Annotated in this window: 52 protein-coding genes and 1 pseudogene (1 of these 53 cut by a window edge); 17 read left to right on the forward strand and 36 right to left on the reverse strand. The window is 66.5% G+C overall.

Annotated elements, in window-relative coordinates; genetic code table 11:
• The first annotated feature begins 359 nt into the window (after positions 1–359).
• Both ACYVH8_RS16205 and ACYVH8_RS16210 read left to right on the forward strand, forming a co-directional pair.
• Positions 360–803, forward strand: a complete 444-nt coding sequence (locus ACYVH8_RS16205; RefSeq protein WP_460489977.1) for a flavin reductase family protein — start codon at positions 360–362, stop codon at positions 801–803.
• 159 nt (positions 804–962) lie between these two features.
• On the forward strand, positions 963–1,865 hold the full coding sequence (locus ACYVH8_RS16210) for a DMT family transporter (protein WP_460489847.1): 903 nt from the start codon (positions 963–965) through the stop codon (positions 1,863–1,865).
• A gap of 28 nt (positions 1,866–1,893) precedes the next feature.
• Here ACYVH8_RS16210 and ACYVH8_RS16215 read toward each other — a convergent pair whose 3' ends face one another.
• Positions 1,894–2,892, reverse strand: a complete 999-nt coding sequence (locus ACYVH8_RS16215) for a tripartite tricarboxylate transporter substrate binding protein (RefSeq protein ID WP_460489848.1) — start codon at positions 2,890–2,892, stop codon at positions 1,894–1,896.
• 105 nt (positions 2,893–2,997) lie between these two features.
• Here ACYVH8_RS16215 and ACYVH8_RS16220 point away from each other — a divergent pair, with 105 nt between their 5' ends.
• Positions 2,998–3,351: a TfoX/Sxy family protein gene (locus ACYVH8_RS16220; protein WP_460489849.1), complete on the forward strand. Its 354-nt coding sequence runs from the start codon at positions 2,998–3,000 to the stop codon at positions 3,349–3,351.
• On the opposite strand, the gene ACYVH8_RS16225 is transcribed toward ACYVH8_RS16220, so the two are convergent.
• On the reverse strand, positions 3,348–4,595 hold the full coding sequence (locus ACYVH8_RS16225) for a CaiB/BaiF CoA transferase family protein (RefSeq protein ID WP_460489850.1): 1,248 nt from the start codon (positions 4,593–4,595) through the stop codon (positions 3,348–3,350). The genes ACYVH8_RS16220 and ACYVH8_RS16225 overlap by 4 nt on opposite strands.
• A 1-nt stretch (position 4,596) precedes the next feature.
• Entirely contained in the window at positions 4,597–5,793 is a 1,197-nt protein-coding gene (locus ACYVH8_RS16230; protein WP_460489851.1) for an acyl-CoA dehydrogenase, read from the reverse strand.
• 157 nt (positions 5,794–5,950) lie between these two features.
• On the opposite strand from ACYVH8_RS16230, the gene ACYVH8_RS16235 reads away from it, so the two are divergent.
• Positions 5,951–6,850, forward strand: a complete 900-nt coding sequence (locus ACYVH8_RS16235; RefSeq protein ID WP_460489852.1) for a LysR substrate-binding domain-containing protein — start codon at positions 5,951–5,953, stop codon at positions 6,848–6,850.
• Here ACYVH8_RS16235 and ACYVH8_RS16240 read toward each other — a convergent pair.
• From ACYVH8_RS16240 to ACYVH8_RS16270, 7 genes are all read right to left on the reverse strand, one after another.
• Positions 6,835–9,054, reverse strand: coding sequence for an acetoacetate--CoA ligase (locus ACYVH8_RS16240; protein WP_460489853.1), 2,220 nt, complete (start codon positions 9,052–9,054; stop codon positions 6,835–6,837). The two genes, ACYVH8_RS16235 and ACYVH8_RS16240, sit on opposite strands and share 16 nt — an antisense overlap.
• 92 nt (positions 9,055–9,146) lie before the next feature.
• Positions 9,147–12,224 (reverse strand): pilus assembly protein, encoded by a 3,078-nt coding sequence (locus tag ACYVH8_RS16245; protein ID WP_460489854.1) that lies wholly within the window; start codon positions 12,222–12,224, stop codon positions 9,147–9,149.
• Positions 12,225–12,238: 14 nt separating this feature from the next.
• The gene (locus ACYVH8_RS16250; protein WP_460489855.1) at positions 12,239–12,811 is read right to left on the reverse strand and encodes a pilus assembly PilX family protein; all 573 of its coding nucleotides are present in this window, start codon (positions 12,809–12,811) and stop codon (positions 12,239–12,241) included.
• 3 nt (positions 12,812–12,814) lie between these two features.
• On the reverse strand, positions 12,815–13,828 hold the full coding sequence (locus ACYVH8_RS16255) for a PilW family protein (RefSeq protein ID WP_460489856.1): 1,014 nt from the start codon (positions 13,826–13,828) through the stop codon (positions 12,815–12,817).
• Positions 13,825–14,385, reverse strand: a complete 561-nt coding sequence (gene pilV / locus ACYVH8_RS16260) for a type IV pilus modification protein PilV (RefSeq protein ID WP_460489857.1) — start codon at positions 14,383–14,385, stop codon at positions 13,825–13,827. The genes ACYVH8_RS16255 and pilV overlap by 4 nt, the downstream gene beginning before the upstream one ends.
• Entirely contained in the window at positions 14,382–14,849 is a 468-nt protein-coding gene (locus ACYVH8_RS16265; protein WP_460489858.1) for a GspH/FimT family pseudopilin, read from the reverse strand. The genes pilV and ACYVH8_RS16265 overlap by 4 nt, the downstream gene beginning before the upstream one ends.
• 13 nt (positions 14,850–14,862) lie before the next feature.
• Entirely contained in the window at positions 14,863–15,258 is a 396-nt protein-coding gene (locus tag ACYVH8_RS16270; RefSeq protein ID WP_460489859.1) for a type IV pilin protein, read from the reverse strand.
• A 289-nt stretch (positions 15,259–15,547) separates the two neighbouring features.
• Between ACYVH8_RS16270 and ACYVH8_RS16275 the strand changes: the two genes are divergently transcribed.
• Together ACYVH8_RS16275 and ACYVH8_RS16280 are read left to right on the forward strand one after the other, a co-directional pair.
• Positions 15,548–16,150 (forward strand): TetR/AcrR family transcriptional regulator, encoded by a 603-nt coding sequence (locus ACYVH8_RS16275; RefSeq protein WP_460489978.1) that lies wholly within the window; start codon positions 15,548–15,550, stop codon positions 16,148–16,150.
• 209 nt (positions 16,151–16,359) lie between these two features.
• Complete coding sequence (locus tag ACYVH8_RS16280) at positions 16,360–17,259, forward strand: alpha/beta fold hydrolase (protein ID WP_460489860.1); 900 nt, start codon at positions 16,360–16,362, stop codon at positions 17,257–17,259.
• Here ACYVH8_RS16280 and ACYVH8_RS16285 read toward each other — a convergent pair.
• The 5 genes from ACYVH8_RS16285 to upp all read right to left on the reverse strand — a co-directional run bounded on the left by ACYVH8_RS16285 (position 17,246) and on the right by upp (position 22,708).
• Positions 17,246–19,984 (reverse strand): putative bifunctional diguanylate cyclase/phosphodiesterase, encoded by a 2,739-nt coding sequence (locus tag ACYVH8_RS16285; RefSeq protein ID WP_460489861.1) that lies wholly within the window; start codon positions 19,982–19,984, stop codon positions 17,246–17,248. The two genes, ACYVH8_RS16280 and ACYVH8_RS16285, sit on opposite strands and share 14 nt — an antisense overlap.
• A gap of 25 nt (positions 19,985–20,009) precedes the next feature.
• The gene (locus tag ACYVH8_RS16290; protein ID WP_460489862.1) at positions 20,010–21,035 is read right to left on the reverse strand and encodes an ABC transporter substrate-binding protein; all 1,026 of its coding nucleotides are present in this window, start codon (positions 21,033–21,035) and stop codon (positions 20,010–20,012) included.
• A complete protein-coding gene (locus ACYVH8_RS16295; protein ID WP_460489863.1) occupies positions 21,032–21,430 on the reverse strand; it encodes a hypothetical protein in 399 nt (132 codons plus the stop codon). The genes ACYVH8_RS16290 and ACYVH8_RS16295 overlap by 4 nt, the downstream gene beginning before the upstream one ends.
• 109 nt (positions 21,431–21,539) lie before the next feature.
• On the reverse strand, positions 21,540–22,031 hold the full coding sequence (locus ACYVH8_RS16300) for an EVE domain-containing protein (RefSeq protein WP_460489979.1): 492 nt from the start codon (positions 22,029–22,031) through the stop codon (positions 21,540–21,542).
• Positions 22,032–22,054: 23 nt separating this feature from the next.
• Entirely contained in the window at positions 22,055–22,708 is a 654-nt protein-coding gene (upp, locus tag ACYVH8_RS16305) for a uracil phosphoribosyltransferase (RefSeq protein ID WP_460489864.1), read from the reverse strand.
• A gap of 135 nt (positions 22,709–22,843) precedes the next feature.
• On the opposite strand from upp, the gene ACYVH8_RS16310 reads away from it, so the two are divergent.
• Both ACYVH8_RS16310 and ACYVH8_RS16315 read left to right on the forward strand, forming a co-directional pair.
• The gene (locus ACYVH8_RS16310; RefSeq protein ID WP_460489865.1) at positions 22,844–24,130 is read left to right on the forward strand and encodes a solute carrier family 23 protein; all 1,287 of its coding nucleotides are present in this window, start codon (positions 22,844–22,846) and stop codon (positions 24,128–24,130) included.
• 49 nt (positions 24,131–24,179) lie between these two features.
• Complete coding sequence (locus ACYVH8_RS16315) at positions 24,180–25,346, forward strand: ATP-binding protein (RefSeq protein WP_460489866.1); 1,167 nt, start codon at positions 24,180–24,182, stop codon at positions 25,344–25,346.
• 30 nt (positions 25,347–25,376) lie between these two features.
• Here the strand turns inward: ACYVH8_RS16315 and ACYVH8_RS16320 are convergent, their stop codons facing one another.
• Both ACYVH8_RS16320 and ACYVH8_RS16325 read right to left on the reverse strand, forming a co-directional pair.
• Positions 25,377–25,679, reverse strand: coding sequence for a hypothetical protein (locus ACYVH8_RS16320; protein ID WP_460489867.1), 303 nt, complete (start codon positions 25,677–25,679; stop codon positions 25,377–25,379).
• A gap of 13 nt (positions 25,680–25,692) precedes the next feature.
• Complete coding sequence (locus ACYVH8_RS16325; protein ID WP_460489868.1) at positions 25,693–26,259, reverse strand: cob(I)yrinic acid a,c-diamide adenosyltransferase; 567 nt, start codon at positions 26,257–26,259, stop codon at positions 25,693–25,695.
• Positions 26,260–26,376: 117 nt separating this feature from the next.
• Between ACYVH8_RS16325 and ACYVH8_RS16330 the strand changes: the two genes are divergently transcribed.
• Positions 26,377–27,804 carry an FAD-binding oxidoreductase gene (locus tag ACYVH8_RS16330; RefSeq protein WP_460489869.1) on the forward strand — a complete coding sequence of 476 codons (1,428 nt, stop codon included), beginning with the start codon at positions 26,377–26,379 and terminating at the stop codon, positions 27,802–27,804.
• 9 nt (positions 27,805–27,813) lie between these two features.
• Entirely contained in the window at positions 27,814–31,197 is a 3,384-nt protein-coding gene (locus tag ACYVH8_RS16335) for a putative bifunctional diguanylate cyclase/phosphodiesterase (RefSeq protein WP_460489870.1), read from the forward strand.
• Between the two features lie 12 nt (positions 31,198–31,209).
• Here ACYVH8_RS16335 and ACYVH8_RS16340 read toward each other — a convergent pair whose 3' ends face one another.
• The 14 genes from ACYVH8_RS16340 to mnmG all read right to left on the reverse strand — a co-directional run bounded on the left by ACYVH8_RS16340 (position 31,210) and on the right by mnmG (position 42,879).
• On the reverse strand, positions 31,210–31,617 hold the full coding sequence (locus ACYVH8_RS16340) for a hypothetical protein (protein ID WP_460489871.1): 408 nt from the start codon (positions 31,615–31,617) through the stop codon (positions 31,210–31,212).
• Positions 31,610–32,137: a GAF domain-containing protein gene (locus ACYVH8_RS16345; protein ID WP_460489872.1), complete on the reverse strand. Its 528-nt coding sequence runs from the start codon at positions 32,135–32,137 to the stop codon at positions 31,610–31,612. The genes ACYVH8_RS16340 and ACYVH8_RS16345 overlap by 8 nt, the downstream gene beginning before the upstream one ends.
• Positions 32,138–32,194: 57 nt before the next feature.
• On the reverse strand, positions 32,195–32,437 hold the full coding sequence (locus ACYVH8_RS16350) for a hypothetical protein (RefSeq protein ID WP_460489873.1): 243 nt from the start codon (positions 32,435–32,437) through the stop codon (positions 32,195–32,197).
• Positions 32,438–32,655: 218 nt separating this feature from the next.
• Entirely contained in the window at positions 32,656–33,492 is an 837-nt protein-coding gene (locus tag ACYVH8_RS16355; protein ID WP_460489874.1) for a DMT family transporter, read from the reverse strand.
• A 10-nt stretch (positions 33,493–33,502) separates the two neighbouring features.
• Entirely contained in the window at positions 33,503–34,708 is a 1,206-nt protein-coding gene (locus ACYVH8_RS16360; RefSeq protein WP_460489875.1) for a hypothetical protein, read from the reverse strand.
• A gap of 373 nt (positions 34,709–35,081) precedes the next feature.
• On the reverse strand, positions 35,082–35,657 hold the full coding sequence (locus ACYVH8_RS16365; protein ID WP_460489876.1) for a PIN domain-containing protein: 576 nt from the start codon (positions 35,655–35,657) through the stop codon (positions 35,082–35,084).
• Complete coding sequence (locus tag ACYVH8_RS16370) at positions 35,658–36,122, reverse strand: helix-turn-helix domain-containing protein (protein WP_460489877.1); 465 nt, start codon at positions 36,120–36,122, stop codon at positions 35,658–35,660.
• A gap of 107 nt (positions 36,123–36,229) precedes the next feature.
• Positions 36,230–36,961 (reverse strand): class I SAM-dependent methyltransferase, encoded by a 732-nt coding sequence (locus ACYVH8_RS16375; protein WP_460489878.1) that lies wholly within the window; start codon positions 36,959–36,961, stop codon positions 36,230–36,232.
• A gap of 88 nt (positions 36,962–37,049) precedes the next feature.
• A complete protein-coding gene (locus tag ACYVH8_RS16380) occupies positions 37,050–37,997 on the reverse strand; it encodes a ParB/RepB/Spo0J family partition protein (RefSeq protein WP_460489879.1) in 948 nt (315 codons plus the stop codon).
• A 14-nt stretch (positions 37,998–38,011) separates the two neighbouring features.
• A complete protein-coding gene (locus tag ACYVH8_RS16385; protein ID WP_460489880.1) occupies positions 38,012–38,572 on the reverse strand; it encodes an RBBP9/YdeN family alpha/beta hydrolase in 561 nt (186 codons plus the stop codon).
• 39 nt (positions 38,573–38,611) lie between these two features.
• Positions 38,612–39,400, reverse strand: a complete 789-nt coding sequence (locus tag ACYVH8_RS16390; protein WP_460489881.1) for a ParA family protein — start codon at positions 39,398–39,400, stop codon at positions 38,612–38,614.
• 115 nt (positions 39,401–39,515) lie between these two features.
• Entirely contained in the window at positions 39,516–40,130 is a 615-nt protein-coding gene (locus tag ACYVH8_RS16395) for a LysE family translocator (RefSeq protein WP_460489882.1), read from the reverse strand.
• 86 nt (positions 40,131–40,216) lie between these two features.
• Positions 40,217–40,879, reverse strand: coding sequence for a 16S rRNA (guanine(527)-N(7))-methyltransferase RsmG (gene rsmG / locus ACYVH8_RS16400; RefSeq protein WP_460489883.1), 663 nt, complete (start codon positions 40,877–40,879; stop codon positions 40,217–40,219).
• Entirely contained in the window at positions 40,876–42,879 is a 2,004-nt protein-coding gene (gene mnmG, locus ACYVH8_RS16405) for a tRNA uridine-5-carboxymethylaminomethyl(34) synthesis enzyme MnmG (protein WP_460489884.1), read from the reverse strand. The genes rsmG and mnmG overlap by 4 nt, the downstream gene beginning before the upstream one ends.
• Before the next feature lie 171 nt (positions 42,880–43,050).
• Between mnmG and ACYVH8_RS16410 the strand changes: the two genes are divergently transcribed.
• Positions 43,051–43,308 carry a YkgJ family cysteine cluster protein gene (locus ACYVH8_RS16410; protein WP_460489885.1) on the forward strand — a complete coding sequence of 86 codons (258 nt, stop codon included), beginning with the start codon at positions 43,051–43,053 and terminating at the stop codon, positions 43,306–43,308.
• Between the two features lie 113 nt (positions 43,309–43,421).
• Here ACYVH8_RS16410 and ACYVH8_RS16415 read toward each other — a convergent pair.
• Positions 43,422–43,913, reverse strand: a pseudogene (locus ACYVH8_RS16415) (aldehyde dehydrogenase family protein); the annotation flags it as partial.
• Here ACYVH8_RS16415 and ACYVH8_RS16420 point away from each other — a divergent pair.
• Both ACYVH8_RS16420 and ACYVH8_RS16425 read left to right on the forward strand, forming a co-directional pair.
• A complete protein-coding gene (locus tag ACYVH8_RS16420; RefSeq protein ID WP_460489886.1) occupies positions 43,897–44,169 on the forward strand; it encodes a helix-turn-helix transcriptional regulator in 273 nt (90 codons plus the stop codon). The pseudogene ACYVH8_RS16415 and the gene ACYVH8_RS16420 overlap by 17 nt on opposite strands.
• A gap of 71 nt (positions 44,170–44,240) precedes the next feature.
• Positions 44,241–45,011 carry a class II aldolase/adducin family protein gene (locus ACYVH8_RS16425; protein ID WP_460489887.1) on the forward strand — a complete coding sequence of 257 codons (771 nt, stop codon included), beginning with the start codon at positions 44,241–44,243 and terminating at the stop codon, positions 45,009–45,011.
• Positions 45,012–45,031: 20 nt separating this feature from the next.
• On the opposite strand, the gene ACYVH8_RS16430 is transcribed toward ACYVH8_RS16425, so the two are convergent.
• A complete protein-coding gene (locus ACYVH8_RS16430) occupies positions 45,032–46,315 on the reverse strand; it encodes an AsmA family protein (RefSeq protein WP_460489888.1) in 1,284 nt (427 codons plus the stop codon).
• Between the two features lie 37 nt (positions 46,316–46,352).
• A complete protein-coding gene (locus tag ACYVH8_RS16435) occupies positions 46,353–47,687 on the reverse strand; it encodes a carbohydrate porin (protein ID WP_460489889.1) in 1,335 nt (444 codons plus the stop codon).
• Positions 47,688–47,788: 101 nt separating this feature from the next.
• On the opposite strand from ACYVH8_RS16435, the gene ACYVH8_RS16440 reads away from it, so the two are divergent.
• The gene (locus ACYVH8_RS16440; RefSeq protein ID WP_460489890.1) at positions 47,789–48,532 is read left to right on the forward strand and encodes a hypothetical protein; all 744 of its coding nucleotides are present in this window, start codon (positions 47,789–47,791) and stop codon (positions 48,530–48,532) included.
• Positions 48,533–48,544: 12 nt separating this feature from the next.
• Here ACYVH8_RS16440 and ACYVH8_RS16445 read toward each other — a convergent pair whose 3' ends face one another.
• A complete protein-coding gene (locus tag ACYVH8_RS16445; RefSeq protein ID WP_460489891.1) occupies positions 48,545–49,960 on the reverse strand; it encodes a sensor histidine kinase in 1,416 nt (471 codons plus the stop codon).
• Complete coding sequence (locus ACYVH8_RS16450; RefSeq protein WP_460489892.1) at positions 49,957–50,658, reverse strand: response regulator transcription factor; 702 nt, start codon at positions 50,656–50,658, stop codon at positions 49,957–49,959. Before ACYVH8_RS16450 ends, ACYVH8_RS16445 begins: the two co-directional genes overlap by 4 nt.
• 108 nt (positions 50,659–50,766) lie before the next feature.
• Between ACYVH8_RS16450 and ACYVH8_RS16455 the strand changes: the two genes are divergently transcribed.
• The 3 genes in view from ACYVH8_RS16455 to ACYVH8_RS16465 are tightly spaced (at most 25 nt apart) and all read left to right on the forward strand, a layout consistent with a single transcriptional unit that may run on beyond the window.
• Positions 50,767–52,056 (forward strand): TolC family protein, encoded by a 1,290-nt coding sequence (locus ACYVH8_RS16455; protein ID WP_460489893.1) that lies wholly within the window; start codon positions 50,767–50,769, stop codon positions 52,054–52,056.
• Positions 52,057–52,081: 25 nt separating this feature from the next.
• Positions 52,082–53,296 (forward strand): efflux RND transporter periplasmic adaptor subunit, encoded by a 1,215-nt coding sequence (locus ACYVH8_RS16460; protein ID WP_460489894.1) that lies wholly within the window; start codon positions 52,082–52,084, stop codon positions 53,294–53,296.
• Positions 53,293–55,240, forward strand: partial view of an efflux RND transporter permease subunit gene (locus ACYVH8_RS16465; protein ID WP_460489895.1) — the 5' portion only. The gene runs 1,127 nt beyond the window's last position; 1,948 of the gene's 3,075 nt are visible here — the first part of the coding sequence; its start codon is at positions 53,293–53,295; its stop codon lies off the right edge, out of view. Before ACYVH8_RS16460 ends, ACYVH8_RS16465 begins: the two co-directional genes overlap by 4 nt.

Here is a 55,240-nt window from a genome sequence, read left to right on the forward strand (position 1 = left end):
TCTGAGCGAGCTGCACACGACCGCACGCAACAAGCTCAAGAGCGCGCAAAAGCGCCCCTCGATCATCGCCGCTTGCTGGATGCAGGCTACGCTGTGGTGATGTCATGAATTATGAAAGCCTCAATAAGCCGCTCCTGAGCACGCAGGAGTGAAATTCGGAGACTGGCTGAGGGGTATGCACCCTCTGACGCCAGTCGATGATGGTCGTGCGTGAGCCGTATGCCATGAAAGTGGCACGTACGGTTCTTAGGGGGGGATATGATCGAAAGATCGTGTCCCTACCCTCCTCCGTTTCTTCCCCGGGATCGCGCGCCCGCCCTCCGAGCTTCACCCAGACCGAGTTCCGCGCAGCCCTGGGCATGTTCGCCACCGGCGTCACCATCGTCACCGCACGTGCGGCCAACGGCAGGTTGGTGGGCCTGACCGCCAACTCCTTCAACTCGGTCTCCCTGAACCCACCGCTGGTGCTCTGGAGCCTGGCGCGCGCGGCGGCCTCCATGGCCGTGTTCAGCGCCGGCTCGCACTACGCCATCAATGTACTGGCAGCCGACCAGCTGGAACTTGCGCAGCGCTTCGCCGCCAAAGGCGTGGACCGCTGGGCCGGTGTGGCCCATGCCGAGGGTGTGGCCGGCGCCCCGGTGCTGACCGGTGCCGCAGCCACCTTCGAATGTTTCAACCGCAGCCGTTATGAAGAGGGCGACCACGTGATCTTCGTCGGCGAGGTCGAGCGCTGCACGCAGCGGGCCGACGCCTCCCCGCTGCTCTTCCACGGCGGGCGCTTCTACGCCGAACACCCCTTGTGATGTTGCGCACCCCCAGGCTCCGCTCCCTTCGTTCGCTACGCCACCCCCCTTGCAGGTGGCAACGCCAGTGGCCCGGCCAAGCCGGTTCCACGGCGTTCCCCGATAAACCGCCTTCATGCGCGCACCTCCGTCTTGCGCAACAAACGCTGGGTTACTGAGATGCATCCGCCCGCACGCAAGGACCACCTTGACGGTGTGGCCGCCGGCATCCTGCTGGCCTGCTGCATGTTCTGGGGCTTCCAGCAGGTGCTGGTGAAAGCCACGCTGCCGGAACTGCCGCCGATCTTCCAGGCCGCGCTGCGCTTTGTCGGCGCCACGGCCCTGCTGCTGCTCTGGTGCCGCTGGCGCGGCGTGGCCCTGTTCGCGCACGACGCCACGCTGTGGCCGGGCCTGCTGGCCGGCGCGCTGTTCGCCGGTGAATTCGCCTGCCTCTACATCGGCCTGCAGCACACCACCGCCTCGCGCCTCACCGTCTTCCTCTACACCTCGCCCTTCTGGGTGGCCCTGGTGCTGCCGCTGCTGGTGCGGGCCGAACGCCTGTGCGCGGTCCAGTGGCTGGGCCTCTTGCTGGCCTTCATCGCCCTGGTGTTCGCCATGCGTGAGAGTTTTGTCGCGCCGACGACCGACGGACAGTTGCTCGGCGACCTGCTGGCCCTGACGGCCGGCCTGTCCTGGGGCCTGACCACCGTGACCATACGCGCCAGCACCCTGGCCCGGGCATCGGCGGAAAAGCTGCTGTTCTACCAGGTGGCCGTCAGCGCGGTCGCCTTGCCGCTGCTTTCGCTGGCGCTCGGTGAACGCTGGGGCTGGCAGTTCAGCCCCTTTGCCATCGGCTCGCTCTTGCTGCAGACCGTGGTGGGGGCGTTCGCCAGTTACCTGGTCTGGATGTGGATGCTGGGGCGCTACCCGGCCACCAAAATTTCGGCCTTCGCTTTTCTCACACCCCTGTTCGCCCTGCTGTTCGGCGCGCTCTGGTTGCACGAGCCGCTCACGCCCAGCCTGCTGGCAGCGCTGGCCATGGTGGCCGTGGGCATCGTGCTGGTGAACCGCAGGTCTGGCTGAGCGGTTTCCCGCCCAGCCCCCTGCTGAATCAGATCTTGCCGGCCGCCTTGAGGCGATCGATCGTGGCCTTCTCGGCCACGAAGGTACGTTCGGCATAGGCCGTGTACTCGGCCGTGCCCATGTAGATCACCGGCTGGTAGAACTTGTCCAGCGTGTCGAGCACACGCTGGTCCTCCAGGGTCTGGCGGAAGGCGTCGTGCAGGATCTTGACGATGGCCGGGTCCATGTTCTTGGGCCCGCCGATGCCGAAGGGCGATTCGCTCACCGTGTCCCAGCCGCTTTCCTTGACGGTGGGCACATCGGGGAAGGCCTTGTTACGCTTGCTGCCCAGCGTGGCCAGCAGATTGAGCGTGCCGGCGCGGACATGGGGCGCGAATTCCGTGGTGCCGCTCATGAGGGGAATGTGCCCGCCCAGGATGGCCTGCAGGATCTCGGCCGAGCCCTTGTAGGGGATGTCCTGCAGCGTGATGCCGGCCTTGATGGCGAATTCCTCGATGGCCAGGTGCGGCGTGGTGCCGGTGCCGGTGTGCCCGTAGTTGACCTTGCCCGGGTTGGCCTTGGCATAGGCCACCATCTCCTTGAGGGTCTTGTAGGGCGCGTCGGGACGGGCGGCCAGGCCGAAGGTGTAGCCGGTGAGGCAGACGATGTGCGTGATGTCCTTGACCGGATCAAAGGGCATTTTCTGCATGTGCGGCAGACGGTAGATGCCCAGGGGCAGCTGCGTGAGCGTGTAGCCGTCGGGTTTGGCCTGCAGCATGGCCGTGGCGCCCAGCGTGCCGCCCACGCCCGGCTTGTTCTCCACGATCATGGTGCCGCCCAGGGCGCGGCCGGCCGCTTCAGCAAAGGCGCGCATCACGGCGTCGCTGCTGCCTCCTGTGGGCCAGGGCGCAATCAGGGTGATGGGACGGTTGGGAAACTTGTCCTGGGCCAGCGCCCAGGGGCTGACCAGCGCCGGTGCGGCCGCCAGTGCGGCGCTGCGTTTGATGAGCTGGCGGCGGCTCAGTGAGCGTTCGAGGGGTGCTGTCATGTCGGTCTCCTGCTTGTGGGTAGGGTCTTCTGATTGTGATCCGGCTGGCATGGGTAAGCTGTCACCTAGGTGCGGGCCGCGCACCCCGCCGTTATAGTGCAGCGCATGCCACGCCGCAATGGGTTTCTCTCCCTGGTCCTGGACCTGATGGCGCCGCTGGGCGCCATCTCGTCACGCGCCATGTTCGGCGGCCACGGCCTCTACTGCAATGGCCTGTTCATCGCCCTCGTCGCCAATGACAAGCTCTACTTCAAGGCCGACGCGCAGAGCCAGCCCCGTTTCGAATCCGCCGGCCTGCAACGCTTCCGGTACACGGCGCGCGGCAAGACGGTGCAGCTGATGTACTACGAAGCCCCGGCCGAGGTCTACGAGAACAGCCAGGCCATGGCCGGATGGGGCCAGTTCGCCCTGGCCGCCGCTGTGCGGGCACGACGGCCGGCGCGCAAAAAACTCAACTAGACAATACCGCTGGCGCGCAGCGCGGCGATACGCGTCGCGTCCAGTCCCAGTCCGGCCAGCACCTCCTCCGTATGCTCGCCCAGCGCCGGCGGCGCGCGGTGCAGCACGGGCGGTGTCTCGCTCAGGCGCAAGGGGCTGGCCACACTGCGGATCTCGGACACACCCTCGGCCGCCAGGGCCTGCGGCGAGCGTGCCTGTGTGATGGCCAGGCCGCGTGCCTGCACCTGCGCGTCGGCAAAAGCCTGGCCTATGTCGTTGATCGGTCCGCAGGGCACGGCCCTGTGTTCCAGCGCGGCGATCCATTCGGCCGTGCTGCGTGTGCGTGTGATGGCCTCCAATTGCGGCACCAGGGTCTCGCGGTGCAGCACACGCTGCGGGTTGCTGGCGTAACGCGCGTCCTGCGCCAGTTCGGGCCGCCCCGCCACTTCGCAGAAACGCGCGAACTGGCCATCGTTGCCTATGGCCAGCAACATGGCACCGTCCTGGGTGGGCATGTCCTGGTAAGGCACCAGGCTCGGGTGGCTGTTGCCCTGGCGTTGCGGCACTTTGCCGGTGTTGAGAAAACCGCCGGCCTGGTTGGCCAGGATGGCCATGCCCACGTCGAGCAGGGACATGTCGATGTGCTGGCCCTCGCCCGTACGGTGCCGCACTTCCAGCGCTGCCAGGATGGCGGTTGATGCGTAGACCCCCGTGAAGATATCGGTCAGCGCCACACCCACACGCTGCGGGCCGCCACCGGGCGCCTCGTCGGGTCGGCCGGTGATGCTCATCATGCCGCTCATGGCCTGCACCATGAGGTCATAGCCGGCGCGCTCGGCATAGGGCCCGTCCTGGCCGAAGCCGGTGACCGAGCAGTAGATGAGTTTGGGGTTGACCGGCTTGAGGCTCGCGTAGTCCAGGCCATAGTGCGCCAGGCCACCGACCTTGAAGTTCTCCACCAGCACGTCACTTTGCTCTGCCAGCTGGCGAATCAGCGCCTGGCCTTCGGGCTTGGCAATGTCCACCGTGATGGAGCGCTTGTTGCGATTGGCGCAGGTGTAGTAAGCCGCATGCGCGGTGTCGTTGCCCTGCGCGTCCTTCAGGAAGGGCGGGCCCCAGTGGCGCGTGTCGTCACCGGCGCCGGGACGCTCGATCTTCACCACGTCGGCGCCCAGGTCCGCGAGGATCTGGGTGCACCAGGGCCCCGCAAGCACACGGGACAGGTCCAGCACCTTGATGTGCGGCAGGGCGGCAGGTTTGCTCATCTCAGTTCGCGAAAGCCGCAATGCCCGTCTGCGCGCGGCCCAGGATCAGGGCATGGATGTCGTGCGTGCCCTCGTAGGTGTTGACCACCTCCAGGTTCACCAGGTGGCGCGCCACGCCGAACTCGTCGCTGATGCCGTTGCCGCCCATCATGTCACGCGCCAGGCGGGCAATGTCCAGCGACTTGCCGCAGCTGTTGCGCTTGAGGATGGAGGTGATCTCCACCGCGGCCGTGCCCTCGTCCTTCATGCGACCCAGGCGCAGGCAGCCCTGCAGGCCCAGCGCGATCTCGGTCTGCATGTCGGCCAGTTTCTTCTGGATCAGCTGGTTGGCCGCCAGCGGACGGCCGAACTGCTTGCGGTCCAGCACGTACTGGCGCGCACGGAACCAGCAGTCCTCGGCCGCACCCAAGGCGCCCCAGGCGATGCCGTAACGCGCCGAGTTCAGGCAGGTGAAGGGGCCCTTGAGCCCTTGCACCTCGGGGAAGGCGTTCTCCTCCGGCACGAAGACGTTGTCCATCACGATCTCGCCGGTGATGGAGGCACGCAGGCCCACCTTGCCGTGCACGGCCGGAGCGGAGAGGCCCTTCATGCCCTTCTCCAGGATGAAACCGCGGATCGGGCCGACGGCGCCGCTCTCGCTGACCTCCTTGGCCCAGACCACGAAGACATCGGCGATGGGGCTGTTGGAGATCCACATCTTGCCGCCGCTGAGCTTGTAGCCCCCCTTGGTTTTCTGCGCGCGCGTGATCATGGAATTCGGGTCGGAGCCATGGTCCGGCTCGGTCAGGCCGAAGCAGCCGATCCATGCCCCGGTGGCCAGCTTGGGCAGGTACTTCTGCCGCTGGGCTTCGCTGCCGAACTCGAAGATCGGCACCATCACGAGGGACGACTGCACGCTCATCATGGAGCGGTAGCCGGAATCCACGCGCTCCACTTCCCGCGCGATCAGGCCGTAAGCCACGTAGTTCAGGCCGGGGCCGCCGTATTGCTCGGGAATGGTGGGGCCCAGCAGGCCCAGTTCACCCATCTCGCGAAAGATGGTCGGGTCGGTCTGCTCGTGGCGAAAGGCCTCCAGCACGCTCGGCGCCAGCTTGTCCTGGCAGTAGGCGGCGGCGGCATCGCGCACCATGCGCTCATCGTCGCTGAGTTGCTGATCCAGCAGAAAAGGGTCGTTCCAGTGAAAGGCGGCGTTGGCCATGGCGGTGCTCCAGAAATATGCCGCCATCGTACGGGCAGGCCGGGGCCCGGGCAAACGAAAAAGCGGCACGCAGTCATGATCAGAACGCATGACTTAATCCTTCTTCTATAAATATCTTGGGCAAAGATCGGGGCCAGTTGTGTATATTACTCACACCATGCGCCGCAAGATCCCCTCGCTGCAAGCCCTGGCCTGTTTCGACGCCGCCGCCCGCCACGAGAGCTACACCCGCGCCGCACAGGAGCTGGCGCTGACGCAGAGCGCCGTCTCCCGCCAGATCGGCGCGCTGGAAGACTACCTGGGCATCGCGCTGTTTCGCCGCACCCGCCACGGCGTGGCGCTCACCCCCGGCGGGGCCGACTATGCGCGCCAGATCGCGCCGCGCCTGCAGGCGCTGGAGCGCGACACGCTCGAAGCCATGTCGCGCCAGGGCCGCGCCGGCAGCATTGCGCTGGCCGCGGTGCCGACCTTCGCCACCCGCTGGCTCCTGCCGCGCCTGCCGCAACTGGCGAACTCGCATCCCGAGCTTGTGGTGCACATCGAGACGCGCACCCGCCCCTTCCTCTTCGCCGACACCGGCTTCGACGCCGCGCTGTATTCCGGCACACGCGAGCAGGTGGCCAACTGGGCCGGTACGCAGGCCAAGATGCTGATCGAGGAGGAGGTGGTGCCGGTCTGTGCCCCGACCCTGTTGGGCGGGCGCAAGCGCCTGCAGCCGCGGGATCTGGCCGCGCTGCCGCTGCTGCAGCAGAGCACCCGGCCCGAGGCCTGGCGCCAGTGGTTCGAGGCCATGGGCGCGGACGCGCCCGCCGCGCTCTCGGGTCCGCGCTATGAGCTGTACTCGATGACGGCCGCCGCGGCCGCCCAGGGCCTGGGCCTGGCCCTGGTGCCGCGCCTGCTGATCGAACCGGAGCTGGCACGCGGCGAACTCGTGGTGGCCTGCCCGCGCCCGCTCAAGAGCGGACGCGCCTACTGGCTGGTGCTGCCCGAACGCGGCGAAGCCCGGGCCGCGCTGGCGACTTTTGCCGCCTGGCTGCAGGCTCAGGCCGCCGGCTGACGGGCGGCGTAGCGGGACGCGAAATCCACGTACCAGGCCAGGCACGCCGGGTTGGCCATGGCGTCCCGGTTCACAACCCTCTCCAGCGGCTGGCCCAGCAGCAGCTTCTTGATGGGCAATTCCTGCTTCTTGCCGCTGAGCGTGCGCGGGATCTCGGCCACCTGCAGGATCTCGTTGGGCACGAAACGCGGTGACAGCGCCGTCCTGATGGCGTCGCCGATCTTGCGCGTCATGTCCGCGTCCAGCGTGCAGCCCGGACGCAGCACCACGAACAGAGGCATGTAGCTCTCGCGGCCCAGATACTCCAGATCCACCACCATGGAGTCCAGCACCTCGGGCAGCGCCTCGACGGCGCTGTAGAGCTCGCTGGTGCCCATGCGCAGGCCGTGGCGGTTGATGGTGGCATCCGAGCGGCCGTAGATGATGCAGCTGCCGCGCGGGGTGATCCTCAACCAGTCGCCGTGACGCCAGACCGGGCCGGCCGCAGGCCCCGCGTCACCGCCACCGGGCCGCCGCCCGTGCCCGGCCGGGTACATGTCGAAGTAGCTGGACAGGTAGCGCTTGCCGATGACATGCCCCCCACGGTTGCCCGCTGCGTGTGGCTCCCGGCCCCCAGAGGGGGCCGTGTCTTGCTCGGGACGGCCCGTCGCTGCGACATCGTTCCAGAAATACAGCGGCATGCTGGGGAGGGGCTGGCTGCAGACCAGTTCGCCCACGGCGTCCAGCACGGGCTCGCCCTGTTCGTTCCAGGCCTCGACCGCGCAGCCCAGCACCCGGCACTGCATCTCGCCCGGCACCTGCGGCAGCTCGCGGTTGCCGGCGATGAAGGCGCCGGCGAAGTCGGTGCCGCCGGAAATGTTGGACCACCAGATGTCGCCGGCCTTTTGCAGCGTGCCGCCGGCCTTCGGGTTCACGGACCGCATCTGCGCATTGGTCCAGCGTTGCACGTCTTCGGAGAGAGGCGAACCCGTGGAGCCCAGCGCGCGCACGTGTCGCAGGTCACCGCACTGCCGCAGATCGATGCCGGCCTTCATGCCGTTGGCGAAGAAGGCGGCGCCCGCGCCGAAGAAGGTGGTGCCGGTATCTGCGACAAAACGCCACAAGGTGGTCCAGTCCGGCGCCTGTTTGTTGCCCGCAGCATCGACCGTGGCGCCGCCGGGGCTGCCGTCGAAGATGCAGACCGTGGTGCCGGTCAGCAGGCCGCCGAGCTGGCAGTTCCACATGACCCAGCCCGTGGAGCTGTACCAGTGGAAACGCTCGCCCCAGCTGTTGGGCGCATAACTGCAGCCGATGTCGGTGTTGAGCGTGAAGGCCAGGGCCACGATCATGATGCCGCCGTGCCCGTGCACGATGGGCTTGGGCAGGCCGGTGGTGCCGCTCGAATACACCACCCAGAGCGGGTGATCGAAGGACACGCTCAGGGGCTTGAAGGCCGTGGTCTGCGCGTCGTCGCGCGCCACCGCCTGGGCCCAGGGCGTGATGCTCACGCCGGCGCGCGCATCGAACGCCGCCTGTGCCAGATGGGGCAACACGATCAGATGCTGCACTGTGGGCAGGGCGGCGCAGATCTCGGCCACCACCTCGCGCCGGTCGCTGTCGCGCCCTCCGTAGCGCACCCCGCCGCAGGCGATCAACACCGTGGGCTCGATCTGCTTGAAGCGGTCCAGCACGGCAGCCGTGCCCATATCGGGCGCGCACAGGCTCCAGATGGCACCGAGGCTGGCCGTCGCCAGAAAGGCCACCATGGCTTCAGGCACATTGGGCAGGTAGGCCACCACGCGGTCACCCTTGCGCACGCCCTGGGCCTGCAGGTGCAGGGCGAGCGACGCCACCTGGCGCTGCAACTCGGGCCAGCGCATCTCGCGCGCCGGCTCACCCGCCGCCAGGCTCTGCTCGTTGTGGCTGACGATGGCGGGGAAGCCTGCGGCGTGCGCCATCTGTGCGTGGCGCAGCACCTGTTGCGCGTAGTTCACCTGGGCACCCGGAAACCAGCGCGCGCCCGGCATGCGGTTCTCGGCCAGGGCGGCGGTGTGCGGCGTGGGGGAGTAGACGCCGTAACAATCCCAGATGCTCTGCCAAAAGGCATCCAGATTGTTTGTCGACCAGCGCCACAGCGCGTCGTAGCTGTCGAAGGCCAGCCCGTGCTGCTCGCGCAGCCAGTCCTGGTAGAGGCGGATCTGTGGAATGTAGGGGGGATGGTTCATGTCTCCTGCCGGGTCTGTTTTCTGACTCGGCGCACTCTAGCACCAGGCCGCCCCCGCCTGGTCGGGTACGTGCCAGCCCGTACCCGCTCCGCCTATTTCTGCCCTTCGACGTACCAGTAGTTCTTGCGGCGCACCGGCGTGGTCGACGGCTGGATCTTCGAGCCCTCGATACCGGACTTCTTAGCGTTCGGTGCACCGATGATGAAGGGCACGTTCTTGCTCAAGGTCTGACCGTTCACGGTGTAGGTCACCTGCACGATGCCGGTCACCGGAGAGGGGGGCAGGCCGCCGCCGGTCAGTGTCTGGCTGGTCGCCACCTTGCAGAACAAGGGGGCCGCATAGATTTTGGCGCGCCCCAGATTGCTCACGCAGGAGTTGCTGCTCGGGGGTACCGGCTTGTTGGTCGCGAAGTAGGTCACCCCCAGGGACGTCACCGGTGCATTGACGATCTTTTCGCCGTTCTCCATGTTCAGGTAGCAGCCATCGTTGCCACTGGTCGACGAGTCGCCGATGACAGCCATCGAGGCCGGCGTGATCGGGCTCGGGGTGACCGCCGGCTTGTAGCCCATGTTCTTGTCCATCACGGTGAAGAACGCGTCGGTGGACGACTGGTTCAGAGGCTTTTCCCGATCACCGCTGCCCGCCATGACCGCGACGAAATTCGGCCCCTGCACAACGTCGGGCGCAAAGAAGAATTTGCGCGGATAAGTGGCCCCGCCCTGCAGGGCCGCCAGCTTGTAGGACGTCCAGTTCGCCTTGTCGCTGTTCGAGGCGTTTTCCAAGTCAATGCGATAGATATTGCCGCCCACATCGACCGCGTAGACGCGGTCGATCTTGCCATCCAGATTTACGTCCATCAGGGTCACGTCGGCCGGCACGCTGCGGTCGGTGGGAAACGCGCGCAGCAGCTGGCCGTCAATCGCGTCGATCACCAACACGGCATTGCCCATGGTGGTGGTGCCGGGGGTCGCCTGGTCTTCGGCCGCCGCGTCGTAGCCGGCGCCCATGATGATGACCGGGTTGGCCCAGCCCTTGATGCGGGCGACCTTGGGCTCCGACCAGGTCTGCCCCAGCACGGCGAAGCCGGTGTCTGCCGACGTCTGCTTCCACAGGTACTTGGGCGCCACCGGATCGGTCACGTCCAGGGCGTACAGGATGCGTCCTCCGCGGCGCATGCCCGCATAGATGTGTACTTTGTTGCTCACGCCCTGGCTGTCGATCTTCTGGTAGACGCCGATCGGGCCATCCAGCAGGTAGTCGCGCGGCTGTGACGAGGTCAGGCTCGACGGTGTCGTCGACAGGCGGATGGCTGGCGCGTTGTCGCGCAAACGCTTGTACTTACCGAAATGTTCGGGCGGTGCGAAGGTCCACAGTTCGTGGCCCGCATTCGTCCCGCTCTGGTTGCCGTTGACGGCGTGCAGCAACCCGTCGTTGGCGCCATAGAAGAGCAGTACGCCGGTCGTCCCGCCATAGTTCACCACGACCGGGCGCGAATGCAGCACATCCCCATGCACGCTGGGCCGGATGGTGGTGCTGCCTCCGGGCCCCTGTTCATCGCCGGCATTGTCCGTGCCGCGGATCCAGTTGATGATGGCTGTGCGCTCCGCCGCGCTGGCGGCGTTGAGCGCGGCCTGCGTGATGCCGGTGTTGCTGTCGACGAACTGGGCCCCTGCCGTGGTGGCCAGTTCCATACCCGGGATGCAGCTGCCCGGCAGGCAGGTATAGATTTTGCGGCCGTCCTGGGACAGGGCATAGGTGGTGCGCAGGCGCTGGGCCGCACCGCCCTTCTCCACCACCTCGCCATCCGGGGAATCGGACGGCGAGGGCGGCGTGCCCATCGGCTGGTTGACCCAGAAGCTGCTGTCCTCGGTCCAGTAGGAGACCGCGCTGGGCGCGATGAAGCCGGTCGAGCTGCTCACGATGGCCGTGCCGTTGGTGTCGGTCAGCGCGATCGAGTCCGTCACCGGGTCGTAGGAGAACTGGTACTGCTTGACGTTGCCGCGCCAGCGCGGGCGCGCCTGCTCATCCGGCCTGAACATGCCCATGTAGACCTGGTTCAGGTAGGTACCGCGGGCGTTCACGCTCACCGGCAAACTGGCCGAGGCGAACACGCTGTTGACGGCCTGCAGCTGGTTGAAGATCTTGAGGATCGCGTCCACGACTGCGTCGACGCTGGATCCCTGGTAGTAGTTGCCGCCGCCGTTGCTGGCCGTGCTTTTCATCAGCACCGGGAAGCTGCCATCGCTGTTATTCCCCTTGAGGACCGCGATCGTGTGGGTGGTGATGGCCTGTTCGCCCTCCTTGCTGCTCGCATCCATGCGCGTCATGAAACGTGCCATTTCGTCCACCCAGTCGGCCTGGTCGTTGCCCAGCGCGGCGTTAACGATTTCGGCTTTGAGCGCATCGCGCTCGGCCTGCGTCAGGCTGGGAAGGTCGGCCTCCACGCGCGCCGCCAGCAGGTTGCGCACGTTCTTCTCCGGGTTCGAGATCTGCGGCGAGCCGTTGCCGATCACGATGATGTGGTTGTTGGCGCAGGAGATGGCCGAGGGGCTGTTGTAGGCGCCGGTCGACAGGAAGGCGCTGGTGTCCCGCTTGGTCGAATACTGCCCGTTGAGCGGATTCAGCCCCTTGTAGTACAGATAGGCCTCGTACAGCGCCTGTCCGTAGTCAGCGTTGCTGCCCTTGTCCCCGTTGATGTCCAGGGCCTTGATGAAGGCCTTGAAGAGCGTCTTGTTCGCTACGGTCAGCGGCTTGACGGCCTGGCGCGGGTAGGCGCCGCTGTAGGGCGTCTCGTTCATCAGCAGAATGCCCACATTGAACAAGGCCGTGCCATCGTCCGCAATCGGCAAGGCATCGATCACGTTGTAGAGCGCGCATTTTTCGATGGCGAACTTGGTGCCCTGGTTGGCCGGACCGATGGCGGTGGCGATGCCGTTGTCCTTGTAGTAGCAGTTGGGCGCACCCGAGACCGTGGCCCCCCAGTTGGCCGAAGTGTCCCAGACGAACATCACATTGGGCTTGTCGGCGTTCGCGGCGGCGCCGACGTAGAGGTCGATGTCCTCAGCCCGGGCCGTGACCGTCGCCAGCGACAGGCCGCTCAGCAGCAGCAGTCGCCACCAGGCGCCGCACATCGTCACCAGCGATTTCCTTTTCTTGTCATACGGCTGCATTGTTGTGTCCTCGTTCATTTGCACGCGCTTTCGGCGTCGGTCACCAGCACACGCAGGGACACACCCTGGTTGATGGCGACTTCCGTCTTGCTTGCGGGGTCGACCACGGAGGCGCGGATGTTCCACTCGCTGTTCGAGCACAGGGAGTCCCCCGTCGCCGCGGCGGCCACCTCCGACTCGAGGCCGCTGTTGTTCGCGGCCGAGGACCCCATGCAGGCCAGGTCGGCGGGGACGCCCGGGTTCAGCTCGCTGGTCTTGATCGTCTTCACCTTGTTGCAGCGCGGTTGCGGATTGCGCGACACGGTGTAATCGCTCTTGCCGTCGCCATCGATGTCCACCGGCAGGGGGTTCGCGGCGATCAGCTCCGGCGCCGTCGAGAACTGGATGTTGCTGATCGTCGCTGCCAGCCCCACCTGCGCCGCGGCCAGCGCTTCGTTGCGCACCTGGGCATTGCCCGTGATCTTCACGTTAGTCGCGGTCATGTTGAACACCGTTACCGTGAGCAGGCTCATGATCATCAGGAAGATCAGCGTGATGATCAGCGTGGCCCCGCCTTGCCACCTGGTCCGGATTACAAACGTATTCATGTGTCAGTTTTCCCTCGGACCGGCCACGTTTTGCAGCTTCGCGGTCGCCACGAACACCTTGCGCTTGTACTTGTCGTTGTAGGGGCCCAGGGTGCCCTGCAGGCCCATCACATAACGCTTGACGTCCGTGTGCGCCGGCACTTCGTCGACCGTGCGCGCCAGCACGTAGACTCGCGCCGTCACCACGTTCGACCAAGCGTTGTCGGCCGCGCCCGCCACGCCGCTCAGCCCGGTACGGTAGACATCCGGACTGCCGTCGTTGTTGGTGTCGAAGCCGTATTCCAGCGCGATGTGCTCGATGCCCACCGCCAGCGGCGTCACCGTCACCTTGTTGCCGCTCACCTCGGCCCGCTTGAGGGTGGGCAGGGTATCGACGCCGGCACCGCTGCATTCGTTGCACGACGCGACGTAATAGATCCGGCTCAGGTAGCGGCGGACTTCGCCCGGCCCGGTGCAGGTCAGGTTGCGCAGGATGAAGGCGCTTTTCTGGGTCGAGGCGACGAAGGCCGTGCTGGCCAGGTCGTTGTTGCACTGCGACGTCTGCACATAGGCGATGGCGGCGCTGTCCACCACGCTGGCCTGTGGCGTCGTGTTCGTGTCCAGCCGGCGCAGCACCACGGCCGGGCTGCTCGCCGAGGGGTTGCCTGAGCAGCCGAGGCCGGCCATCTCGCTGGCCGTTTTTCCTTCTATCGGGTCGGGGCGCTTCTTGCTCGCGTCGTCCCAGCCCAGCTGGTCGATCGCCGTGGCGCAGGGATCGGGCTGCGTATAAACGCCGCCCGCATACGGCACGTCGCCGTAGAAGCCGGCCGCGGCCATCTCCTGGGAAAGGAGGTCCACGGCGTAGCGCCCGTTTTCGATCTGCCGCGAGGTGTTGTCCAGTTCGCGGCCGGCCTGGCTGCTGTTGGCAAACATCATGGCCAGCCCCGCCACGACGATCAGGCCGATGGCCATGGCGACCATCAACTCGACCAGCGTGACGCCAGCCTGGCCCCTGCGGATGCCGCGGCCGCACTTCATGACAGCACCGCCACCTGTACGACGGCCGTTGCGGCGCGGCGCGCTGCCTCGCTGCTGTAGGCAGCCTTGCCGCACTCGACCACCGGCGCCCCGGTTTCGCGCAGTCCCTGCCAGACCACGGCCACCATGAAGACCTGCGGGGAGGACACCGGGTCGGGCTGCGTGATGCAGCCGCGCGCGCTGATCAGCGTGCCGACCTTGTCGCCGTTGAGCACCTCGGCCGCGCCCTGCAGTTGCGCCGCCCACTCGCACAGGTCGCGCGCGGCCGTCGTCGTCGTGGCGGTGCAATCCTGCGCCGCCCCGGTCCCGATGTCGTTGGCCAGGTAGGCCGCGATCTGGGCGCGGTTGGCCTCCATGCGCTGCGTCATGTCCTTCACCAGCACCAGCGCCTGCGCACGCTGGTAGCTCTCCATCTGCGACACCGTGGCCTGGGTCTGCATGCCGAGCATACCCATGATCCCGAAAGAGACGATCAGCATGGACACCAGCACCTCGATCATGGCGCCGCCGAACTGCGCCACAGGCTGCCGGCTCGGGATGGTCATGCCGGTGCTCATGGGCAGGCCTTTATCCTGGTAGTCGGCAAGCCCGACGGATCGACGGTGATGCAGCGGTAGCTGCTTTCCCCATCGAAAAGCTCGAAGCGTACGGTCGAAGTGGCGCCGCTGAGCCGGCCGGAGCCGTCGTAGGTGATGCTCGAAGGCGAGCGGGTCATCTGTATCTTGCCCCCGACCGGATTGTGCTGGCCGATGAGTTCCGCATCAGCCGCTGTCTTGACGATCCAGCCGCCGGTCCAGTCCACCACCGGGCTGAGCACCACGTCCTTGTTGCGCTTGACCGCCTCGCTGCGCGCACGCATCAGGTCCGAGATCAGATCCTGCGCGGCACCCCGCGCCCGCTGGCTCGCGATGAGTGCCTGCATGCCAGGCGCCGCGATGGTGGCCATGATCGTGAGGACGACGATGACCGTCATCAGTTCGACCAAGGTGAATCCGCGCTGGCTGACGGGCATCTTGCTCATGTCCTACTCCGCGTCACCAGCAGTTCGCCGGCAGCTTCGCGTTGTTCTGGTCGACGGTGAGCGTCCCGCAGCTGTCCTTGACCTGCGAGCCGAGCGGTGTCGCCGCGGCCACGAAACTCGGTGCCGTGCCCGTGCCCAGCGTGATCGTGACGCTGTAGTGCGAGCTCACCTTGTCCGGCACCGTGACCTTGAGCTCCTCCACGGTGGCCACATACTTGCGGGTATCCACCAGCATCTGCTGCTGGCGCGTCGCGATATTCATCAGCGCGGATTGCGCTTCGGAGCGGTTCGACTTGCGTACCGCGTTGCTGTACGAGGGCAGCCCGACGGCGATGAGGATGCCGATCACCGCGACGGTGATCATCAATTCGATTAGGGTGAAGCCCTGCTCCTGCGTCCTAGATTGCATGTTTCTGGCCGTTGACGCGGCCCCTGGTTTTCTGCCCCAACAAAGCTCCTGCCAATATGCTATCGCCACCATACAGCTGCCTGGTGCAAATTCTTGGCCCTGCCCCTCCAAATTCAGTTACAAAATTACTTATTTGGTTAGTAAATGTGTTTATACGTAAGCAAACGTTAATGAGCGTTTCAAAATGATTCAGAAATAGGGGGTTCAGTTTGGCAGGAAGGTAAGCATCGGCTCCTGCGTGTCTGCACTTGCAATTTCGCACATCTGTGCTAAATTTGGCGCCGTGAATCTGGACGCCAAGACCGCCAAAAGCGAACTGACCCGCGCCGCCATCGTCGGTGCCGGCATGGACCTGGCCGCGGCCGAGGGCCTGGAAGCCCTGACCTTGCAGGCCGTGGCCGACCGGGTGGGCCTGTCCAAGAGCGGGGTGTTCTCGCGCATCGGTTCGCGCGAAGCCCTGCAGAAGGCCGTGGTCGAGGAGTTCGGCCGCCGCTTCCTGGCCGACGTCTTCGTGCCCGCCATGCAGCAGCCCAAGGGGCTGCCGCGGCTGGACGAGATCGTGGCGCGCTGGCTGGCCCGCATGAGCCGGCCCGAGGCCCACAACAGCTGCATCTACGTGCCCGGCGCCTTCGAACTCGACGACCGCGATGGCGAGTTGCGTGACCTGCTGCTGCAGGAGGTCACGCGCTGGCGCGCCGCCTTGCGCCGCACCGTGCTGCAGGCGGTCGAAGCCGGCCAGCTGCTGGCCAACACCCACCCCGAGCAACTGGTCGGGGAGATCTACGCCCTGGCCATCGGCCTCCTGCACGACACGCGTTTCCTGCGCGACCCCGCAGCCCCCGCCCGTGCCGCTGCCAGCTGGCAGCGCCTGCGACGAAGCTACCTGGCCTGAACGCCAGCGGCCGGCCCCCATGTCCCGCCTTTTTCTTTTTGTCCGCCCCAATTTCGCACGATTGTGCGAAGAAAGGAAATCACCATGTGGATCCTCTTTTCCGGCCTGGGCCTGTACCTGCTGGTGCGCGGTCTGATCGCCGCCCTCAAATCGCTGCGCAGCATCCCGCGCAGCAACCGCGACTGGATTTTTTTCTGAGGAACCCCGCCATGTCCACCAGCCCCCAGACCGCCGGCGCCAGCTACTACGGCAACAGCGCCCTCGTCCGCCTGGCCCGCCTGGGCCTGTCGCTCTCGCAGCAGCTCTGGCCCGGCCTGGCGGTGCGCGCGGCCCAGCACCTCTTCAGCACGCCGCTGCCGCCGCGCTGGCTGCGCCGGCCCCGCGCCTGGCCGGCGCACTGGCAGATCGAGCGCTGGCCCTTCGAACGTGCCGGCCTCACGCTGTACCGGGACAGCACGGTGGCCGGTGATGCGCCCGCCGTGCTGCTGGTGCACGGCTGGGGCGGACACGCCGGCCAGATGCTGCCGCTGGCGGCGGCCGTGGCCGCTCAGGGCCTGCAGGCCCTCATCCTGGAAATGCCGGCGCACGGGCGCAGCGCCGGCAGCACCAGCAACCTGCCGCAGTTCGCGCGCGCCGTCGAGTACGCGGCCGCGCGGCTGCAGGCCAGCGGCCTGACACTGCATGCGGTGGTGGCCCATTCCCTGGGCGCCAACGCGGCGGCCCACGCCCTCAGCCGCGGCCTGGCCGTGCAGCGCCTGGTGATGCTGGCACCACCGGCTTCGCCGCACGCCTACACGCAGCTGTTTGCGCGCATGTTCGGGCTGAGCGAGCCCACCCGCAGCGCCATGCAGCGGCGCATCGAGGCGCGCGAAGGCATCCTGATGCCGCAGTTCGAGCCGTCGGCGGTCGGCCCGCGCATCCGCGTGCCCACCCTGGTGGTGCACGACCGCGGCGACCGCGTCAACCGTTTTGCCGACGGCGAAGCTTACGCCCGGGCCATCCCCGGGGCGCAGCTGCAGGCCACGGAAGGGCTGGGACACATGAAGATACTCAAGGACCCGGCCGTGCTGGCCGGCGTGGCCGACTTCGTCGGCATCAGGTCACGCTGAAGTTCTCGACCAGGTAACGGCCGAAACTCTCGGCGCTCATGGGCTTGCCGAAGTGATACCCCTGCAGCAGGGTCACCCCCTGCGCGGCCAGCACGTCGGCGATGTCCTCGGTCTCCACGCCCTCGGCCACGGTCTGCAGGCCGAAGGCCGAGGCGATCTTGACCACGGCCTGGATCAGCTGGCTGCCCTGCTCGGTCTTGGCGCGGCGCACGAAGGAGATGTCGATCTTGATCTTGGAGGCCGGCATGTCGTGCAGCTGCGAGAGCGAGGAAAAACCGGTGCCGAAATCGTCGATGGCGATGCCGAAACCCGCCTCGGTCAGCTCGGCCAGGCGCTTCTCGGTGTGCTCGGCGTCCTCCATGGCCACGCTCTCGGTGATCTCCAGGTCCACCACCGAAACGGGAATCGCCAGCCGGTCCAGGTCTTCCAGCAGGTCGGCGGTGAAGGTGGGCGTGAAAAGCTGGCGGCGCGAGACGTTGACCGAGATGCGCATGTCCAGCCCCTGCTGGCGCCAGCGGTGCAGGCTTTCGATGGCCTGTTTCCAGACCTGCTGTCCCATCTCGCGGATCAGGCCCAGGTTCTCTGCCATGGGCACGAAGGTGGCCGGCGAAACCCAGCCATAGGTTTCGTCCTGCCAGCGTGCCAGCGCCTCGCAGCTCACCACGCGGCGCGTGCGCGCGTCCACGATGGGCTGGAACCAGGTCTGAATCTTGCCCTCGCGGATGGCCGTGGCCAGGCGGTTCTGGATGTACAGGGCCTTGCGGTCCTCCTCGCGCTGCGCGATCTCGGAGAAAAAACGCACCGTGTTGCGGCCCTGCTGCTTGGCCGCGAACATGGCGCGATCAGCCTGCGATAGCAGGGTCTCGACCGTCTCGGCATCGGTCGGGAACAGGGCCACGCCCATGCTGAAAGTGGCATTGAAATCGGCCTCGCCCAGGCGGATCGGCTTCTGGCAGACCGCCGCCAGCTTGCTGATGGCTTCTTCGGCGTCGGTCTGGCTGCCCAGGTCGGTCAGCAGCACGACAAACTCGTCGCCCCCCCAGCGCGCCAGCGTGTCGCCGGCGCGCAGGCAGTGGCGCATGGCCCCGGACAAGGCCACCAGCAGCTCGTCGCCGGTCTTGTGGCCGAACTGGTCGTTGACGTGCTTGAAGTGGTCCAGGTCCAGAAAACCCAGGGCCACCATCAGGCCGTTGCGCTCGGCGCTGCGCACCGCCATCTTGCAGCGGTCCTCCAGCAGCACGCGGTTGGGCAGGCTGGTCAGCGCGTCGTGCAGCGCCATGTGGGTCACGTGTTTTTCAAGCTGGTAGCTCTGCGTGATGTCGCGCAGCACGCCGCGCACGCTGCCGCCACGGCGCGTGCCGCTGATGAAGCGGTACTCGATCCACAGCTCCTTGGCATCGGGGCGGCGCAGGCGCAGGCGCCCGCTCAGGCTGCTCTTCTCGCCTTCGGACAACTGCACGAACTGCTGCTGCAGGTTCTCCACGTCTTCCTGGTGGATGTGATCGAAGATGCGCGCGCCGGACTGCATCTCGATGCCGGCCAGACGCGCCCAGCCCGGACTGGCACGCAGGTAACGGCCATCGGCGGCCAGCTCGACCACGCCCTCCTCCAGCATGTCCAGGGTCTGCAGGTGGCCGAAATACTCTTCGTCGTGCTGCAGCACGCTTTGCATCAGCGTGCGGCTGGCCTCGGCCACCTCGGCGATTTCATCGGGGTCGGAGCGGGCCTGCTCCAGCGCCCGTTCCACCGAAGCGCTGAGTGCGTGCTCGCGCGCGAACAGGCTGGTCGCCTGCGAGAGGTGGGCGATGCGCACGGCCAGCCAGCTGGCCCAGCGCCCCAGCACCAGCCAGAGCACGGCAGCCAGCAAGGCCATGAGCGCAAAGCTGCCCAGCAGCACCAGCGCCGGGGACAGGACCTGCTGCACGTTCTGGCGCAACACCAGCCGCGGCGCGCTCTCATCGTCCGCGATCATCGGCAGCAGGCGCTGCTCCTGCAACTGCTCTCCTTCGAGGATGGGGCCGCTGTAGTCGCCGGACAGTTGTCGACCATAGTCCTGCGAACCGCCGGAGCTGGCCAGCACCTGGCCCTTGTGCACCAGAAAGAGATTGACGCCCGAGGCGCTGAGCTGGCGCAACACCCCGTGGTCCACCGGCTGCAGAAGCACCAGGCGGCCCGTGCCCTGGTCGCCCAGCCACAGCGGCACGCTCAGCACCGCGAACACGGCGCGATGGTCGGCGCTGTAGAACCAGCGCGGCTCTAGGCGCCCCAGGGTGAAATGCCGGCTCAGCTCCACGCCCTCCTGTCCGTACCGGAAGACCGGCCGGCCGGCATCGCTGAGCACGACGCCCGAGGGAAAACGGTCGAGCTTGCCCTCGATCGCGGCGAAATAGGCGCGCAGACGCAGCCAGTTGGCGGCCGGCTCTCCCTGGGCGAACACCCGCATGAAATCGATCTGCGCCTTCACCTCGTCGGCATTGCGCAGCCAGTTGTCCTGCAGGGCCGTGTAACTGCGGCTCAGGTGTTCCAGCGCTTCATCGGCGGCGCGGCGCTGGGCCTGCTGGGCCAGCGCCTGGTAAGCCAGCAGGGCCAGCAAGCTGCCGCTGAGCGTGACCAGCAGGAAAACCAGGGCGAAACGGGCAACCAGCTGGCGCTGCAGGCTGTGCCACGCGACCTCCTTCCAGATCGAAGGATCGGCCCGTGTCGGCTCGAAAGTAGGGGGCGGCATGATGGCAGGTGGCGTCGTCTGCGGCTCAGGGCATGCGCCCGGCCCAGGTGCTGTTGATCATGTCGCGCACGCGAAAGGCCCGGCCTCGTGGCGTGCCCTCGATGGTCCGCATGAAGCGGTCCACCGCATCGAGTTGCTCCTCGGAAAAGCGCCCTTCGCGCGAGTAGATGTTCTTGCGTGTCGTCAGCACCTTGAGCAAGGCCACGCGTTCGGCCTCGGTGGCCGGCGCCAGCTGCTCGACGATCTCGCGTGCGGAGTGCTGCTCGATCCAGAGCAGCGTGTGGCGCAGCGCCTTCACCAGCTTGTCCACCAGCTCAGGACGGCGGGCGATCAGCTCCTCGCTGCAACCCACCACCCCGTTGGGAAACAGGCCGCCCAGGCGCCTGCGCGTGTCGGCCAGGCCGTGGTAATCCTCCAGCACAAAAGCCACTCGCGCCTCCACCAGGCGGGTGGCAAAAGGCTCGTCGCTCATCATCGCGTCGATCGTGCCGCTGGCCAGCGCCGCATGCTGGTTCTCGTAGGTCAGGTTGACGGCCACGAAGTTCGTGCGCCCCGGGTCCACGCCCGCCTGGCGCAGGATGTACTCGGCCATGAGCTGCGAACCCGCCCGCCCGCCGATCACCAGGCCCTTCAGATCGGCCACGGTTTTCACGCGGCTGCGCAGGCGCTGGCTCACCACCAGGGTATAGGCCGGCACCTGGGTGATGGGCATGACCGCCACCACGGGTTTGCCCGCCAGCCGCTGGACCGCCATCCCCGGCATGCCGGCCGCGCCGAAGTCGGCGTTGCCGATCAGCATGTCGCGGTAAGCCATGGGCCCGCCGCCCACGTAGTGGATATGGAACTTCAGGCCCTCGGCCTGGTCCGCGCCAATCCTGGCCGCCAGCGTGATGGGCAGCAGCAGCAGATGGCCCGGCCCGACCGCTGAAATCGTCACCGGCTCGGTCCTGACAGCCTGGGCCCGCGCGCCCAGGCCCTGCGCAAGCAGCGGCCAGGCCAGGGCATGGCGGGCCGCCTGGACAAGCAGGACGCGGCGGCTCGCGGATGTCACGGCATGCTCCCGGCCCAGCGGGCATCGACCAGGCTGCGAACGCTCAGGTCCTTGGCCACGGGATCGGGGGCGCGCAGGAAACGGTCCACCGGTTTGCCACTGAGCTTCTGCAGGGCCAGTGCCGGCAGACCGGCGGCCGCAAAATCGCTGTTGCGCTCCAGCATGGAGCGTATGGCCTGTGGCCCGCCACCGGTGTAGCGGATGTCCAGCTGCAGACCCTCGGCCGGGTCGGCGTCGATCTTGCCGGCCAGGGGTATCGGCAGGTGCAGCAGGTTGCCGGGGCCGGGCACGGAAATGGAGGCGCGCAGCGGTGCTGTGGCCGCCGCCGGCTGCAGCAGGCCGCCGGCCAGAGCCAGCTGCCCGCCGCCTACCAGAAACTGCCTGCGCTCATTCACGACAACACCCCGCCTGTGGATCCTGAGAACCAGATTACCCGAATTCAAGTGCCGCAGCGAGAGGGGCAACACCATGACCGGTGTTTCGTGAAAAAAGTCGCCCCGTCCTCTATGACGAACCGAAGATGCGCTCGCCCGCCACGCCCAGACGCTGCAGGATGGTCTGCCAGTGGCGCGGCTCCACCGGCGTGATGGACAGGCGGTTGCCCTTCTTGAGCACCAGCAGCTCGGCCAGTTCGGCATCGGCCCGCAGCTCGGGCAGGGTGAGGTTGCGCGTCTTGCACAGCACCTGCACGTCGACCAGCAGCCAGCGCGGCGCCTCGGGTTTGGAGGCCGCATCAAAGTAGGGCGAGGCCGGGTCGAACTGCGTGGGATCGGGGTAGGCCGTGGACGCCACCTGCGCCAGGCCCACGATGCCCGGTTCGGCGCAGCTCGAGTGGTAGAACAGCACACCATCGCCCGCGCGCATGGCATCGCGCATGAAGTTGCGCGCCTGGTAGTTGCGCACCCCGGTCCAGGGCACGGTGGCGCGCGGCGCGGCCAGGGCGTCGTCCACCGAGACCTCGCCCGGCTCGGATTTCATGAGCCAGTAGTTCTGCATGAGCACGACCCGCTGCGCAGCCCCTATTGCGTACCGAAGATGCGGTCCCCCGCATCGCCCAGGCCGGGCAGGATGTAGCCGTGGTCGTTGAGCTCGCGGTCGATGGCGGCGGTGTAGACCGGCACGTCCGGGTGTTCCTTGTAGAGGGTGTTGATGCCCTCGGGGCAGGTCAGCAGGCACAGGAACTTGATGGAACGGGGCTTGCACTGCTTGAGCCGTGCCACGGCGGCCGCGGCCGAGTTGCCCGTGGCCAGCATGGGATCGACCACCACCACGTCGCGCTCCTCCATCTGCTTGGGCATCTTGAAGTAGTACTCCACGGCCTGCAGGGTCTTGGGGTCGCGGTACAGGCCCACGTGGCCCACGCGCGCGCCGGGCACCACCGAGAGCACGCCGTCCAGGATGCCGTTGCCCGCGCGCAGGATGCTGGCGAACACCAGCTTCTTGCCGTCGATCACCCGGCCCGTCATGGTCTCCAGCGGCGTCTCGATCTGCACGTCCTGCAGCGGCATGTCGCGGCAGACCTCGTAGATCATCAGGCTGGCCAGTTCATTGAGCAGGCGGCGAAAGCTGCTGGTGCTGGCCTCCTTCTTGCGCATCAGGGTCAGCTTGTGCTGCACCAGGGGGTGGTCGATCAGGGTCACGTTGGCGCGGGCGGCGGGGTCGATCGGGATCATGGTCCAGTCATTCCTGCAAGAGATTGAAAAACAACGCGGATATTGCCGCATTTTGCGTCCGTCACCCCATACGCTGGGCGTTTTCGGGCAAATGGCCTAGCATCGCAGGCACCCCAACATCCAGGAGACGCATCGATGAGCCTCTTTCAATGGACCGAGAAAAGCGCAGGCGTGCTGCAGCAGGGCGGGGTGATCGCCCCCGACGAACGCCTGCCCTGGCCGCAAACGGCCGTGATGGGCGTGCAGCACGTGATCGCCATGTTCGGCGCCACCGTGCTGGCCCCCATCCTCATGGGTTTCGATCCCAACATCGCCATCCTCATGAGCGGCATCGGCACCCTGATCTTCTTTTTCATCACCGGCGGCAAGGTGCCCAGCTACCTGGGTTCGAGCTTCGCCTTCATCGGCGTGGTGATCGCCGCCACGGCCTATGCCGGCCAGGGCACCAACGCCAACATCGGCCTGGCCCTGGGCGGCATCATCGCCTGCGGCGCGGTCTACACCCTGATCGGCGTCATCGTGCAGGCCATCGGCACCGGCTGGATCGAGCGCTTCATGCCCCCGGTAGTCACCGGCGCGGTGGTCGCGGTGATCGGCCTGAACCTGGCCGGCATCCCGGTCAAGAACATGGCCGCCGGCAACTTCGACGCCTGGATGCAGCTCGTCACCTTCGTTTGCGTGGGCCTGGTGGCTGTGCTCACCAAGGGCATGGTCCAGCGCCTGCTCATCCTCGTGGGCCTGATCGTCGCCAGCGTCATCTACGCTGTGCTCACCAACGGCCTGGGCCTGGGCAAGCCCATGGACCTGTCGGGGGTGCTGAACGCCGCCTGGTTCGGCTGGCCCAACTTCGCCGCGCCGGTGTTCGAAGCCAACGCCATGCTGCTGATCGCCCCCGTGGCCATCATCCTGGTGGCCGAGAACCTGGGCCACATCAAGGCCGTCACCGCCATGACCGGCCGTAACCTAGATGCCTATATGGGCCGGGCCTTCATCGGCGACGGCGTGGCCACCATGGTCAGCGGCGGCGCCGGCGGCACGGGCGTGACCACCTACGCCGAAAACATCGGCGTCATGGCGGCGACCAAGATCTACTCCACCGCCATCTTTTTCGTGGCCGCGCTGATCGCCATCCTGCTGGGCTTCTCGCCCAAGTTCGGCGCCGTGATCCAGGCCATCCCCCTGCCCGTCATGGGGGGCGTCTCCATCGTGGTCTTCGGCCTCATCGCCGTGGCCGGCGCCAAGATCTGGGTCGACAACAAGGTGGACTTCAGCGACAACAAGAACCTCATCGTCGCCGCCATCACCCTGGTGCTGGGCACGGGCGACTTCACGCTCAAGTTCGGCCAGTTCGCGCTGGGCGGCATCGGCACCGCCACCTTCGGCGCCATCCTGCTGTACGCGCTGCTCAACCGCAAGCGCTGAGCCTAGATCATCCTTGCAATTCATGGGGTGATACTCCATAATTGCAAGGATGTTTGAACGGCATCTTGACCCTCTCCTGCTCGACGAGCTGCAGCACAACCCGGCTGTGGCGCTGCTGGGGCCACGCCAGGTCGGCAAGACCACGCTGGCCCTGGAAGCGGCCCGCTCCCGCCCCAGCCTCTACCTGGATCTGGAGTCCGAACGCGACCGCGCCAAGCTGGCGCAACCCGAGCTTTATCTGGCCGGGCATCTGGACAAGCTGGTCATCCTGGACGAAGTGCATCGCACGCCCCAGCTGTTCCCCGTGCTGCGCGGCCTGATCGACCAGGCGCGCCGGCAGAAACGGCGCACCGGCCTGTACCTGCTGCTGGGCTCCGCCGCACTGGACTTGCTCAAGCAGTCGGGCGAAAGCCTGGCCGGCCGCATCGCCTACCTGGAACTCGGCCCCCTGCTCGTAATGGAAACCGGGGCCGAAGCGCAGGACCGTCTCTGGTTGCGCGGCGGCTTCCCTGAAAGTCTGCAGGCCCCCAGCGATGCACGCAGCCTGCGCTGGCGCCAGAACTTCATCCGCACCTACCTGGAGCGCGACATCCCCCAGTTCGGCCCGCGCATTGCGGCCGACACCCTGCGCCGCTTCTGGACCATGCTGGCCCACGCCCAGGGCAGCCTGCTCAACGTGGCCCAGCTCGCGCGCAATCTGGGCGTGGACGCCAAGACCGCGCACGCCTACCTCGACCTGCTCTGCGCCCTGCTGCTGGTGCGCCGCCTGCCGCCCTGGCACAACAACGCCGGCAAGCGCCTGGTCAAGTCACCCAAGGTCTATGTGCGCGACAGCGGCCTGGTGCACGCGCTGCTGGACATCGAAAACGTCGACGCCCTGCTGTCGCACATGGTCGTCGGCGCCAGCTGGGAAGGCTTTGTCATCGAGAACCTGCTGGCCAGCGCGACACCGCAAGCCCAGGGCTTTTTCTACCGCAGCAGCGCCGGCGCCGAAATCGATCTGCTGCTGCACTGGCCCGACGGCACCCTATGGGCCATCGAGATCAAGCGCAGCCTGGCACCCAGGCTGGAGCGCGGTTTTCACATCGCCTGTGACGATCTGAAGCCGCAGCGCAAGCTGGTGATCTACCCGGGCACCGAGCCCATACCTCTGGCCGCAGACATCACCGCCCTGCCCCTGGCCCGCGCCTGCTCAGAACTGGGCAACAAGCGCTGAACGGACCCGCCCCTGCTCCGGCAGGCTCTCTCATTCCCGCTCGCAGCGCCCCTGGGCATGGACCAGGCCGCGCAGATCACTCTGCCAGCTCAGGTTGGCCGTGTCGAAAGTGATGCGTTCGTTGTCCAGCGCTGTGTGGATCACCGTGCCGCTGACCGCAAAACGATGGGCCGGGGCCCCGTCGATCCACACGGCGCGCAGCTGCCGGCCGTCGTAGACGATCTCCACGCTGCGCACCCAGCTCGTGCGCGCCGGCAGATAGACCGCCTCGCAGCGGTAGCGCGCGCTGGCGCCGGCCGCGCTCACCGCCCAGGCCAGCAGCAGGCCCGCCACCAGCCCCAGGCGCTCAGCCCGGGGCCTGGCCCTGCAGGCGCTCGCTCTTCCAGTAGACATCGTCGCCGCCGTTCATGCGGTTGAGCACACGCGCCAGCACGAACATCAGGTCGGACAGGCGGTTCAGGTACTGGCGCGGGGCGTCCTTGATGGCTTCCTCCTGCCCCAGCGCCACCAGGGCGCGCTCGGCGCGGCGCGCCACGGTGCGGCAGACATGGGCCAGGGCCGCGGCGCGCGAGCCTGCGGGCAGGATGAACTCCTGCAGGCGCGGCAGCTGTTCGTTGTATTTCGCCAGCGCCTGGTCCAGGGCCAGCACCGCCTCGCCCTTGAGCAGCTCGTAGCCGGGTATGGACAGCTCGCCGCCCAGGTTGAAGAGCTGGTGCTGGATCTCCACCAGCAGTTCGCGCACGTCGGGGGGCAGCGCCTCGCAGAGCAGCAGACCGATGTTGGAATTGAGTTCGTCCACGTCCCCCATCGCGTGCACGCGCAGGTTGTTCTTGGAGACCCGCTGGTTGTCGCCCAGGCCGGTGGTGCCCTGGTCGCCGGTGCGGGTGGCAATTTGCGTGAGACGATTTCCCATGATGGCCGCCTTGGATCAGAATGTGGTCTTGCCGCGTTCCTTCGGGTTCGGGGCCGGATTCACCCCATTATTCCCCAGCCCCGGCGCTGGGGCCGCCCCCAGGGCACGGAGACCACCATGAACGCACCCGCCCACGCCAGCCAGTTGCAACCCGATGTCCATCTGCGCGAGGTGCCCTCGGCCCTGGTTGCGGCTCTCAAGGCCCGCTTCGGCGAGCGCTGCTCCACCGCCCTGGTGGTGCGCGAACAGCACGGCCGCGACGAATCGGCCTACACCAGCGTACCCCCGCCCTCGGCCGTGGTTTTTGCCGAAAGCACGGCCGACGTGGCCGAAGCCGTGCGCCTGGCCGGCCAGTACGAGGCGCCCGTCATCCCCTTCGGCGTGGGCTCCTCGCTCGAAGGCCATCTGCTGGCCGTCCAGGGCGGCATCAGCATCGACGTCAGCCGCATGAACAAGGTCCTGGCAGTCCATGCCGAAGACCTCACGGTGACCGTGCAACCCGGCGTGACGCGCAAGCAGCTCAATGACGAGATCAAGAACACGGGCCTGTTCTTCCCCATCGACCCGGGCGCCGACGCCAGCATCGGCGGCATGAGCGCCACCCGCGCCTCCGGCACCAACGCCGTGCGCTACGGCACCATGCGCGAGAACGTGCTGGCGCTGGAAGTGGTCACCGCCAGCGGCGACGTCATCCGCACCGGCACCCGCGCCAAGAAGTCTTCCGCCGGCTACGACCTCACGCGCCTTTTCGTGGGCAGCGAAGGCACGCTGGGTGTGATCACCGAAATCACCCTCAAGCTCTACCCCCTGCCCGAGGCCATCTCGGCCGCCATCTGCTCCTTCCCCAGCATCGAGGCCGCGGTACGCAGCACCATCCAGATCATCCAGATGGGCATTCCGATCGCGCGCGTGGAACTGATCGACGCCAACACCGTGCACGCCGTCAACGCCCATTCGAAGCTGAGCCTGCGCGAGGAGCCGCTGCTGCTCATGGAGTTCCACGGCTCACCCGCCGGCGTCAAGGAGCAGGCCGAGACCGTGCAGGAGATCGCCGGTGAGCATGGCGGCAACGCCTTCGAATGGGCCAGCACACCCGAAGAGCGCACCCGGCTGTGGAGCGCGCGCCACATGGCCTACTTCGCGGGCCTGCAGTCGCGCCCGGGCTGCCGCGCCATCACCACCGACGCCTGCGTGCCCATCTCGCAGCTGGCCACCGCCGTGCTCGAAAGCGTGGCCGAGGTCGAGGCCAGCGGCATCCCCTACTTCATGGTCGGCCACGTAGGCGACGGCAACTTCCACATGGGCTACCTGATAGACCCCGACAGCTCGGCTGAGCGCGCCACGGCCGAGCAGCTCAACCACCAGCTGGTGCAGCGCGCCTTGCGCCTGGGCGGCACCTGCACCGGCGAACACGGCGTGGGCCTGCACAAGATGGGCTTCCTGGTGGACGAGGCTGGCACCGGCGCGGTGGACATGATGCGCACCATCAAACGCGCGCTCGATCCCAAGAACATCATGAACCCCGGGAAAATCTTCGCGCTCTGACACGCCCGCATGAGCAGCCCCGAAGCCCCCCGTTCGCCGCCCGCCTCCTCGCGCCGGGCGGCCACCGTGGTGCTGGTCTACGCCTGCTTTGCGGCGCTGTGGATCCTGCTGTCGGACCAGGCGGTGGACTGGCTGTTCGGGGACCCCGGCCTGATCCTGCTGGCCAGTACCTTCAAGGACTGGGTCTTCGTGGCCGTGACCTCGGCCCTGCTGTACCTCATGCTGCGCCGTCAGCAGCCCGCCCCGGCGGCCCAGCCGCAGCTGTCGCGCGAGCGCCGCGGCCTGCCATTTGCCATCTTCGCCCTGCTGGCCGCCGCCGTGACGGCGCTGGTGGTGCTGGCCATCTGGAACAGCCTGCGCGAGGAGAAGGAGCGCGCCTATGCGCAGCTGCTGGCCATCTCGGAATCGAAGGCGCGCGAAATCTCGACCTGGCACACGGAGCGCCTGAGCGACGCCTCCTGGGCCAAGAACGCGCCCTATCTGCGCCAGCAGTGGCTGCTCTGGCGCGAGACCGGCAAGCCCGAGCATGGCCGCGAGCTGCAGCAGTTCCTGCAAACCTTCGTCAAGGACTCGGTGTTTCCGCGCATGGAGATCATCGATGCCCAGGGCCACCGGATCTTCGACAGCGAGGAGCCCGAGCTGATGCTGCGCCCCGCTGAAGCGACGCCCTTCGCCGATCCGACCCTGCACCTGGAGGTACTGCAGGCCCTGACCCTGGGTGAGCCCAAACGCGCCGGCCCCTGGCGCGACCCGCAGGGCCGTCTGCGCCTGGCCTTTGTAGGCCCGCTGGCAGCGGACTCCCACCACCCGGCCGCGCTGGTGTTGCACATCGACCCGCCCGATTACGTGCACCCGGCGCTGACCGACTGGCCGCTGCCGCAGAAAAGCGCCGAGACCTTCCTGTTCCGCCAGGACAACGACCAGTTGCTGTTCCTGAGCGACCTGCGCCACGAACGCGACGCCGCGCTGCGCAAGACCCTGCCCGCGGACGCGCCGCAACTGGCCGCGCGCGTGCTGCGCGGCGAGGTGCCGCCGGGCGAGCTGATCGAAGGCGTGGATTACCGCAACGTCCATGCCTATGCAGTGACGCAGCGCATCGGCGACACCGGCTGGTGGCTCATGGCCAAGCAGGACCGCGCCGAACTGCTGCAGAACGCCCTGGTGCGCAGCGCCTGGATGATGCTGGCCGGTGCCCTGGCCCTGCTGGCCCTGGGCGGTGCGCTGTACCTGCACAACGAGCGCCAGCGCCGCCTGCGCTCGCAGCACGACCTGGAGGAACTGCGGCGCATCGAGAAGACCCTGAGCGAGAGCGAGGCTCAGTACCGCCTGCTGGCTGAGAACAGCAGCGACGTGGTGTGGCTCTACGACATGGACGAAGACCGCTTCCTGTATGCCAGCCCCTCGGTCGAACGGCTCTTCGGCTACACACCCGCCGAAGTCACCGAGCTCGGTTTCTACGACATGATCCCGCCCGACGCGCACGAGGCGGCCCGGGAGCGCCTGCGCCTGCGGCGCCAGGCCGTCGAGGGCGGCGACGAGAACCAGCGCACGGTGACACGCGAGAACGTCAATGTGCACAAGGACGGCCACCGCGTGCAGGTGGAGGCCGTCAGCACCCTGCTGTCGGACGAACACGGCCAGGCCACGCGCATGCTGGGCGTCACGCGCGACATCACGCAGCGCAAGAAAGACCAGGCCCAGCTGTTGCAGCTCTCGCAGGCCATCGAGCAGAGCCCGGCCAGTGTCATCATCACCGGACTGGACGGCAACATCGAATACGTCAACCAGGCCTTCGTGGCAACCAGCGGCTACCAGCGCCACGAAGTGCTGGGCCACAGCCCGCGCCTGCTGAAATCCGGGCGCACGCCGCCCGAGGTCTACGCGTCCATGTGGTTCACGCTCAACGCCGGCCAGGCCTGGCACGGGGAGATGATCAACCGCCACAAGAGCGGGCGCGACTATGTGCAGAGCATGAACGTGGCGCCGGTGCGTGATGCGCAGGGCCAGGTCAGCCACTACCTGGCCGTGCAGCTGGACTTGACCGCGCAGAAGGACGCCGAGGAAAAAGCCCACCAGCTGGCCTGGTTCAACCCGCTCACCGGTTTGCCCAACCGCCACCGCCTGCTGGTGGACATCCAGGAAGTGCTGCAGGCCCATGCACGCACCCACCAGCAGTGCGCCCTGCTGCTGCTCAACCTCGACCGCTTCCAGACCGTGAACGACGCGCTGGGCCATGCGGCCGGTGACCAGCTGCTCAAGCAGGTCGGGCAACGCCTGGGCGGCCTGCTGCATGCCGACGACCGCCTGGCCCACCTGAGTGCCGACGAGTTCGCCATCCTGCTGCACGCCGGTGACGCCGACGGCGAAGGCGCCAGCGCCCTGGCCCTGCGGCTGGCCCAGACCTTGCAGGAGCGGCTGGACGCGCCCTTCGAGCTGGAACAGGGCGAAGCCCTCAACATCAGCTGCTGCGTGGGCATCACCCTGCTGCCCCAGGGCGAGGCCGACAACCCGGGCGACGTGCTGCGCCGCGCCGACACCGCGCTGCACCGCGCCAAGGACGGCGGCACCGGCCAGACCGCCTTCTTCGACGTGTCCATGGAGCAGCTCATCAGCCGCCGCTTCCTGATCGAGCGCGACCTGCGCCGCGGGCTGGCGGCCAACGAACTTCGCGTGTACCTGCAGCCCCAGGTCGATGCCCAGAGCCGCGTCATCGGCGCCGAGGCGCTGGTGCGCTGGCTGCACCCCGAGCAGGGCCTCATCGCACCGGGCAACTTCATCCCCATCGCCGAGGAAAGCGAACTCATCACCGAGCTGGGCCGCTGGGTGCTGCAGACCGTCTGCGCCCACCTGGGCGCGCTGCGCCGCGACGGCCTGCGCCTGCCCATCGCCGTCAACATCAGCCCGCGCCAGTTCCACCAGCCCGGTTTCGTGCACGTGGTGCAGGACATCCTGCAGTCCAGCGGCGCCTCACCCGACGACCTGGTGATCGAGATCACCGAGAACATCGTGATGGGCCAGATGGAGGTCGTGGTGCAGAAGATGTCGCACCTGACCAGCCTGGGCGTGAAGTTCTCGCTGGACGACTTCGGCACCGGCTACTCGTCCCTCGCCTACCTCAAGCGCCTGCCCATCCACGAACTCAAGATCGACCGCAGCTTCGTGCAGGACGCCCCCACCGACCCCAGCGACGCCGCCCTGGTGGAAGCCATCCTCTCGGTTGCGCGCCACATGCGCCTGAAGGTGGTGGCCGAAGGGGTGGAGACCATCGAGCAGGCCAACTTCCTCAATGCACGCGGCCAGGTCATCCAGCAGGGCTACCTGCACGGCCGCCCCGAACCGGCGGAAAGCCTGCTGGCGCGCTGGCGCCAACACCAGCAGGCCGGCAGGAGCTGAAAACGCCAGGGTTCAGGCCGCCCAGCCCTGGGTTGAACGCGCCGGCGCCATCGTGGCCATCGCGCCGAGGATCAGCTTGACCTTGAGGGGCTTGATGATGATGCGCTGCACGTTGAGCGCCGTGATGATTTCCGCGCGCCGGCGATCAGGCTCGTAGCACATCAAGGCCACGGGGCTGTCGTGCGCGGGCAGCAGCTCACCGGCCCGCAGCTTCTGCACCAGGGTCAGCACCTGGTCGTTGTCATCGTCGAGCGCCAGGATCAGGCCCTGGTAGCGGTGGCTGCGCGTCAGCGCCTCGGCGTTCTCGTAGCGGCTGGTTTCCGTGATGTCGACATCGAACAGCGAACGCGCGGCCGCCACCACGGTGCGGCGCAGCAGGTAGTCCGGCTCCAGCAGCAGGACCGAGCGCGTCTCAAGCATGGGCGCCTCCTGCACTCCCCGCCAAGTCCCCGTTCTCGCGCGACAGCAGTTCCTCCACGCACAGATCACGCAGCGTGCCCAGGATGGCGCGGTCCATCGTATCGAAGGTGCGCGGCTCGGAACCGTACACGCACAGCGTGCCGGCCACGTGACCCGAGGGCAGCACCAGCGGCGCCCCCGCATAAAAGACGATGGGGTCTGCCACCGTCACCCAGGGGTTGTCGTGAAAGCGCTCGTCCTTGCGCGCGTCTTCCACGATCAGGAAGTCATGGCTCGTGACCGCATGGCCACAGAAGGACGTGGCGCGGTCCGTCTCGCAGACGTCCACCCCCACACGCGCCTTGAACCACTGACGGTCCACGTCGACCAGGGTGATGGTGCCTCTGGGCAGATCGAACTCGCGCGTGGCGAATTCGATGATGCGGTCGAAACGCTGCTCGGGCGGCGTGTCCAGAATCAGCAACTGGCGCAGGGCGGCCAGGCGCTCCTTGTCGTTGGCGGGGATGGGTGCGGGAATCATGGTGAGGCATTGTGATTCAGCCTCAGAACCTGTGCAACGAAACGCGCCCAAACCCGCTCAGGGCAGGCGGCCATGCAGGCAGGTCCAGAGCGGCAAGGGACCATGGATGCGGCAGGAACCCGCCGTTTCGTCGCTGGTGTAGAGATAGCCCGTGGGTTCGCGCGCCTGCACACGCAGCCGGTAGGCCAGGCCGTCGCGGCGCTGCGTGTTGGGCGCGAACTCCACGGCATACAGGGCCCTGATGCCCAGCTGCGTGTCACCGGGTTTCAACTCGGAGGCCCGCTGGCGCAGCCTGTCCATGCAAGGGTCGGCGAAGAAGGACTGCTGCAGAACCTGCACCCTTCCCGATCTGCGCGTCCGTGGCGGGCGGTGGCGGCAGGCGGGTGGCGCAGCCCGCCAGCAAGACCACAGCCGCCAGCACCCCGGCGCTTGTTCTGCATGATTTGGTGACCATCACGAACACGCCCCTGTCTGCGATCCAGACCCCGCCTTATCGCGGAGCGGCCCTACCCTGTCAATCAGCGGTGCTGCCGGATCACCAGCGCAATGCCGCCCAGGATGGCGGCCGAGGCCAGCAGCAGGCGCAAGGTCAACGGCTCGCCCAGCCAGGCGATGCCGCCCATCGCCGCGATCACCGGCACGCTGAGCTGCAAGGTGGCCGCGCTCGTGGCCTTGAGGTGCGGCAGCCCGGTGTACCAGATGGCGTAACCCAGACCCGAGGTGATGGCACCGGAGGCAACTGCGTAAAGCGCGCCCGCCGTATCCACCTGCGCGCTGTTCATGAACAGCAGGCTCATGAACAGCGCCACCGGCACCGTGCGCACGAAGTTGCCCGCCGTCACCCGCGTGGGGTCGCCCGCGCCCCGGCCGCGCAAGGAGTACACGCTCCAGGCCAGGCCGGCCGTGACCATCAGCAGGGCCGCACCGAGCGGCGGTGCCGACAGCCCCGGCAAGAGCAGGCCCAACAGCCCCGCGAGCGCCAGCAGCAGGCCACCCCACTGCACGGTCGAGAAACGCTCGCCCTTGAACAGCCCCCAGCCGATCATGCCGGTCTGCACGGAACCGAAGAGCAGCAGTGCGCCGGTGCCGGCGGGCAGGCTGACGTAGGCAAAGGAGAAAGCCGCCGCGTAGGCGAACAGTGCGAGGGCCGAGGGCCAGCTGCCGCGGCCGGCAGCCTCTCGGCGTGTGAACTGCACCAGCAACCAGAGCGTCAGCGCGCCGGACACCATGCGGATGGTGGTGAAGCTGGCAGCGTCGATGGGGGTGTGCTGCAGGGCGGCGCGGCACAGCAGGGAGTTGCCGGCGAAGGCGAAGAGAGCCAGTGCAGTGATGGCGATCAAACGTATTGCCGACATAAGGCAAGTTTCATTTTTTGATTGCCTTTCCGATCTCCGAGATCAACTCCTTCACGAATTCTCCTTCTAGCGGATGATTGGCTGTGTGAGGATCTACCGTTTTCCCAAAATAAACTCGGGTCAGCTCCTCTCGAATTGCCACCTTCTTTTCTTCGGGCATCAGTTCAATAAATGGTCCGATAGACGCCAATTCCAGCTCTGTCTGTCGCGCACGATCTGCATTTGTTCTGTGTCTTGCTGATTCTCGTGCTGTGTACCAAGCGGGGGCTGTGATCGCCATCGCATACAGGAGACGGACCACGACCGACCATGCTGTTTCTGGTGTGAACGGTTGATCCCAGAACTTGTAGAAAGTAAAAGCAGCAACTGTGATGCCACCAATAAAGATCCCAACCGTTATCCTGCGCCAGATATTTGCCTGATCCGATTCTGAATTTGCAATCTGCTGGTAATTGCCGGTGACGCCAATGTTTCCGACAACCTGCACTATCCGAGCTGCCTGCGTCTTTTTTGCTTCAATGTCGGAGATCAGCGTTGTGCTCTCATTTTTTGATTTCTCCGCAAACTGTTTGAATTCATTGCGCAGTTCTGCCATCGCCGTGTCGAAGGCTGTGGCTCGCTCCGTCTCTTTCTGTGCGAACACTTGCTCAAGTTTTGCAACTGTTGCGGCTGCTTCTGCTCTTTCCTTAGCAGCACCTTCAACCAACCCTTCTAGACGAGTGGCTTGAGCATCTGTTAAGTTTGAAAGATTCTGCAGCTTCGCAGCGAGTTCATCACGCTGCGTGACCAGTTGGCGGACCGTTTCTTTAGATACATTTCCTTGGCTCTTCAGCAAACTTGCCAGCGAGTTTGGTGATAGCGTTTGGATCGCTGGAGTGAATCCCCAAAGATACGGCAGGACGTTCTGTTCGAACTGCTGTGCAGCATTGCTAATGTGGCCTGGGTTCTTGTTTCCGACAAAGCCATTCAGTTCGCTCAAGCTCGCCTGCAAATGTGTCTGCAACTGATTCAGCGCAGGAATGCTCGTTAACTCTGCAGGGGTGTTACGAAGCAGCAAATCAACTGCATTCGCCATCGCAAAAACCTTGTCGCGGGAAAATGCATACTGCTCGTTATCAGCGACTGTTGGGTCGGCAAATGCAGGCGATTTCTGTAGTTCAACTATCTGATTCAGCGTAGCTCGCGCTGGGTGATCGTTATAGGCAGGTATTGACAATTTGTCCTCCGCTTAGTTCTGATACCGATCTCAAGCAAGTCGGGTAGATCGGCTAGGGCTTTATAGCGGTTATCCGCACCAATGTCACCGCATTAAAGATTGACCAGCGAAGCAGGTTTGCATTGCTTATGCCGGTAAGCGATACAACACCCACACCGGCTTCCCCTGCGCCCTCTCCAGTTTGGCCACCGACGTCAGCCCCACCGCCTCGAACTCCAGACTCACCAGCCAGGCCCCTCGCTTGAGTTCTGCCTGTGACTTCGCTATCGCACGCGGCATGCTCTCGAGCCGCTAGAAGAGATAGACCAGGTCATAGCCCGGCCAGTCCGCCTTCCAGATATCGCCCCGCGCCACCTGCGCCCTGGGGATTTGTTTATATCAATTGAACAACGTCTCTCAGGTGCGCCGCCGTCTGCGCCAGGCCCCGCTTTTCCAGCAGATCGACCAGCTCCATCGCGCTGACCGGGGGTCTTTCCCAGCGCTGGCGCATGCCCTTGATGGCCATCAGTGCAATGGGCGCCCTGAGCATGATCTGGTTGAGAACGAACTCGTCCGGGGTCTGCACTTCTATGCCAAAAGGGTCCAGCAGCTCTGCTGGGAAGTCCTTCTCGTTCCAGGTGATGATGGCATCCGCATGCCCAGCGATGGCCGCGGCCAGGACATGGCGATCGTCCGGATCGGGAAGTTTCAGACCATCGATCAGGTGCTCATAGCCCATCACCAGGCAGTCCGGTATGGCCTGCTCCATCAACTCGGCGGCCAGCTGGATGTTCTGAGCCATGTGCGGCTTGTTTTTCTGAAGTGTTCGCGTCCACTCATCGCGTATGTGCGCTGTCCACTTCGCGCTGTAGAGATCGGCGTGCGCCAGGCTGAGCAGCAGGTCGCGCAGCAGCGCCGGATACAGCACATTGGCATCCAGAACGGCTGTGTAGCGCGCGCTGCCAGCCATTTATAGCTCTTCGCCCATCTCTTGAGAGAGCTTGCTCAGCTTTTTGAGCGCCTCTTCTGACTGCTGTTTCTGCGCTTTCTGGTAGCGCATCAGTTCTTCAAACTCGATTCTGCGATGCCGGTTCACGAGTCTGCATGTCAATCGTTTGGCCTCGATCTCCTTGATGACGAACGGGCGGGAAACGTTGAGGAATGCAGCCGCCTCCTGGGTGGTCAACTCATGTTTTTGCGGCAACAAAACCATGGGCTCGCGCTTGGCCATCTGGCTGAGCACATCCGCGAAAAATCGCAGCGCACGTGGCGGCAGCTGGAGCACGGGTGCAACGCCTTTCCCGCCATCCAGCTCGATCGTGACCTTGATCGTTTCAGCTTTTGAATGGTCCAGGGCTGCAATAAGGCAGGCGCGTGCTGCGCCGGCCATCTCTGCTTCGGCTTCGCTGGCTGGGTCAAGTATCTGTTGTGTCATTTGGGCGCTCCTGCTTTGCCGTCTCAGATCGGGAAGCTCTCCGGCCTTCCTTTGGCGAAATATACGCATTATTCGCATTATTCGCAACGTACTTACGCTTTACCCCATCATGTCGGCCGATACACCCACACCGGCTTCCCCTGCGTCCCCTCCAGCTTCGCCACCGCTGTTAACCCCAGCGCCTCGAACTCCAGACTCACCAGCCAGGCCCCGGGCTTGAGTTCCGCCCTCGCCTTCTCGATGGCGCGCGGCATGCTCTCCGGCCGCTGGAAGAGATAGACCAGGTCGTAGCCCGACCAGTCGGCCTTCCAGATATCGCCCCGCTCCACCCGCGCCCAGGGGCAACGGCGCGCGCAGAGCCAGCGCAGGGGCCAGCTCCATTCGATGCCGTGCAGTTCGGCCAGGGGGTAGGCCTGCCGTAAAGCGTCGAGGCCGTGACCCAGGCCGCAACCCGCGTCCAGCACCTTGGCGCCCGGCTCCAGCGGCGCAACGCCCGGCAGTTCGTTGAGCGCATTAACAGGCGTGGGAAACAGCGGCGCGTCACGCCAGGCATTGAGCGGGTAAATCAGTGCGAGCAGTGCGAGCGGCAGCAGCCAGCCCCAGGCCGGCAGCGTGAGGCCGCCGGCGAGCAGGAGTGAAAGCGGGAAGCCGAAGCCGATCAACAGGCGGCGCCACCAGCTGCCGCCCTGCAGGCTGAGGAAGACACCGAGCAGTGTGGAGGCGGCCAGCGCGTCGGTGGTCGAGAGACCGGCGCGCAAGAGCAGCGAAAGGGCCAGCCAGCACAGGCCCCAGCTCAGCAGGGCCGGCAGGGGCCAGACCAGGCGCTGAAGAAAGTTCATGGTATGCGCACGGGGGTTTCGACAGGCTCAACCCGAACGGTGAGGTGAGTCTGGTTTGCCATGCCGGCCCGGCCTGAAGGGCTTGATTTCAGCTGCCGTTGCCGCCGGTGCGACGCAGCCGGTCGATCAGGCCGTTGAGCTCGTCGAGTGAGCCGAACTGGATGCTGAGCTCGCCCAACTCTTCCACGCGGCCGTGGCGCTTGACGCGTTTTTTCACACGCACCTCCACTTCGGCGGTGAGCAGGTCCGACAGCTCTTCTTCCACGCGCTTCAAGTCGCGTGATTTTTCCTTGCCGGGTTTCTGCGGTGTCAGCGAGAACTCGGCGCTGAGTTTCTTGACCAGGTTCTCGGCCTCGCGCACCGACATCTTCCTGGCGGTGATCTGGTTGGCGGCGGTGATCTGCGTGGCGCGGTCCAGCGCGAGCAGCGCGCGGGCGTGGCCCATGTCGATGTCGCCGGCCATCAGCAGGGTCTGCACGGGTTCGGCCAGGTTCAGCAGGCGCAGCAGGTTGCTGGCGGCGCTGCGCGAGCGGCCCACGGCCTGCGCGGCCTGTTCGTGCGTCAAACCAAATTCACGGATGAGTCTTTGCAGACCCTGGGCTTCTTCCAGCGGGTTCAGGTCTTCGCGCTGGATGTTCTCGATGAGCGCCATGGCGGCGGCGGCCTCGTTGGGCACGTCGCGCACGAGCACGGGCACGCTGTCCAGGCCGGCCAGTTTGGCGGCGCGGAAACGGCGCTCACCCGCGATGATTTCGTGTTTGCCGGCGTTGGGGCCGTCGGTGAGCTTGCGCACCAAGATCGGTTGCATGATGCCCTGGGCCTTGATGGACTCGGCGAGTTCATACAAGGCGCCTTCGTCCATGCGGGTGCGGGGCTGGTACATGCCGGGCACCATGTCTTCGAGCTTGAGGCTGCCCGTGCCCTGGTTTTCACGCGCCTCGCTCATCGCCGCCACTTCGGCGCGGGTGTCGTCGACCTTGGGGCCCAGCAGGGCTTCGAGTCCGCGGCCCAGGCCCTTGGGTTTTTTGCTAACCATATTGATCTGCTCTTTCAGTTCACAGTGTTGGATACGGGCAGCGCCATGAGGCGCTGCAGCAGCGCATAACCCGCAGGCCAGTCGCCCAGTTTGGAATCGGCGTTGATGTGGCCGGCCTGGCCGGCGTCCACGAGTTCGGCGCCCCAGTCGGCTGCGAGGCCCGAGGCCATGTCGTAGCTGCAACGCGGGTCGTTGCGGCTGGCGACGAGAATGCTGGGGAAGGGCAGGCCCTGGCGCTCGATCGGCCACCAGCTCGGCAGGATGGAACGCACTTCGTCGCGCGCCACGTCGCCGGGAGCAACAAGCAAGGCGCCCTTGATGCGGTGCGCGTTGCGTGTGTGTGCGGCCCAGGCCGCGACGAGGATGACGCCCAGGCTGTGGGCCACGAGCACGGCGGGTTCGGTGCGGCCGAGCACGGCTTCTTCGAGCTGGATCTGCCAGTCGCCGCGCAGGGGGCGCTCCCAGTCGTGCTGCTGCACGCGCACGTAGCCGTGCGTGTCCTCCCAGCGGCTCTGCCAGTGGCCGGCGCCGGAGTCATGCCAACCCGGGAGAATCAGGACGTTGGAGGCTTTCATGCTATTGTTTTGATAGCTCGTGTGGCGTGTGGCCCTGACTCACTTCATCTGCTGGAGACGGGCCACCATCTCTTCGGCGAAGGCGATGAAGGACTGCGCGCCCTTGGACGAGGGATCGAAGACCACGCCGGGCAGGCCGTAGCTCGGCGCCTCGGCGAGGCGCACATTGCGCGGGATCACGGCGTCGAACACCTTGTCGCCGAAGTGGGCCTTGAGTTGATCGCTGACCTGCGCCTGCAGCGTGACGCGCGGGTCGAACATGACGCGCAGCAGGCCGATGATCTCCAGGTCCGCGTTGAGGTTGGCGTGCACCTGCTTGATGGTGTTCACAAGATCGGTCAGGCCCTCGAGCGCAAAGTACTCGCACTGCATGGGCACGATGACGCCGTGCGCGCTGCACAGGCCATTGAGCGTGAGCATGGACAGGCTGGGCGGGCAGTCGATGAGCACGAAGTCATACTCGCCGGCCACCTTGGCCAGCGCTTCCTTGAGACGCTTCTCGCGCCGCTCCACATCCACGAGTTCCACCTCGGCACCTGCGAGTTCGCGGTTGGCGCCCAGGATGTCGTAGCTGCAACCGCCTTCGATGAGCTTGTCGCTTTTGACGCGCGCCTCGGCGATGGTGGCCGATTCGAGCAGCACGTCGTAGAGCGTGTACTGGAGCTGGCGCTTGTCCACGCCCGAACCCATGGTGGCATTGCCCTGGGGATCCAGGTCCACCATGAGCACGCGCTGCCCCACCCTGGCCAGACCCGCGGCGAGGTTGACGGTTGTGGTCGTCTTGCCCACGCCACCTTTCTGGTTGGCCACGCAGAAAATTTTCGCCATCAGGTCGTCCCCTGTTTATGTAGTGAGTCAGTTGATGCCGGGCCGTCCCAAGGCAACTGCGGCCCCCTCGGGGGGCAGCGCAGCACACGAAGTGACAAGCGGGGGGGCCACATGCTTAGCGGGTGAAAGCAAGACGCAAGCCGAAGCCGATGAGGCAAAGGCCGGCAATTTTCTCCAGCACACGGCCGAACAGCGGGTTGGCGCGCAGACGGTCGGCGAGAAAGTGCGTGAGCAGGGTCATGCCCAGACCGTAGAGAAAAGTCAGAAAGGCGATCGTCACGGCCATGAAGCCGAAGGTGAACAGGCCCTGGTGGGTGGCCGGATCGACGAAGAGCGGGAAGAAGGCCAGGTAGAACATGATGGCCTTGGGGTTGAGCAGGGTAATGACCATGGCCTGGCGCAGGTAGTGGCCGGCCTTGATATTGAGCACGGGCGCCGCGCCCGGCTCGGCCATCAGCATCTTGATGCCCAGAAAGGCAAGGTAAACCGCCCCGCACCACTGCAGCAAATTGAAAGCGGTCGGGTAAGTGAGGAGCAGCGCGGCCACACCAGCCACCGCAGCCCACATCAAGACCTGGTCACCCAGGATGACGCCCAGGGTGGCGGCCAGTCCGCCACGCACCCCGCCCTTGCTGGTGGAGGTGATCAGCGCCAGATTGCCGGGGCCCGGGATCAGCAGAAAAAGGATGACGGTAGCGACAAAAGCGCCGTAATCGGCAACACCAAACATGGGGGATTTTTCGGAGACAGAAGCCCGCAGTGTAAGTCAGCTTGTCGCCGGTTCCGGCCCGGCGGAGGCCTGAATTACCCGTGGTTTCAGTTGGCCGGGCGTAGCCAGGCGATGCAGCGCTCGGCCCCCAGCCCCGGAACGGTCAGTTGTTCCACGTGAAACACCGCCGCACTGGCCGGCAACTGGGCGATTTCATCCGCCGGGTGCTTGCCTTTCATGGCCATCCAGATCCCGGCCGGGGCCAGGGCGCTGCGGGACCAGTGGGTGAAGTCGACCAGGGAGGCGAATGCGCGGGAACTGACCACGTCGTAGTGATCGTCCAGATTTTCCACCCGGGCGTGCAGGCCCTTGAGGTTGGAAAGCTTCAGGGTCAGGGCTGCCTGCTGGATAAAGGTGGCTTTTTTAGCCACCGTGTCCACACAACTGACAGCGATGTCCGGACAGCAGATGGCGATGACCACGCCGGGCAGGCCGGCGCCGGCGCCCACATCGAGCAGACGGAAGCCCTGCCCGTCCACCGGCTGGCGGCTGACCAGTTGCTGCCGCAAGGGCCGGATGACGGCCAGGCTGTCGAGCAGATGGTGGGTCAGCATCTCGGCCGGGTCACGCACGGCCGTCAGGTTGTAAACCCTGGTCCACTTCTGGATCAGGGCCAGGTAGTCCAGCAGCTGGGTGATCTGGGCGAGGCTCAAGTCCAGGCCGAGTTCGGCCACGCCCTGTTTCAGGGCCGTCGAGAGATCCTGGCTCATACCGCCTCGACCACTTCGGTCTTGGCAAAGCCGCGGAAGCCGCCTTTTTTGAGGTGGATCAGCAGCAGGGAGATGCTGGCGGGCGTGATGCCGGAGATGCGGGAAGCCTGGCCCAGGGTTTCCGGACGATGTTTTTGCAACTTCTGCCGGGCCTCGATGGACAGGGCCGCGACCTGCAGATAGTCCAGGTCCACCGGCAGCTTGAGGTTTTCGTAATGGGCGGCGCGCTCCACTTCGTCCTTCTGGCGGTCGATGTAGCCCGAATACTTGGCGGCGATCTCCAGCTGCTCGACCACGGTGTCGTAGAGCTCGCCCAGGGTTTCACGTGAAACATCCACCCCGGCCGGCGCAGCCGGATCGGGATTCACCGGTGACTTGGCGTACTTGCCGCCGTCCAGGGACATGAGACCGGCGTAGCTCACATCGGGCCGGCGCAGCAGGTCAAACAGGTGGTACTCGTGCTCGATGGTCGTGCCCAACACCCGCTCGGCCTCGGCCGCGGACAGGATGTGGGGGTTGATCCAGGTGGCCTTGAGGCGCTCGGTTTCACGTGAAACAGCGTCCCGCTTGCGGCAGAAAGCGTCCCAGCGGGCGTCGTCCACCAAGCCTAGCTGGCGGCCGGTTTCGGTCAGGCGCAGGTCGGCGTTGTCTTCGCGCAGCTGCAGGCGGAACTCGGCCCGGCTGGTGAACATGCGGTAGGGCTCGGTCACGCCCTGAGTCGTCAGGTCGTCGACCAGCACGCCCAGATAGGCTTCGTCGCGGCGCGGTTGCCAGGCTTCGGCGCCCCGGCATTGCAGGGCGGCGTTGATGCCGGCGTACAGGCCCTGGGCTGCCGCCTCTTCGTAGCCGGTGGTGCCGTTGATCTGGCCGGCGAAGAAAAGGCCCTGGATTTGTTTGGTCTCGAAGCTGCCCTTGAGCGAGCGCGGGTCGAAGTAGTCGTACTCGATGGCGTAACCCGGGCGCAGGATGTGGGCGTTCTCCAGCCCCTTCATGCTCCGGACCAGCTCGTACTGGATGTCGAAGGGCAGGCTGGTGGAGATGCCGTTGGGGTAGACCTCGTGGGTCGTCAGGCCTTCGGGCTCCAGGAAGATCTGGTGGCTGTCCTTGTCCGCAAAACGGTTGATCTTGTCTTCCACGCTGGGACAGTAGCGCGGCCCCACGCCCTCGATCTTGCCCGTGAACATGGGGCTGCGGTCGAAGCCGGAGCGGATGATCTCGTGCGTGCGCTCGTTGGTGTGGGTGATCCAGCAGGGCATCTGCTCCGGATGCATGGAGGCCTTGCCCATGAAACTGAACACGGGCACGCCCTGCCCTTCGTTCAAACCGCCGGGCACACCGTCACCCGGTTGCTCGGTGCATTGCGAGAAGTCGATGCTGCGGCCGTCGATGCGCGGCGGGGTGCCGGTCTTCAGACGGGCCTGCGGCAGCTTGAGTTCCTTGAGCCGGGCGGAGAGGCTGACAGCCGGCGGATCACCCGCGCGGCCGGCCGCGTAGTTGTTCAGGCCCACGTGGATCTTGCCGTCCAGGAAGGTGCCGGCGGTCAGCACCACGGTGCGACTGCGGAACTTGATGCCGACCTGGGTCACGGCGCCGACCACCCGGTCACCCTCCACCATCAGGTCGTCCACGGCCTGCTGGAACAGCCAGAGATTGGGCTGGTTCTCCAGGCGGCGGCGGATGGCCGCTTTATAAAGAATGCGGTCGGCCTGGGCGCGGGTGGCGCGCACGGCCGGGCCCTTGGAGCTGTTGAGGATGCGGAACTGGATGCCGCCTTCGTCCGTGGCGATGGCCATGGCCCCGCCCAGTGCGTCCACCTCCTTGACCAGGTGGCCCTTGCCGATGCCCCCGATGGAGGGGTTGCAGCTCATCTGACCCAGGGTCTCGATGTTGTGTGTCAGCAGCAGGGTCCTGGCGCCCATGCGCGCGGACGCCAGCGCGGCTTCCGTGCCGGCATGGCCGCCGCCGACGACGATGACATCGAATTCTTGTGGGTAGAGCATGGAAAATCCGGGAAAGTGAGCGCGTCCTGCGCCGGCGGCCAGCCCCCAGCGGGGCACCGAAGCCCTGATTTTAGCCGCTCCCGGCGATTTTGGCGACAATCAGGGACATCAACCCGGCCCTGCACCGCATACAACGGTCGACGGCAGCTACAAACTTCATAGCAACACCCCATGGATTGCCGCCCCGGCTGCGCTGCCTGCTGCATCGCCCCCTCGATTTCCAGCCCCATCCCCGGCATGCCGCAAGGCAAGCCGGCCGGTGTGCGCTGCGTGCAGCTGGATGCGGCGGGCCGCTGCCTGATCTTCGGCCAGCCCGGGCGACCGGCGGTCTGCGCCAGCCTGGCGCCCTCGCCCGCCATGTGCGGCGTCTCTGCCGAACAGGCCCTGCTCTATCTGCAGAAGCTGGAAAAAGAAACCGCGCCGACCTGAAAGGTCAGTGCCCCTCCCCCAGCGGGGGAGGGAGATAGGCAAGTTCAGAACGGGTAATGGCGCGGCGTGGTCTGCATCGTGATCCAGCGCAGTTCGGTGAACTCGTTGATGCCGGCCTTGCCGCCGCACAGCAGCTTGGCGCCCTTGGCCAGCGCGTCGTCGATCAGCGCGTTGCAGTGCTCCACCGTGTTCATGCCGATCACCCAGCGGCAGCGCTTTGGCCTTCTTGACGAAGGCGTCGGCAATCTTGCTGCCCACGATGATGCGCTCGGCGCTCATGCAGATCTGGCCGCTGTTGGCGAAACAGCCAAAGGCCGCGCCGTTGACGGCGTCGTCGATGTCGATGTCCGCGTCGGGCGGGGCGTTGGTGATGTAGTCACACCCGACGGGAAGCCCGCATCCTGGAAGGCCTCGATGATGAGCAGGTGGGTGCGCGGGCAGTTCTCCGAGCCCTTCATCACCACGGTGTTGCCGCAGGCCAGCGGCACGCAGATGGCGCGCGTGCCCAGGATGACGGGCGCATTCCACGCAGCGATGCCCAGCACCACGCCAGCAGGCTGGCGCACGGCCATGGCCAGCGGACCCGGAATGTCGGTGGAGCAGATCGCTGTAGCGCTGAACTGCAGCAAGCGCCATCTCTACAACGCCTTCACCGACGAGGACCAGACCCTGGCCAGCCACATCCAGAACCTGCGCCTGGAAGCCTGCGTGCGCGAGCTGCAGCACCCCATGGCGCAGACGCGCCCCATCACCGACATCGCCCTGTCCTGGGGTTTCAACAGCCTCTCGCACTTCAGCCGCGTGTTCCGCGAGCACACGGGCAAGAGCCCCAGCGAATTCCGCGCCGCGTCACCCACGTGACCCCCGGGCGTTGATCCTGGCGCCGACATGGTGGACAGTGCGGCAAGAGCATCCACAAGCAAGGAGACCCCATGCACATCCCCTCCCTCAAGGAAGTCGTCAGCGAACAGGAATGGCAGCTGCGCTGCGATCTCGCCGCCGCCTACCGCCTGGTGGCCGCCTACGGCTGGAGCGACCTGGTCTTCACCCACATCAGCGCCAAATTGCCCTCATCTCTTTCCCGGCCCGGTGAGCACCACTTCCTGATCAATCCCTACGGCCTGATGTTCGACGAGATCACGGCCTCCAGCCTGGTGCGCGTGGACCCCGACTGCAAGAAGCTCAGCGACTCGCCCTTCCCCGTCAATCCCGCCGGTTTCGTGATCCACAGCGCCATCCACGCCGCGCGCGAGGACGCGGGCTGCGTGTTGCATACGCATTCGCGCGCCGGCGTGGCGGTCAGCGCGCAGAAGTGCGGCGTGCTGCCGATCAGCCAGCAGTCCACCTTCGTGCTGGGCTCGCTCGCGTATCACGCCTACGAAGGCGTGGCCCTGCGCGACGAGGAGAAGCTGCGTCTGCAGGCCGACCTGGGCACGGCCAACTACCTGATGCTGCGCAACCACGGCCTGCTGACCGTGGGCAGGACCATCGCCGACGCCTTCCTGAACATGTACATCTTCGAGGCCACCTGCCGCATCCAGATCGACGCGCAGGCCGGCGGCGAACTGGTCATGGTGGACCCGAAGATCGTCGAGGGCATCGCCGGCGTGATGAAAACCGCCACCGCCGGTCAGGGCGCCAACCTGGCCTGGCCGGCGCTGCTGCGCAAGGCCGAGCGCCTGGACCCGGGCTACAGGACCTGAGCCCGGCCGCCCGGCGGGGCCTATTTACCGAACAGCTTGTTCAGGCCCTCGCCGATCTTGCCACCCACCGATGCCCCGGCACCCGTGCCCACGCCGGGCATGAGCATGGTCCCCAGCGCGGCGCCGATCTTGGCGCCCGCCGTCAACGACACCTCGGGCTCGTCGACCGTGCCGCCTACCAGCAAGGGCACGCCCACCGCCCCGCCCAGGTCCACGTTCACGCGGCCATTGAGTTGCTGCGTGGTGGACACGCTGACCTGACCGGTGGCGCTGAGCGAGCCCGAGCTGGCCGCCAGGTTCTGCAGCTCGATGGCCTTGCCACGCGTGCTGACCTGGCCGGACAGCGCGTCCAGCGGCGTATTGCCACCGCGGCTCACACCCACGGTCTGCACCGCCTTGACCAGGTCGATGCCGTGCAGCATGCCGTTGCGCACGGTGAATCTCGACTGTGTCTGGAGCACGTCGAGCAGCGCCGAGGGCTGGCGCGCCCGCGCGTTGAGCGTGGTGCTGGCTTCGAGCCGGCCGCTCAGCGGCTGGGCGGCGCGCACGGCTTCGGTCGGCTCGGCAGCGGTGAGCAACGAGAGTTCGACCTCGCGCGTCTGCAGCTGGCCCTTGAGCACGAACTCGGCGCCGGCCTCACCCGAGGGCTGCACCTCCACCCGTCCCTGCACCGTACCGCCGGCCACCCGGAGCGCCACATCCCAGGCCCGCTCATCACTGCGGTGCAGATTCAGGTGCGCGCCCTGCAGGCGCCCGCGCAGGACTTCCAGCTCGATCTGCTCGGGCAGCGCGTCACTGTCGAGCCGCGCCTCGGCCTGGATCACGATGGTCTTGCCCCGGGCATCAACCCAGCTCAGTTCGTCGAGCACGGTACGCCGGGGGAACAGGTGCAGCGCAGAGGCCGTCTGCGGCGACTTGTCGCGCTGGCGGATTTTCTGCAGCGAGGCCAGCAGCGCGTCGATGCCCTGTTGCGGCAACACGGCGCGCCGGACCACCAGGGTGGAAATCGCGATGCGGCCCAGCAGCAGCAGCTGCCAGGCCGGGCGCAACTCGATGCGCTCCACCTTCAGCGGCTGGCGCGTGCGCAGCTCTACACCGTCCAGCGCGACACCCGGCAGCGGCCACAGCGTGAGGCCCACGCGTTCGAGCTGGAGCGGCACGCCCAGCACCGCCGAAGCTTCGCGTTCGACGCGCTGGCGCAATTCGTCGGTGGACAGCCAGCGCTGCGCTAGCAGCAGACCCACGGCCAGCACCAGCAGCAAGGCCGTCAGTGCCAACGATGTCCATTGGAGCCAGCGCCTCATGAAGATTCATCCTTGCCCTTGTGCACCGAAGAAAGGATCAGAACTCCGCATGCAAACGCACACCGGCAAAATCAACCGGGCCGCGGTCGGCGTTGTATGCGGGGTTCTGGATGCGCTGGTAGTCCAAGGTCAGAAAGCTGCGCCGCCCCAGGCCCACGCTGTAATAGATCTCGAAAATGGTCTCCGGCTGATAACCCAAAGCGCCGTCGCCGATGAAGAAGGAAATGCCGCCGGCCTCCAGATAAGCGCGGCGCTGGGCAGACAGGCCATTTTGCGCCAGCATCAGGCCCAGCGTGTCCTGGGCGCGGCCCCAATCAGCCCCTTGCAGGGACAGGCCAGTAGCGAAAGACTGGTCGGCTTCGGTGAAAGCATAGGTTTCGGTGCCCCCGTCGGTGTGCATGGCGCGCAGGAAAACGCCTGCCGTGGACGACAAGGCCTGCTCCACATTGATACCGAGGCCGGTCTTGAATTGCTCGCTATTGCGCACCTGGAAGATGTCCGGCGCGCGGTTGTTGGCCCGGCCCCAGTCGATGGCGTCCTGGTAGCGCGCGAGCACGGCGCGGTTGCGCCACAGCAGCACGCGCACCCTGCCTGGCAGCTCTCCCCAAAGGTGCCCACGTTCGACTTCGATCTGGTCGCCGTAGTGGTTCAGGATATCGAAGTCCACCGGCAGATCATTGGGCGTGACCGGACCGGTCATGCGGCCAAGCCGCAGCGCCCAGTTGTCGTGGTACCACTCCAGCGCCGCGCCCCAGCCGAAACCACGCGCGTCGGCGGCATAGTCGTAAGAGGCATGTGTCATGCCGCTCCAGTTCATGAACTGGCGACGAGAGTCCTTGGCATAGGCATTGTTGTCGAAAACATCCAGAACCGAGAAATTGCCAGCCGTCAACACCACGCGGTTGCGATCCACCGAGCCCGCCAACTGGTTGAGATCGGCCTCGCGCGCCTCTTGGCCGCCGCCTCTGCCCCAGGTCTGACGCAGAAACAGGCGCTGACGGTAGTACTGCAGACTGTCGCTGGAGGCGCGGGTTACCTCGCCATTGGTGAAACCACCCAAGCCGGTCAGCTGCGAGAAGGCGTGTCCTTGTGAAAGTTCGGGGTTGAAATAGATCTCGCCGCCAGCCCAGGGCCGCAGACCCAGGTAGGCCGTGGCGCTGAACGTGGTGCTGTACTCGCGCCCGGGGGTCAGGCTGTTGGCACCGGAGTAGGCCGCATGGAAGCCCGGCTTGTACTGCCAGATGTAAGTCGACTGGAATCGGAGGTCCCAGGCCGGTGGTTCAAGGTCGGCAGACTGTGTCTGCCCCAGGGCCGCAAACGGCAACAGACTGGCTGCCAGCGCGGCGGAAAAGAAAGTTCGGGGCAAAGGCATGGCAGCAGGTCTTCAGATCGAGCATATTGTATGAATGACCGACGGCGGAACCGTGACCCCGCCGATGGCAAACTTCATGCAGGCATTCAAGGAGCGCTGTTTTGCAATTTCATTTCATTCGAATCTGGACCGCGGCCTGCCTGGGGCTTGCGATACATGCCGCCTGGGCGCAGGACACGGACAGGGCCTCGTCCCCGGCCTTCAAGCTGACGGCGGGTCTGTACCAGTCCAGCGGCGGCGGCGAAGCCAGCAGTGATTCGACCGACATCAACCTGCGCCACAGCTCCGGGCTGGGCAATGTCTGGATCGGCCGCTATGTGGCGCCGGCCCGCGAGCTGGTCCAGGACCGGATCGGTTGGGATCGCACCTGGAAGCTGGGCGCGGTGCGCATCCAGCCTTCGGCGCAGCTGGCCACCGGCGGCGCCCTCAACGGCAGTGTGGGCCTGGAAACGGGCGCAGACTGGTATGTCGGCGCCGGCCTGGGCCGCACCAATCTGCGCGAGACCGTGAACCTGAACTTCGACCCCAACGACGCCTGGAGCCTGAGCGGCGGCTACCGCTGGGCCGAGGGCCCCTCGCTGGGTCTGGTGGTCGTGCGCGACAACCGCCTGAACCCCGACCAGCAGCACCTGCACCTGGTCTGGCGCACGCCCCTGCCCGAAGGCCACCGCCTGACGGTCGACCTGCTCTACAAGCGCGGCCTGGTGGAAGAGGAGATGATCGAGCGCGCCGGCCTGTCGGTGGCCTATGACTGGCCCCGCTGGTTCCTGCGCCTGGGTTATGACCCCAAGGTCAACTTCACGCCACAGGACATGTGGCGCCTGGCCTTCGGCACGCGCTTCTAGCCCGATACGCCCTCAGCTGCGGGACAGCAGCTGGAAGTCCACGCTGGCGCACAGGCCGGGGCCTGCCGGCGCATGGCTCAATGCGAAGTGCGCCTGCATCAGCTGGGCGAACTTGGCCACGATGGCCAGACCCAGGCCGGCGCCCTGTCCCAGGCGCTCGGCGTGCAGGCCACGCACGCCGCGCCGCATCAGATGCTGGCGCTCCTGCGATGTGAGGCCGGGTCCGTTGTCGATCACCAAAAGCCGCACACCCTCGCCCTCGCACGCCAGTTCCACGGTCAGCGTGCTGGCCTGGCCGGCCGGGGCCCGGCCGTAACGCAGGGCGTTGTCCAGCAGGTTGCCCAGGATGCCCTCGATCAGGGCCACATTGCCGGCCACGTGCACCGGCCGGTCCAGGCCGTGCACGCCCAGGTCCACCCCGGCCGCGTCGGCGCGCGGCAGGTAACGCAGCACGGTCTCGCGCACCACTTCGTCCAGCGCCACCGGCTCGTTCTGCACACCGACATCGGCCTCGTCGGCCAGCGCCAGGGCCAGCAGCTGTTCCACCAGGCGGCTGGCGCGCGCCTCGCTGGCGCCGATGCGCTGCAGCTGCTCGCGCCAGACGGCGGGCTCGGCCCGCGCCAGGCCGTACTCGGCCAGGGCGCGGATGCCGGCCAGCGGGGTGCGCAATTCATGCGCCACATTGCCGGAAAACTCGCGCTGCGCCTGCAGGCTCTGGCTGACACGCCCCAGCAGGGCGTTGATGGCCGTGCCCAGGTGCTCGATGTCGCGCGAGCTGGCCGAGACCGGCACCGGCGTCAGGTCCAGCGCATCGCGCTGCTCCACCGAACGCTGCAGCGCGTTCAGGGGCCGCAACTCCAGGCCGATGATGCCGCGCAGCCACACGGCCAGCAGCAGCAGCAAGGCGATCTGCGGCACCACCGAATAGATCAACACGTCGTGGAGCAAGGTGCGCCGGCTGCGTGTGGTCTGCCCCACCATGACGGTGAAGTTGTCGGGCTCGTCCTGCACCAGCGTCACCGTGCGCAGGGGCTGGCCTTCGTAGATGGCCTCGGCAAACAGGATGGTGTCCGGGCTGCTCGGCATGGGCGCGCGCAGGCCGGGATGGCCGGCCATGGCCGAGCCGTCCGCACGGCGCACGACAAAATAGATGCTTTCGCTCTGGTCGAACAGCACCGTGCTCATTTCGCGGCTGGACAGCTCCAGCGCCAGGCCCTGGGGCAGGAAGCGCACGCGTGAAGCCAGGGCGTAGGCATCGTCCAGCAGGGCGCGGTCAAAAGCCTTCTGCGCAAAGTGGTAGGCCACGGCCACGGTGACGGCCGAGCCCAGCAGCCAGGTCAGCGCCAGGGGCAGCAGCACATGGCGCACCAGGCGTGCGCGCAAGGAGGGCTTGGCGAGCGTGTCGGCCGGCGCGGGCGCTGTGCTCAAGCCTCGCTCCCATCACCCCGCTCCAGCGCGTAGCCCAGGCCGCGCAGGGTGCGGATGCGCGCGCCGCTGCCGACCAGCTTCTTGCGCAGCCGGGAGATGAAGGCCTCCAGCGCGTTGTCGCCCAGGGCCTCGCTGAAGTCGGACAGCTTGTCCGAGAGGCTGCGCTTGCTGACCACGCGTCCGGGCGGTGTCATCAGCTCCCACAGCACCTCGAACTCGCGCGCCGGCAGTTCCAGCAACAGGCCGTCGATGGTGAAGCGCCGCGCCTTGCGGTCCAGGCTCAGGCGCCCGATCTCGAACAGGTCATCGGTGCCCGCGGTGCGGCGCACCAGGGCGCGCAGCCGCGCCTCGACTTCGGCCAGCTCGAAGGGTTTGCCCAGGTAGTCGTCAGCGCCGGCGTCCAGGCCGGCAATGCGCTCGTCGGTGCGGTTGCGCGCAGTCAGCACCAGCACGGGGGTGCGGTCGCCGCGCGCGCGCGCCTCGCGCAACAGCGTCAGGCCGTTGGCCAGGGGGCTGGTCGCTGCCTCGCTCTGCGGCAGGTTCAGGTCCAGCAGCACGGCGTCAAACGGCTGCACGCGCCAGAAATGCGCGGCCTGTTCCAGGGTGCCGGCCTCATCCACACGGTGGCCGGCATCACGCAGGCTCAGGCGCATGACCTCGCGCAGCACGGGATCGTCTTCGACCAGCAGGATTCTCATGGCGGCAGGGCTCGCGGCAGGCGTGGACTACGCGTTTTCACCAAGGGCAGAGTCAGTCGGCGGTCAGGCGCAGCCGGAGACACTCGACCCCCTTGAGTTGGTTGATCCATGAGCATACGTCAATTATTGTTGTTGGCCAGCCTGTTGCTGTCGGCCACCGCCCAGGCCCAGACAGCGGCCGCGGCGCCCCTGCCCGTTTCCCTGCAACAGAGCCTGCAGGCCGCCCAGGGCAACCTGGACGTGGTGCTGGCGCGGCGCACGCTGGCCGGGGCCCAGGCCGACATCACCAGCGCCGACCGCGCACCCTTTCCCGTGTTCTCGGCCAGCGTGAGCCAGATCGATCTGCAGAACGGCAACGGCAGCGGCAGCCTGCTGCACGAGCGCACGGTAGACAAATCGGTAGGCCTGGACTGGACCTGGGAGCGCGGCGACAAGCGCGAACTGCGCACCCGAACCGCGCAGCGCGCTGCCGATGCCGCCCAGGCCGACCTGGACGAAACCGGCCTCCAGCAAAAGGTATTGGCACTCACCGGCTTTTATGACCTGCTGGCCGCACAGGAACGCGTGGCCGAGGTCACGCAGATCGAACGCAGCGCCGCCGAACTGGCGCGCATCGCCGCACGGCGCCTGCAGGCTGGCGATCTCTCGGCCCAGGAAACGGCGCGCACCGAGATCGAGGCCCAGCGTGCCCGCTCCGACCTGCGCCTGGCCGAACTGGAACAGCAGCGTGCCGCCCTGGTGTTGTGGCAACTGACCAGTCTGGCCGGCGCACCCGAACAATTGCAGGCCCGGCCCGACTGGCCTGTGCTGTCCGGCGCTCCGAATGCGGTGGCCGCCGCACTGGATGAGTTGATCGAGGCCCGGGCCGACGTGCGCGCGGCGCGGGCACGGGTCGAGGCCACGCAGGCCGCGCTGGACAACAGCAGCGCCCAGAAGAAGTCCGACATCACCTGGGGCGTGTCCTACGACCACTACCCGGGCACCTCCACGGCCCTGGTGGCGCTGCGCATGTCCATGCCGCTGCAATGGGGCTACGGCTACGAGGGCGAGATCGGCCGCGCCAGCGCCCAGCTGGCCCAGGCCCAGGACGCGCTGGAGAAAACCCGCCGCCTGGCGCGCCTGGAACTGCAGCGCCTGCAGCACGAAGTACAAAGCACGGCCGCACGCACCGAAGCCTATGAGGCCGAGATCCTGCCGCGGGCGCGCCGTGTGGCCGAAGGCGCCGAACTGGCCTACCGCAAGGGCGCGCTCTCGCTGACCGACCTGCTGGACGCTCGCCGCACCCTGCGCGCCACCGTGCTGGAGGCCGTGGCCGCACGCAGCGAGCACGCCAAGACCCTAGGCGTCTGGCAGCTGCGCACAGGCCAGACGCTGACGGCCGCCGCTGGCACCCCTTGAATCAAGATCCGAAAAGTCGTCGACCATGCTGAACCGTCTGAAAACCCATCTGCCCGCACTGCTGGCGACTCTGCTGCTTACGGCCTGCAATGAGCAGCCCGCCCCCACGGCAGACGCCCCGGCCCCGATCATGCAGGGCCAGCAACTGCGCTTTGCTGCCGGGCATCCGCAACTCAAGCTCCTGACCTTGGCACCGGCCGAGCCGGCCAGCTCCATCGCCATCGAGCTGCCCGCCAAGCTGGTCTGGAACGAGGAGCGCACCCAGCGCATCTATCCATCCTTCGCCGGTCGCGTCACGGCCATCAAGGCCGATGTCGGCCAGCGCGTGGTCGCCGGCGCACCGCTGGCCGTGCTGGCCTCACCGGACTTCGGTCAGGCGCAGAGCGACACCGCCCGTGCCGAAGCCGACGCCCGTCTGGCGGCCAAAGCCCTGCAGCGCCAGCGCGAGCTGTTCGATGCCGGCATCGTCGCACGCAAGGAGCTGGAACAGGCCGAAGCCGATCAGGAGCGCGCGCGCGCCGAAGTGGACCGCGCCCAGGCCCGCACCCGTCTCTACGGTGGCAGCAGCAACGTCAACCAGCAACTGGTGCTGGCCGCCAGCATCGGCGGCATGGTGGTCGAACGCAACCTCAATCCCGGCCAGGAACTGCGACCCGAACTCACCGGACCCAGCGTGCCCGCCCTTTTCGTGGTCACCGATCCGACGTCGCTCTGGATCCAGATCGACGCCCGGGAATCGGAAGTGGGCATTGTGCGTTCGGGAACCCGTTTCGAGCTCAGCGTCGCCTCGCTACCCGGACAGAAGTTCTCGGGCCGGGTCATCACAACTTCTGACTTCATTGACCCCCTGACCCGCACCATCAAGATTCGCGGCGTGGTGGCCAACACCGATCGCCGCCTGAAAGCCGAAATGCTGGCCACGGCCCGTTTCGAGCGCACCTTCCCCGGCGGGGTGGTGACACCGGCGACAGCGGTCCTCCTGCGAGGCTCCCGCCAGTCCGCCTTTGTTCAGACGCGACCGGGTGAATTCGAGCGACGCACCGTGGAGCTGGAGTATGAAGGTCCCGGGCAAGTCGTCGTGAGCAGTGGCCTGCGGACCGGTGAGCAGGTGGTCGTCGAAAACGCGCTGCTGCTGGACAGACTGCTGCGCCTGGCCGAAGAGGAGGCTCGCTCAAGCAATGACAACGCCGCAGCCGGACCCGCCGTCAAGACGCAGAACCGCGGGGCAGACAAGAAATGAAGCGCCTGATCCAGTATGCCGTGCACCAGCCCCTGTTCATCGTGTTGGGCACGCTGCTGTTCGTCATGGCGGGCGTGATTGCCTTCAAGAACCTTTCGGTCGAAGCCTTCCCCGACGTCACGGACACACAGGTCACGGTCATTTCCCTTTTCCCGGGACGAGCCGCTGAAGAGGTCGAGAAACAGGTCACGCTTCCTGTCGAAACAGCACTGGCCGGCCTGCCCAACTCGATCCGTCTGTTCTCTCACACCCAGTTCGGCCTGTCCTATACCGTGGTCACCTACGACGACAGCGCCAACGTCAACCTGGCGCGCCAGCAGGTGATGGAGCGACTCAACGGGGTCGACCTGCCGCCCGGGGCCCAGGTGAACATTGCGCCGAATGCCACCCCTGTGGGTGAAATCATGCGTTACCGCCTGCGCGGCGACGGCAAATCCACCACCGATCTGAGAACGCAACAGGACTGGGTCGTGGAACGCGCGCTGCGTCAGGTGCCCGGCGTGGCCGACGTGGTTGCGATGGGCGGCTTCATCAAGCAGTACGAAGTGCAGCCCGACCTGGACAAGCTGCGCGCCTACAAGCTCACCTTCCAGAACCTGCTCGACGCCCTGGGCCGGGGCAACTCCAATGCCGGCGGCAGTTATGTGGCACAGGGCTCGCAGCAGTTCGCCATCCGCGGCATCGGCCTGCTGCGTTCAGCCGACGACATCGGCCGCATCGTGCTGGACTCGCGCAACGGCACGCCCATCCTGATCCGCGACGTGGCGCAGATCAAGCTGGGCTCCGTGCCCCGACTGGGCATCACCGGACAGGACCATGACGATGATGCCGTGATCGGCATCGTCATCATGCGCAAAGGCGAAAACGCCAGCGAGGTGCTGCACGGGGTGAAGGACAAGATTGAACAGCTCAACGAGCGGGGCCTGCCGCCGGGTGTGCAGATCGTGCCCTTCTACGACCGCACCTGGCTCATGGGCAAGACCCTGACCACGGTGTTCCACAACCTGGTCGAAGGCGCGCTGCTGGTGTCCCTGGTGCTCTACATCTTCCTGTCCAACCTGCGCGCCAGCCTGGCCGTGGTGGTGGTGATCCCGCTGGCGCTGCTGGCCACCTTCATGGGCCTGAAGATCATGGGCGTGCCGGCCAACCTGCTGTCACTGGGCGCCATGGACTTCGGCATCATCGTCGACGGCGCGGTGATCGTGATCGAGAACATCATGCACCGGCTCGAGAAGGACAGCGAGAACATGTCCGAGAGCGAAAGGCGCCAGACCATCATCGACGCGGCCAACGAGGTGGGCCGCCCCACCCTGTTCTCCATGCTGATCATCATCGCCGCGCACATTCCGATCTTTGCGCTGCAGCGGCACGAGGGCCGCATCTTCCAGCCCATGGCACTCTCCGTCACGACCGCCTTGATCGGTTCACTGATTTTCTCGCTCACACTGGTGCCCCTGCTGGCCTACTGGATGCTGCGCAAGAAGCTGCCGCACGGGGACAACCGCGTGGTCGCCGCCGCCAAGCGCGTCTACACGCCGGTGCTGGACTGGGCGCTGACCCACCAGCGCAAGGTGATCGCCATCGCGCTGGGCGCCTTCGTTCTGGGCCTGGGTGCGGCCGCCCGCCTCGGTTCAGAGTTCCTGCCCGAACTCAACGAAGGCACCTTCTGGGTCAACTGGGACATGCCAGCCAGCCAGTCGCAGGAACAGGCCATCAAGGTCCTGCGTACTGCCCGCGAGCTGCTTTTGACGGTCCCCGAAGTGCGCACCGTCGTCTCCAAGGCCGGCCAGCCTGAGGACGGAACCGACCCCAAAACCCTGAGCATGGCCGAGGTCTTCGTCGATGTGAAGCCGGCGGAAGAGTGGCGCAAAGGCATGACGCGGGATGCGCTGATCGAGGAAATGGACCGCAAGCTGTCGGTCATTCCCGGCGTCGATCCAGCCT

The organism is Curvibacter fontanus, assembly GCF_054780335.1.

What these genes read in the sequence shown, in the direction of transcription:
- ACYVH8_RS16460 (WP_460489894.1), top strand. Translation starts at nt 52,082, where the DNA reads ATGCTGAACCGTCTGAAAACCCATCTGCCCGCACTGCTGGCGACTCTG.
- ACYVH8_RS16370 (WP_460489877.1), bottom strand. Translation starts at nt 36,122, where the DNA reads ATGACACAACAGATACTTGACCCAGCCAGCGAAGCCGAAGCAGAGATG.
- ACYVH8_RS16410 (WP_460489885.1), top strand. Translation starts at nt 43,051, where the DNA reads ATGGATTGCCGCCCCGGCTGCGCTGCCTGCTGCATCGCCCCCTCGATT.
- ACYVH8_RS16215 (WP_460489848.1), bottom strand. Translation starts at nt 2,892, where the DNA reads ATGACAGCACCCCTCGAACGCTCACTGAGCCGCCGCCAGCTCATCAAA.
- ACYVH8_RS16315 (WP_460489866.1), top strand. Translation starts at nt 24,180, where the DNA reads ATGTTTGAACGGCATCTTGACCCTCTCCTGCTCGACGAGCTGCAGCAC.
- ACYVH8_RS16220 (WP_460489849.1), top strand. Translation starts at nt 2,998, where the DNA reads ATGCCACGCCGCAATGGGTTTCTCTCCCTGGTCCTGGACCTGATGGCG.
- ACYVH8_RS16250 (WP_460489855.1), bottom strand. Translation starts at nt 12,811, where the DNA reads ATGAATACGTTTGTAATCCGGACCAGGTGGCAAGGCGGGGCCACGCTG.
- ACYVH8_RS16245 (WP_460489854.1), bottom strand. Translation starts at nt 12,224, where the DNA reads ATGCAGCCGTATGACAAGAAAAGGAAATCGCTGGTGACGATGTGCGGC.
- ACYVH8_RS16395 (WP_460489882.1), bottom strand. Translation starts at nt 40,130, where the DNA reads ATGTTTGGTGTTGCCGATTACGGCGCTTTTGTCGCTACCGTCATCCTT.
- ACYVH8_RS16375 (WP_460489878.1), bottom strand. Translation starts at nt 36,961, where the DNA reads ATGAACTTTCTTCAGCGCCTGGTCTGGCCCCTGCCGGCCCTGCTGAGC.
- ACYVH8_RS16325 (WP_460489868.1), bottom strand. Translation starts at nt 26,259, where the DNA reads ATGGGAAATCGTCTCACGCAAATTGCCACCCGCACCGGCGACCAGGGC.
- ACYVH8_RS16300 (WP_460489979.1), bottom strand. Translation starts at nt 22,031, where the DNA reads ATGCAGAACTACTGGCTCATGAAATCCGAGCCGGGCGAGGTCTCGGTG.
- ACYVH8_RS16450 (WP_460489892.1), bottom strand. Translation starts at nt 50,658, where the DNA reads ATGAGAATCCTGCTGGTCGAAGACGATCCCGTGCTGCGCGAGGTCATG.
- ACYVH8_RS16380 (WP_460489879.1), bottom strand. Translation starts at nt 37,997, where the DNA reads ATGGTTAGCAAAAAACCCAAGGGCCTGGGCCGCGGACTCGAAGCCCTG.
- ACYVH8_RS16280 (WP_460489860.1), top strand. Translation starts at nt 16,360, where the DNA reads ATGTCCACCAGCCCCCAGACCGCCGGCGCCAGCTACTACGGCAACAGC.
- ACYVH8_RS16430 (WP_460489888.1), bottom strand. Translation starts at nt 46,315, where the DNA reads ATGAGGCGCTGGCTCCAATGGACATCGTTGGCACTGACGGCCTTGCTG.
- ACYVH8_RS16265 (WP_460489858.1), bottom strand. Translation starts at nt 14,849, where the DNA reads ATGAGCAAGATGCCCGTCAGCCAGCGCGGATTCACCTTGGTCGAACTG.
- ACYVH8_RS16425 (WP_460489887.1), top strand. Translation starts at nt 44,241, where the DNA reads ATGCACATCCCCTCCCTCAAGGAAGTCGTCAGCGAACAGGAATGGCAG.
- ACYVH8_RS16235 (WP_460489852.1), top strand. Translation starts at nt 5,951, where the DNA reads ATGCGCCGCAAGATCCCCTCGCTGCAAGCCCTGGCCTGTTTCGACGCC.
- ACYVH8_RS16270 (WP_460489859.1), bottom strand. Translation starts at nt 15,258, where the DNA reads ATGCAATCTAGGACGCAGGAGCAGGGCTTCACCCTAATCGAATTGATG.
- ACYVH8_RS16455 (WP_460489893.1), top strand. Translation starts at nt 50,767, where the DNA reads ATGAGCATACGTCAATTATTGTTGTTGGCCAGCCTGTTGCTGTCGGCC.
- rsmG (WP_460489883.1), bottom strand. Translation starts at nt 40,879, where the DNA reads ATGAGCCAGGATCTCTCGACGGCCCTGAAACAGGGCGTGGCCGAACTC.
- ACYVH8_RS16205 (WP_460489977.1), top strand. Translation starts at nt 360, where the DNA reads ATGTTCGCCACCGGCGTCACCATCGTCACCGCACGTGCGGCCAACGGC.
- ACYVH8_RS16210 (WP_460489847.1), top strand. Translation starts at nt 963, where the DNA reads ATGCATCCGCCCGCACGCAAGGACCACCTTGACGGTGTGGCCGCCGGC.
- ACYVH8_RS16365 (WP_460489876.1), bottom strand. Translation starts at nt 35,657, where the DNA reads ATGGCTGGCAGCGCGCGCTACACAGCCGTTCTGGATGCCAATGTGCTG.
- pilV (WP_460489857.1), bottom strand. Translation starts at nt 14,385, where the DNA reads ATGAGCACCGGCATGACCATCCCGAGCCGGCAGCCTGTGGCGCAGTTC.
- ACYVH8_RS16390 (WP_460489881.1), bottom strand. Translation starts at nt 39,400, where the DNA reads ATGGCGAAAATTTTCTGCGTGGCCAACCAGAAAGGTGGCGTGGGCAAG.
- ACYVH8_RS16225 (WP_460489850.1), bottom strand. Translation starts at nt 4,595, where the DNA reads ATGAGCAAACCTGCCGCCCTGCCGCACATCAAGGTGCTGGACCTGTCC.
- ACYVH8_RS16345 (WP_460489872.1), bottom strand. Translation starts at nt 32,137, where the DNA reads ATGATTCCCGCACCCATCCCCGCCAACGACAAGGAGCGCCTGGCCGCC.
- ACYVH8_RS16230 (WP_460489851.1), bottom strand. Translation starts at nt 5,793, where the DNA reads ATGGCCAACGCCGCCTTTCACTGGAACGACCCTTTTCTGCTGGATCAG.
- ACYVH8_RS16240 (WP_460489853.1), bottom strand. Translation starts at nt 9,054, where the DNA reads ATGAACCATCCCCCCTACATTCCACAGATCCGCCTCTACCAGGACTGG.
- ACYVH8_RS16255 (WP_460489856.1), bottom strand. Translation starts at nt 13,828, where the DNA reads ATGAAGTGCGGCCGCGGCATCCGCAGGGGCCAGGCTGGCGTCACGCTG.
- ACYVH8_RS16335 (WP_460489870.1), top strand. Translation starts at nt 27,814, where the DNA reads ATGAGCAGCCCCGAAGCCCCCCGTTCGCCGCCCGCCTCCTCGCGCCGG.
- ACYVH8_RS16435 (WP_460489889.1), bottom strand. Translation starts at nt 47,687, where the DNA reads ATGCCTTTGCCCCGAACTTTCTTTTCCGCCGCGCTGGCAGCCAGTCTG.
- ACYVH8_RS16285 (WP_460489861.1), bottom strand. Translation starts at nt 19,984, where the DNA reads ATGCCGCCCCCTACTTTCGAGCCGACACGGGCCGATCCTTCGATCTGG.
- ACYVH8_RS16310 (WP_460489865.1), top strand. Translation starts at nt 22,844, where the DNA reads ATGAGCCTCTTTCAATGGACCGAGAAAAGCGCAGGCGTGCTGCAGCAG.
- ACYVH8_RS16340 (WP_460489871.1), bottom strand. Translation starts at nt 31,617, where the DNA reads ATGCTTGAGACGCGCTCGGTCCTGCTGCTGGAGCCGGACTACCTGCTG.
- ACYVH8_RS16385 (WP_460489880.1), bottom strand. Translation starts at nt 38,572, where the DNA reads ATGAAAGCCTCCAACGTCCTGATTCTCCCGGGTTGGCATGACTCCGGC.
- ACYVH8_RS16355 (WP_460489874.1), bottom strand. Translation starts at nt 33,492, where the DNA reads ATGTCGGCAATACGTTTGATCGCCATCACTGCACTGGCTCTCTTCGCC.
- mnmG (WP_460489884.1), bottom strand. Translation starts at nt 42,879, where the DNA reads ATGCTCTACCCACAAGAATTCGATGTCATCGTCGTCGGCGGCGGCCAT.
- ACYVH8_RS16350 (WP_460489873.1), bottom strand. Translation starts at nt 32,437, where the DNA reads ATGGACAGGCTGCGCCAGCGGGCCTCCGAGTTGAAACCCGGTGACACG.
- upp (WP_460489864.1), bottom strand. Translation starts at nt 22,708, where the DNA reads ATGATCCCGATCGACCCCGCCGCCCGCGCCAACGTGACCCTGATCGAC.
- ACYVH8_RS16420 (WP_460489886.1), top strand. Translation starts at nt 43,897, where the DNA reads ATGTCGGTGGAGCAGATCGCTGTAGCGCTGAACTGCAGCAAGCGCCAT.
- ACYVH8_RS16330 (WP_460489869.1), top strand. Translation starts at nt 26,377, where the DNA reads ATGAACGCACCCGCCCACGCCAGCCAGTTGCAACCCGATGTCCATCTG.